This window comes from Arthrobacter sp. Leaf234 (assembly GCF_001422665.1).
Classification (GTDB): domain Bacteria; phylum Actinomycetota; class Actinomycetes; order Actinomycetales; family Micrococcaceae; genus Arthrobacter_D.
Genome location: NZ_LMLU01000002.1, coordinates 1 through 43,411, shown reverse-complemented (window position 1 = coordinate 43,411; position 43,411 = coordinate 1). Strand labels below are relative to the sequence as shown.

Genomic DNA, 43,411 nt, shown 5'->3' with positions numbered 1-43,411 from the left:
GACCGGTACCACCGGTGTCATCGACGTGGAGGTTGGTGTTCTTGAACAGACCATGATGCGCGACGATCTCCGCCATAGGGGTAACTCCTTCTGATGCTGCACTGATACTTCACTGAAGCTTCTCTGTCGGTGACGCGCCATGGGCGCGTCTTTCCACCTGAGATATTCGTCAGCATGCTGTCTTTCGGATGGGTGCCGGTTCACGGTGACTTGTCACGGGATCGGCGCTTCGGTGGTTCTACGCTGCGTAGTGGCGGTTACGATGACCGGCAGGGAGGGTTATGTCTGGGGACAGTGGTGTGATGCCCGCGGCTCGTCTTATGCGCGGGATGGCGTGCGCTGCTTTTGCGACGTTCCTGGCCGGTGCGTCGCATGCTGTTGCCGGCGGCACGGTGCCTCTTCCTGCGATCCTCCTGGCATTACCGCTCGCTTCTTTGCTGTGTGTGATGCTCGCCGGACAGCGCCTGTCCCCGCTCCGGGTCGTCATGGGTGTGAGCGCCAGCCAGATCATCTTTCACTTCCTCTTCGCCTTTTTCGCCCTGGTGCCGTCGGCCCCTGCAGCGCTGACCGGTCACCAGCATGACGGTGCGTTCACCGCTTCGCCCCTGCCGGTGACACCGGCCACAAGCAGTTACATGAGTGCGATGGACATGAGCATGGTGTGCTCGCACCTTGTCGCTGGCGTCGTCACCATAGTTCTGGTGCGTCATGGGGAGCAGCTGTGGTGGTCCCTCATCGGCATCCTCGCCGCGGCCGTGACCCACATCGTGCGTCTGGTGCGGCTCTGTCCCGTCTCCCGTCAGATGCGTCGGGCCGTGGACGCACATGCGCCCTTCGGGCTGTACGAGTTGTTGCACAGCGACGCGCGCTTGCAGCTACGCGGCCCGCCCGCACCGCACCTGTCCTCCTCCTGAACCACACGGCCGGTACGAGCTTCATCAAGCCCCTCGCTTCACCGGCAGACGCCAGCACCACTGCTACGCCAGCTCATGATGGAGCGCAGGACGGGTTCACCCAGCCTGCCGGCCATTCCCGCAGCAGGCTTTTCCTCGGGTGCCGTCCGGTTCAGGTTTCCACCGTCTCCACCGCTGCCCCGACATGCCCTGCCCTGACTCTTTCCCTGACTCCTTCTCGGCGGAAATTGCACCGCTGCGATCACCGACGGTGTCGCCGGCAGCGGCGGGTCCGTCAGGATCGGACAGAGCCTCCTCCGGCGAACCCACTGACACGGATCCCGCTTTTGTTTCATCGCCGGCTTTCGGTGCGTCGCCAAGCGCTCCCCGCAGACATTCCCTTCATTCTTCCTCCGACCCTGCTAATGCAGGGCTTTCCTGAGAGAACCTCCTCCATGACAGCTACATCCGTGCACGCTCCGCCCCCACCGCCAGCGCCATCATCGACGCCGTCCACCGCCAAACCGTGGCTCACAGCGCTTGCTCTGCGCATCCATTTCTACGCAGCGATCTTCGTGGGTCCATTCCTACTCATCGCAGCCCTCAGCGGTGCGGACTACGCCCTGACACCCCAGGTCGAGAAGTTCGTGTACGCGGACGAGCTCACCGCATCGCAGGGTCCCGCTGTCCTCCTCGAGCAGCAGATCCAGGCAGCCCAAAACCACCTGGGCACAAATGATCTGCCCGCCGCTGTGCGGCCGGGATCAGAGGGGGAAACCACGCGGGTGATGTTCGCCGACCCCGCCCTGGGCGAATCCGAAACCCGGGCGATCTTCGTCGACCCCGCCACCGCGCAAGTTACCGGTGACCTCACCGCCTACGGGACCAGCGGATCCCTGGGCGTTCACACGTGGGTGGGACAGCTGCACCGCAACCTCCATCTCGGCGAGGTCGGGCGCCTCTACAGCGAACTCGCAGCCTCCTGGCTGGGCGTCATCGCCCTGGCCGGCCTAGTCCTCTGGGTTCAGCGCATCCGAAAAACCCGCAAAGCCCGCGGATCGCTCTACCTCGACCGCCAGGCAACGGGCCGACGGAAACTCCTGTCCCTTCACTCCGCTGCCGGTATCTGGCTGGCACTAGGCTTCTTCTTCCTCTCCGCAACAGGCCTGACATGGTCCGCCTACGCGGGTGCGAACGTCACCGAACTACGGTCCGCCATCGGCTGGTCCACACCCTCCATCAGCACCGACCTCGGAACAGCCACTGGCGGCAGCCCCACTGCAGGGGAGCATGCCGAACACGAAGGGAACGGGCAGGACGTCGTCGCCGGACCCACCGCCGAAGGCGAGACCGGGACGGCCCCGGCCGAGGGACACGAGGGCCACGGGGGCGCCGCGGTTCCCGCCGCCGGCTCCGGAGCCACCGCCGAGGGCTTCGATGGCGCACTCGGTGCGGCACGGGACACCGGTCTCACCGCCGGACTCATCGAGGTTAAACCGCCAGTATCCGACGGCGTAGCCTGGACCGTCACGGAGATCGATCGATCCTGGCCCACCCAGGTCGACGCAGTCGCTGTCGACCCGTACTCGTTCGCCGTGATCGACAAGGCGTCGTTCGACGACTACCCGTTCGCCGCGAAACTCGCCCGCTGGGGCATCGACGCACACATGGGCGTTCTCTTCGGGCTGGCCAACCAGGTCGTCCTGGCCGTCATCGCGATCGGTCTCGCCGCGATGATCGTCTGGGGGTACCTCATGTGGATCCGACGCCGCCCTACCCGCGCCAACACCCGGACAACCGCCGGCACCGGTGCCGGCACCACGGCTTACGTCGGTCGGCCGCCGCGGCGGGGAGTCCTCGACGCCGTGCCGCTGTGGATCATCGCCGTCGGCACGGTGATCGTCTTCCTCGTCGGTTTCTTCGCCCCACTACTGGGCATCAGCCTCCTGGCGTTCCTGGCCGTCGACGCCCTGATCGGGCATCGACAGCGCAAGCACCGCGGGACTGCTCCCGGTGAGCGATCGCACCAGGAGCAGCCCACGACTGCTTGATGATGGGCGACGGCCGCGGGGAGCGACGACCGCGGCCGTCTCGCCTTTGATTCATCGGATCTGGGATCGATGCCTGCGACTTGCATCAACGCATGCATACGTGTTTATGTATTTGTATGACGGATGACGCTCAGCTCGAACAGGTCGCGGAGCTGTTCAAGGCGCTTAGCACGGTGTCCCGGCTGAGGATCCTGACGTCCCTCGCCGGTGGTGAGGGGTCCGTGGGCTCCCTCGTCCTGTCGACAGGGCTGTCCCAGCCTTTGGTGTCGCAGCACCTTCGGGTGCTGCGCAGCATGAACCTTGTCACCGTCAGCAGGTCAGGACGTGAAGCGATCTACGCCCTGACCGACGAGCACGTAGCCCACGTCATCGATGATGCGATCGCCCATACGGTCGAGGCTTCACCGACGACGAATCATAGCCACTAGGCAGCGCCATCAATTGTGCGGGCACACCCGCATCAAGGAGACCAGCATGAGCACCGAGATCAAGGCCGAGCACACCCTCGACGAGCACCAGCACGGCACCGCCGACTGCACGCACGAAACCGTGCAGCACGGCGACCACACCGACTACCTCCACGACGGTCACCGCCACGCAGCCCACGGCGACCACTACGACGAGCACTAACACCCGCACGACGATAATCACGAGGATGCCCTCCATCGACCTAGATTGACCTAAATCAGGCCGGTCCTGGCCGGTTCGTACCGATCGCGGCAGGCCCGCGTGGCCGTCGTGCTGAAGACCCTCATAACCACGGAGCTGGAAGGGTCTTCCCACATAGGAACAGCACCAGCCCAGACGGGCTGGTGCTGTTCCTGCGTGCCCGGAGGGTCAGTAATCCGAGCTTTGACCAGATCCTTCAGTGCATGGCTGATGGTGATGTGGCCAGACGGATGGGTAGCCCGGATCCGATGATTGCCCGGTTGAGGTCTTGAGGGAGCCTGCTGGTCCGCCCGGAAACGGGTTGCCAGTGCTCGACCCACTGGGCAAGCGCCTGGAGGTGTCCGCGCTGGTCGAGTCCGCCCAACCAGACGGACGGACCCAGCGCGGCACACCGGTGACCGGCGCAGAGGGCGACGACGACCCCCGCCGTCTGGGTGGCAGAATCCCTCTTGTCGTCGGTGGCGGCGCTGCTCTCCTCGCCCTTCTTCGTTGCGCCCTGTTTCATCGCGCCCTGCTTCATTGCGTTATCCCTGACGAGCCTTCATCCGTGGATTCTTTTTGTTGATGACGAACGTCTTGCCGCGGCGCCGGACGATCTGCGCGCCGGGGACCTTCTTCAACGCGCGCAGGGAGTTACGAACCTTCATGATGCTCCTTCTCTAGGTGAGGGTGGTGCTACTGATACTCGGTGCCGGATGGGGTGCTGGGGCTGGTCGCATGGTGCTTGGACATGGTGCGCAGTTCCCGATCAGTCAGGGCACAGGCGTCGAGCAGATTAGTGATGTCGGCGTCGTCAATGTCGTCACCGGTGAGCGCAATATGCGTGCCACGGCACCACTGGCCCTGATGCGCTTCGTCGCGCCAGGTTCCGCCGTTGACCAGAGCGATCCGCGGGCCAACCCCATGCAGGGCGATCCGGGTATCGGGCATACCGGCGATCCACACGCTTCCGCGGACAAAGCAGCACCCCTGCGAGATCGCGCCGAGGGCGGTACGGAAGCGGTCAGGATGCAGAGGCCGGTCGATGCGATGTTCGAAGGTCCTGAACAGCACTGGGGTCTGGGTGGGTAGACGAGGCATGAATTCCGGGGCCGGCACCGACGGCGCCGGCACCGCCGGTTGTATCTTCTGTGCCGGTTGCGCCGGTTGCGCCGGTTGCGCCGGTTGCGCCGGTTGCGCCGGTTGCGCCGGTTGCGCCGGTTGCGCCGGTTGCGCCGGTTGCGCCGGTGGTGTTGATGCTGATCGTGGTGGTACCAAGATTGTTCCGGGAAGGCTTCGTGCTCTGGCCGCCGCGTCATCGTGGAAACCGAGGTCGGTAATGCTGACCGTTGCGAAGGCAGGGACCAGGCGTGCGTGGGGGGCGAGCTCACCGATGAGTTGGATACCGCGAACCACCAGGTCAGGATCCGGTGGCAGGAGGTTGCTGGTAGCAGCCAGAACCGTATCTGCGAAGAGAAACTCTCCGACCAGGAATTCTCCCGGTGTTCGATCGTCTTCCGGGACGGCCGTGTAGCCGGACTCGAACAGGGTGTGGTGATCCCACAGCTGGTCCTCCACATCATCAGGGCATGCAGCCAGTGCGACCGCGTCGATGACGAAAGCCCGCGGCGCGACAGTGTTCAGCCCATCGATCGCAGCCTCAGCCGTCGTACCGGGAGGCAACCCCACGATCGCCCGAGTCGCTCCGGTCGCCGCGAGACGCAGCAGCGTCGGGGCGAGATCCAGCCGGACCATGCAACTCAGACACCCGTGCTCGAGCACCTGTGACTGGCGCTCCACGAGGTGCTCATCCTGATGGACGCGTCGCGTCACCACGCCCCCATCGAGCAGGTCATGCAGAACGACCGGAACCCCTGGCAGGGCTTCAGCCAGAGATGACGCTGCACTATTGCGGCTGAGCGCATCCAAAGAGGTGATGACGACGAGGTGCATCACTCCACTATATGAGAATCGTTCTCATATAGGAACCACGTCCATCAGTGCGGCCTGTGCCTATGTGGCGGCTTCGTCCGTTTCTGCCGGATAGGAGAGCGCTGGCACTGCTGACATCACAGACACACCGGCCACGCTGGAACTGGAGGAGATGCCGGAAATGGAGGGGGTGGGGCAGATGCGGCCGGCGTCGAGGGTGATGAGGCGGTCGGCTGCGGCGAGGGTCGTGTCGTCATGGGAGACGCAGATGACGGTCGCCCCCCTGGCCCGTTCCGCGATCAGAACCTCTGCCACGAGTGCCCGGGTGGCAGCATCAAGACCCGTGGTGGGCTCGTCGAGCAGGACGATGTCCGCGCGCTGGAGCCACTCGGCCGAACGCTCCCCTGGCGCACTGCTACTACTCGGCATCTAAGAGGCTCCATCGGCTGAGGCTAAGTCCGCGAAGTTGATTCGAGCCAGCTGTCCCTAAGCCGGTCGATGAGTTCAGTCGGTCGTTACAACATCACCCTCGCCGACGAGATGGTCTACATGCCCTCCTGCATGAGCGGTCCGGAGGCTCCACATGACGTTCGTAAGCGGGTGGTTCTCCGTACCTTCTGACACTCCTTACCCCGATCAGTACCGCCGGACCGGCGAAGGGGCGTTTGCCCGGGACGATGAAGACGGGCGCACAGGTACGGCTGATCCGGTCGATCGACCGCCGAGACGCGTCTCGAAAAGCTAAAGGTTGGCGAGACAATCGGTCGCGACCGGCCCCTGTGCGCGACCGTTTAGGTGCTTTATCCGGAGCGAAAACATGTAGTTCGGGTTGCTCGAGTAACGCGACAATCGGTGAGCGCGCCTCCTGACCAGATGTGCACGGCACAAGCTTCCTAAGCTCCGCTGCTTGTCCCGCACACACCTGGACAGCAGGAACCGAAGGGTCCGCCTGAACACACCCACCACTGAGAATGTCAACCTGAGCGGAGACCACTTCCGCAGCCTGACTTGAGCCCACCACCGCTCTCACGACGACTCACCAGTGGACTAACCGCAGTTTCACTTGAGCCCACCCCACCGTTGACAAGGGGTGGACGCTCTTGGGTTGCGTTGTTACATTGAGCGCATCAACCCAATGGCGGGTTGCTATATATGGGGGAAAAATGAATAGAACGAAGAAATTTCTGGTGTCTGCTGCGGCCCTTGGCTTTGTGGCCGCGACCATCTCACCCGCTGCGGCCGCCGATGATGGACCTGATGTCCTCGATGCACTACAAACGGTCGATGCCATTCAGGGAAAGCCAGCCACCATGGACGTGCTGAGCGAAGTCGCGCAGGTATCTGCGTTCGATGACGCGAATCTGAATGCGACAACCGAAGTAGGCGACGTCACGGTCACGGTGCCCAGTTCGACCGCCGATGACCTGGGGCTCAAATCAACCTCAGGTCGAAGTGTCCAGGTGTCGCTGCCATTCCCCGACACAGCTGCCCCCGCCGAAGAGGTAGCTGATGGAATCGTTGAATACGACAACGAGAACGGGTCATCGACCGTACCGATCCTCAAGGAAGATGGATCGGTTCAGGTAACAACGATCATCGATGGGCCGTCGGCCCCCTCCACCTACGCCTATGAATTCGACCTCGCCGACGGCCAATACCTCGAACTACAGGACAACGGTTCGGTCGCCATCTTCAACGCTGATCGGTCATTTGGAGGCGGTATAGCAGCGGCTTGGGCGACTGATGCCGCGGGCGCGTCGGTCCAGACCAGCTACTCGATCAGCGGCAGCACCCTGACGCAGACCGTCCTTCACAGTGAGCAGGACTCGTATCCGGTTGTTGCCGACCCTTGGCTCGGCGTTGACCTCATCAGCTACCACCGCTGGCCCACTACGCAAAGCATCTCCGTGCACGTGACACCCTGGATGGGAACGGTTTCCTCAGGAGTAGCCGGGTCCGCAGGATGGGATGAGCTGAAGACGAAGGTGCGGGCGGGCGGCGTCGGCCGCTACAACGAGCTGATGCGCACAACGTACTACGACCAGTGGTCCTGCCACTCTGTCGGCAAAGTAGCAATCTTTGCTGGCCAGGTAACCGGGATGGACAAGAACTCCAGCTGGGACCTCGAGGGTACCCGGGCCCCGAACGGCAACTTCGCGACGTGGGTCAGCAGAAGGTGCAACTGGTAAATATGAAGGAGCCAAGCATGCTGGAGCACAAAGAATCTCTGCGCGTCGCACTGATCGGAGCGGCGGTCGTTGCGGCTTCGTTCGTGGTTTTGCGGGTGACAGGAGTGCTTACTGCGCAGGAAGTCTTTCAGCCCGCAGGCGCTCCGAGCGGCGCGCAGATCCTCTACTGGGTGGTGATGCTCTCGTTCGCCGGGTTCATCCTCCTACTTAGCTGGCGGCTGGGCACGAGATGGGCTTCACGGCGGGGTGCCGCCGCGCTCATCGGCACAATGGCCGCAGGGGTACACGTGCTGACTTGGTGCGCAATCGGGATACTCGTCGGAGTCGAGTCAGCCACAGGGAGTATGAGCGAGTTTGCGTGGATAGCTAACTTGCTGGTGCTCGCGGTGTCCGCCTTGGTTGTCGTTGGGGCGCTCATCAGCATCCTCCGGTCGTCCGCAGTCTGACCCCAGCTGTTGCCGGTACCTCACTTGAGGTGCCGGCAACAGCTGTTTAAGTCGCCGGAACGATCACCTTTAGATCAAGGCCCGGTCGTCTGCGAGGTACTGGTGGCGGCTTTGGGCGAGGCGGTAAGAGTCGGTGCCTGTTTCGATGATGGTTCCTTTGAAGGTGAACCTGTCGACGATCGCGGCGCAGAGACGCGGGTCGGTGAAGGTTCGGGTCCAGCCTGAGAAGGACTCGTTAGTCGCGATCGCGACAGAGGCTTTCTCCTCGCGTTCGGTGAGTACCTGGAAGAGAAGCTCGGCGCCCCTCTTATCCAACTCCATATAGCCGAGCTCGTCGATGCAGAGCAGGTCGACCCGCCCGTAGCGGGCGATGGTACGAGCGAGGACCTTGTCGTCTTCGGCCTCGACCAGTTCGTTTACGAGCCGAGTGGCGAGCGTGTATTTCACCCGGTATCCCTTCTCAGCGGCCGCCGTACCCAGGCCGATGAGGAGGTGGGATTTGCCGGTGCCCGAATCCCCGATGAGGCAGAGGGGTTGTCCTTTTCGGATCCAGTCCCCGGTGGCGAGGGTGTTGATGGTGGCCTGGTTGATGTTGGGGTTCGCCTCATAGTCAAAGTCCCCCAACCACTTGTCGCGGGGAAAGTTCGCTGACTTCACCCGTCGTACTGATGAGCGTCGGTCCCGGTCATCGCACTCCGCCAGTAGCAGCTCGGCGAGGAACCCCTGGTAGGAGAGCTGTTCCTTGTCGGCAACGGTGAGCGCTTCACCGAGGACGGCGCGGATGGTGGGCAGGCGTAGCCGGCGGCACGCCTGATCGACGGCGGCGATCGCTGCTTCCTCGGTCAACCCGCGGCGGCGGCGCAAGGTCGATGACACGGTGATCGGGTTGGTGTTGGCGGGGCTCATGAGATGTTCTCTCTCGTCTGTCAGATTGTGGTGCCGGTTCGCTGCTGGTCAGTACTCGGGTTGGAGGACGGACTGCGGGTCGGATCAGGGACGCGTCGGGTCAGGAGCTCGTCGTAGCTCGCGACAGAAGGCAGCGGACGGGTGTCTGGTGGCAGGCCGGCGATGACAGCGGCTGGGTCTGTGAGTCTGCGTTGGGTGAGGCTGACAACCCGCCGTTCACCGGCAGTACGAAGCGCAACGAGGGCCGGTTTTTCCTGCGCTGTCATGGGTTGCGAGCGTTCTACGGTGAGTCGTTCGGCGGCGGCGCGGCGTGCTTCAACAGCGACGACGTCGGCGGTGACTGCTCCGACCGTGAGAGCCGCTTCTATGCCGGCGCTGACGTCCGCGGCCGCCATCGACCGGTGCAACAGAAGCACATCGATCAGTTCCCGGGTGGCCTGTGTATCTCCGTCGGTGCGGCCGGCCGCTGCCCAGAACGCATCATGGGCAGAAGTGAACTTTCCTGAGGCGCGTGCCTGAGCGAGAGCGGTCGACCCCGGGAAAGCCCCCGGCTTGTGATGAAGGACCTCGAGATAGTGATCGAGGTCGACGCAACTGCCGTCGCGCGCCGTGATCCTCGCATGCCTGGCGACCAGGGTCCGTCCGTCGAAGACCAGAATCTCCGACGCGCGTAGGGACACCCTGACGGCCCTACCGATGAAACGTACCGGGACCGAGTACTTCACCATCCCGACTCGGATCAGTGACGACCGGTCCACCCTCGGAGTGAGGACCACCCCGGGGTCGAAGACCTCAGTCGGCAGCGGGTTGAGGAGGGCTCGTTCGTGCGCGTAATCGGCGCCAATGGTGGTCAGTTTCCCGCTGATGCGACGCCTATCGTCTTCCTCGTCCCAGACGATGATGCGCGCGTTGAGCTCCGCGAGGGAGTCGACAACGGGCACAGGGGTCAGTCGGTTCCTGCGGAAGCGGCCGATCTCGCCTTCGATGCCGCCCTTCTCGTGGGCGCCTTTAACGCCGGGCTGGCAGTAGAACGCGTCGAACCCGCAATGAGAGCGGAACAGAACCCACCGGTCGTTCTCCACCCGTTCACGTGACGTGCCGAGGACCTGTTTCACCGCGGCCGTCAGATTGTCGTACCTCACGTGGCCGGTGGGCACGCCGCCGATCGTCGCGAATGCCTCGAGGTGCCCCTCCAGGAAAGCTTCCTGGCCCTGGGTCGGATAGACCCGGTGCACGGCTTTGCCTGAGTAGGACAGACGGAACGCGAAGATATAGCACTTCGTGCGAACCCCGGGCAGGTCCACCCACACTTCGCCGAAGTCGACCTCGGCCTCAGCTCCGGGAGGGTGCTCCTGCGGAATGAAGACATCCGCGGTGGACGCGCCGGCTTCCCGCTCGAGTTCGGGGCGTCGTTTCTTGACGTACTGGCGGACCGTTGAATACGACAGCTTGCCGCCGTGCTCGTCGACCAACCGATCATGGATCCGCTGGGCGGTATGACGCTGCTTCCGCGGCGCGCTGAGATCCTCGCGCAGCATTGAGTCGATTAGAGGCTTGAATCGCCCGAGCTGAGGAGCATTCCGGACTGGGGGTTTACGCCGTGGAGGTTCCGCTGACGCCAGCGCCTGGCGGACCGTCCGCCGCGCGACTCGGTACTTCCTGGCTAGGAACCGTATTGAGTCGCCGTTGACCCTAGCGTCTCTGCGGATCTGCTCGAATAACTCCACCTTCGACTCCATCGCTGCCTTCCACCGTCGGAAAAACACACTGATGGTGTCAACGTTGGGGTGGGCTCAAGTGAAACTGCGGTTAGTCCACTGGTGAGTCGTCGTGAGAGGGGTGGTGGGCTCAAGTCAGGCTGCGGAAGTGGTCTCCGCTCAAGCTCCCATAATCACACCACCTCGCCGACACGGAATAGCTCACCTCGAGCGGGCGGTGGGCGTGCACAGCCTCGTACCAGCGTGGTCGCGCACAGCAGGAGCTGGTTTGGCTTAGGCCGCTAGGACGAGGAGTAGCACTAGAGCCACGAGGGTCAGGGTCAGCCGTAGCCGTGGTGTTGATCATCCACCTGTGGGCAGGTGGAGCCCGAAGGGTGGAGCTCAAAGCCGCCCACCTGTGTTTGAGCCATGGGTGACGGGCGGACTCGTTAGTCTCTCCCCAGTGGCCGGCTGCTTGACCGCTGAGGAGAGTCCCACGTCCGTGCACGAGGCTCGTCGGTGTGTCCGGCTGAGTCCACGACACGGAGTCGGGACACTGCAGGGTGCGCTCAGTATGGGCGCCTGCTCGTCACGATGTCCTATCGCTGGGGTCAAGATTGGTCGGTGATTTTTCACAGCGCTTCGGACAGACAGGGCACTGGGGACGAGATGGCCCGATTGTGCGTGCTCGGTGAAAACCCTGCCATGGGATGTGACTCGTTCCGTCAGGTCAGACTCACAGTTCGTTCTCGAGATGCAGTAACTCGTTGTGCAGCCGCGCGCGAATGTCGGAGTCCAGGGGGCTGGCGTCGATCGCGGAACGCATACGGCGGATGTGTGATTGGACGGGCCCGCGGGCGGCGGATGATTCAGGTGCAGTGTGCGCGGTCATGGCTATTTCGTGGAGCATCGCTAGGGTGCGGCGCGCAGCTCTCGGGTCGGTGAACGCGTAGGTCAGCAGTTGGTCGACAGCGAGCTCGAGCAGTTGGGTGAAGGTCGGGTAGGTGAGGGTGAGCCGCGCGGATCCGTCGGAATCGTGCAGGGTTCGAGGTCCGGTGGGACGGCTAACGAGGGTACACAGGACTGCGGAGATGTGGCTGATTGCGTGCACGGCGGTCGTGGGGTCGTTTACCCCGGGAGACAGGGCCTTGTTCGCGACGTCGAGGAGTTGTTGCAGTCCGAAGCCCGCGTCTTGGGTTGAGGTGCGTTCGAATCCTGTATGCAGGGCGCTGTCGAGGTGCTTTTCCAGGTCGCTCAACCGATCCCCTTCCAAGATCGCATCGGTGAGCGACCATGCTCGGGCGACCGGGATGCCGCTGATCACGGATGTTCCTGGTGCGACGTCAATGCTGACGAAGGCTTCTGCCCGGGTTGCTGCTGCAACGGCCTTGTCGGGGTCGACCCGGATCAGGAAACCAGAGGACCGCGTCGTGATCACCGCGGCCGGCGCTGGTGGGACGCAGGTTTCTTCTCTGGACGGTTGATCGGGTGGGAAGACCTTGTCGAGGGTTTGGTCGGCTTCGTGGTGCACGTCCCGGAGCATGGTTTCGACGCGGATTTGTCGGGAGAGGTGAGCGAGGAAGAGAACGAGGCCGATGACGCTGGTGATCGTGAGCACGAATGCGGCTGTGACGGCGAGTTCGGGAACGAACGCGGGACCGGAACTGGTCTCGACGCGAATGCTGCGCAGTACGGTCAGAGCGAAGACGAAGGTTGCCAGGAACAGGGCGAGGGTGTTGTGGACGAACCGGTCCCTGGTGAACGTCCGGAGCAGGCGTGGGGAGAATTGGCTGCTGGCCAGTTGCAGGGTGACGACGGTCAGGGAGAACGTCAGGGACGTGACTGTGACCATCGAACTCGCGATCGTTTCCAGCAGTGAGCGTGCCGCTTCAGGGCCGCCGCTGAACAAGACACCCGTCAGCCAGGCCGGCAGGTCATCGTCGAGCCTGCGGTCAACGACCGGGAGGAACTGCCCCAAAAGGATGGCCGCAAGAACAGCCGCGAGAGGTACCGGCCAGAGCTGGCTGCGGAGGGAATCACGCATCACCGCTGAGTCGAATGCGGCCATCACTGCTCACCTATCCGTCGTGTCGTCCAACATGAGTGCCACGCCTCGTGCTGGGCGGTGTTGTGGTGTTCGCCTACTCGGGCAGGTAGGGCTTGTAGGGGTCGAGTGTCCCGTCCAGCACAGGAATGTTCAGTGTCGTGGATTCAGCCGGGGTGCTCAGGGAGATCTCCGTCAGGGCGCCGGGCGGTTCCTCTACAGAGCTAAAGATCTGCTCATTGGTGTCCAGCGGGTACTGGCCGTCCGCCGGCACTGTCACCGCGATCTGATCGTCCGGGTCGCTGATCATGACTTCGACCGGGGCCGAAGTGTCGTTGACGAGGGTTCCCAGGAGTCGGCCGGGCTCTCCTTCCTCTGCCGATACCAGGAGCATGCTGCGCAGCTCCACGACGCCGACCTGCCCATCCTCCCCGTTAGCGATGGCGTCCATGGATTCTTCCGGGCCGCTGCACCCAGTCACGGTCAGAGCGGTCAAAAGCGCCAGCGTGAACGATCCCCGCATCAGGGTCCGGCGATGCGCTCGGGGGTGCACTACATCGGGTTCAGCTCGAGCTGAAGCCTCATCCACGACATCGCGTGCGCTCTTATGTGAGGTCTTGTGTGAGGGCTGTGTGGTGTGGGGTGTGCTGCGGTGCATGGCGGACTCCTTGGTTCCGGACCAGAGGGTTCTGGCGCCGGGTGCTTGCTCATCAGTCAGTGGTCGGTCACGTGTCACTCGTCAATGTCGGAGGTGTAGTGCACGTACCCTCCGATGGGCCCTTCGTAGACCGGTATCAGGACATCCTCCTGTTCACCCGGGATGCTGAGGACCATTGTTGCCTCTTCACCGATTTTTGCGTCGAGGGTGGCGAAAAGGGTTGGGTTGTCGGTGAAGCTGAAGGATTGTCCTGCTGAGATCGCTACTGTCGCTCTGTCGTCGGAATCGCTGACGGTGACCTCCAGGGATGCGTCCGATGTGTTGGCCAGGGCTCCTAGCAGGCGTGCAGGTTCTCCCGTGCCGTCGGTGACCAGTTTCAGGTCGGCGCCCTGGACCTCGCCGATGCTCATATCCTGTCCGGGCCCGAGCTCGATGCGTGACCCTGGCATCCACGAGCATCCCTCGAGAATGACTGCAGCGCTGGCCGCGACGAGGAGCAGCCCTAGCAGAAGGGGTAAGCGTTGTAGAGGTCGCCGAGGTTGTCGAGGGGAACCTTGAACCGCCATACCGTCCTGCTCCTTTCATTGTGCTGCTCCAGCTCGCCCCGCCAGGGTGGTGCCGTGATGCCTTCATTCCTGCTGACGGCGATTGCCCGGTAGCGCCGCTCGAGGGGCACTACCGGGCTTGACCGCTGGGTTCCGTCCAACTGAGTTTTGTGCAGCTGCGTGCTTTTGTCTGTTTCGGTGGTTCAGGCCAATCGGATTTAGGTAGGCCAGTCAGCCGGGTAGGTCAGGCCGTTGGTGTTGTGGTGGGAGTTTTGAGGAACACGCTGTCGCCGGTGACGCGGTTGATCGCTTCGGCTGACTCGTACTGATGGTTCCCAATGCCGGGGCCATTGATTTCCACGTATCCCAGGCGGAGTAACCGGTTCTTGCGTTCCTCGGGGAGGCTGGGGGATCCGTCGACGGCAGACATGAGAGCTCCGATGAGTCCGCCGGTTTGATCCGGTTGCTGTCCTTGGGCGGTGATGGCCTCAGGGTCGCCCATCTTGACGCGGGCGACTGTGCCGATCCTGGCACCGGATGAGTTGAAGACGTCCATGCCTTCACGTACGTATTCAATGGGTTTCATGATGATCCTTTCTCTGATCAGAGTAGTGATCGGTGTCGTGCTTGGGGTTGTCGCTGTTGGTGCTCTTGGTGTTGGCGGGGGCTCTCGTGCTCCAGCGGGCCAGGGCTACGCCTGCGATGACAGCGCCGAGACCGCCGACGGCCAGGTCTGAGAGGGTGTCGTTGTAGCCGACATGGATGCGATCGGTGATGTACCGGTTTCCGGCCCATTCCAAGAACTCCCAGAACACGGCTGCTGTCATGCCAAGTGCTGTGGTGAGGACGATGACCGAGCGGGCAGGGAAGGCCTGCTTGGTGGCGGTCGGGGTGATGCTCGTGCGGGCCATGATCAGGTAGAGGACCGCGGCCGATGATCCTGCTGTCACGAAATGCACGGCGAGGTCCCACCAGGAAATTGCCCGGTACAGGCCGGCGATGCCGCTCCACGCTGCGATGAGGATCGTGATGCAGAACGCTGCATCGAACGGGCCTGCCAGCCGGCAGAGCCGCGGGATCATCAACCCAATGGTCACGACGATCAACCCCAGTACCGCTGGCAGGTCGAACCACACTGCCGCTACGACGATGCTCACCACGGATAACAGGCGCACCCCGTCAGCGATTCGGTGCTGGACGAGGTGTCGACGACGACCCACGATGAGATCCGGAAGGGGATCTGACGTGGTGTTCATGGTGTTGTCTTGTGCAGTGGTTCTAGGCATGACCGTTGGCTTTCCGTAGGTACCGGGCAGGTGGCGTCCAACCGTCCGCTGTCGGATGCCACCCACCCGGGGTCAGGGGGCCAGCACGTACACCAGCAACGAAGCCAATAGCGGAACTAGCATGGAAGTTGATACAGACGCCGGCTGCGATGCCCGGCAGGGAACCGGGGCAGGGTCAGCGTCGAGAAGGCCGCCAATCCTGGCAGTGATCGGTCGCCACGTTCCAACGATCGATCAACGACGGACAAGTATCTGCTGTCAGCTGTCAGCTGTCAGCGTCGAGGGAGGTGTCGACACTGGTGGCTTCGATATAGGGCTCGCCGTCCCAGTCCTCGAAGGCCGCGTCGTCGAGGTCGACGCCCATCTCCTCCTCGACGGTTGGCAGGTCGAAGGCTTCCTGCACGGTGCCGGTGACACCGACCGTCAGTCCGGCTGTCACCTCAGGCAGCTCGGTGTCATGCAGGACCAGCAAGGCGTCGACAGTCGTGTCATCGGTTCCGGCGATGGTGAACGACATCGGACTGAGGATCTCATTCACATCCGCTGAGACTGTGACTTCCTCACCGACATAGGTGTCGACGTCGTCGTAGAAGCCCTGGTCATAGACCCCGTCGTACGGGCCGGCGTCGGCCTCGTCGACAACCGGCTCTTCCTCGACGATGTCCTCGACGTCAGCACCCTCCTCCGTGCCGGAGGTGCTGTTGCACCCGACCAGACCAAATGCGGCCATGGGTGCAAGGGACAGCGCTGCGAGCCTCTTCTTCCAGAGGTGATCGCCTGCTGATGTTGCTTTCACAAGAGTGGAATTTGCCATGGTGTCCACGTTCCTTTCGGTTCGGGACCGGGGCGCAAGTCCGGCCCTTCTATCGGTTGGGTTGTGCTGCGCCTGCACCGACCGTAAGCAGGCCGCCGAAGAGGAATCAACAGCCGTTGCGGCTCCGTTACCCGATTCCCAGCAAACCTTTGCGTAACCGCAACTGTCCCGTTATCTCGCGGATCTTGAAGGTGAAAACTGAACATTCGCGGGTCATACTGGGGCTATGTCCACTCCAGCCTTCGACCACACATCACCCCACCGATCAGCGCAGCGGCCGCCTCATCAGTCCATGAATGACACCTCTGCCGGTCCTGCGGACGCGGCAGGACCTGGCATCCCGCACAGTACAGCTACTGGGCGACCGGCCGCGCAGGAAGGACAGGGCCACATGCAGACCGACGCAACAAATCAACCCGGCCAGCCAGGCCGTCCGGGTAAAAGGCGTGAGCGGTGGAAGGCACCTGTGCTGATCGTGATCGGAGTAGCTCTCAGCGCTGTCCTGGCTGCCGTGAACGGGTTGCAGCTGGCGTCCCTGCAAAGGGCGCTCGGCGGGTTGGCCCTGCCGGAATCCCAGCTCGGCGGTTACGACACCGGCTACATCGAACTCATACGCGGGCGTATGACCGATGAGCTCCTCGAGAGGTACGGGGCAACACACTACCTCTGGGATCTGCTGTTTCCACTCGTCTTCGCCGCGATGATCCTCACCCTGGTCCGCTACATCTGCAAGGGACGAACAATCGCCTGGCTGCTCATGGTGCCCCCGATCCTGTTCGCCGCCGTCGACATCGCGGAGAACCTCACCCTAGAAGCTCTCGTCAACGGCCCGGACGTGCTCTCCAGCGAGGTCGCCATGGCCTCCACTCTCACTGTTGTGAAAACAGTCCTGCTTGTCGCGAGTATTGCCGCGGCGCTGGGAGCGCTGCTGGTCCGACCCCGCACTCCAGTCGACCCGAGCACCTGATCCCCCCACAACACCCAAGGAGTAGAACCCCCATGCACTCCTCACGTAGGCAACCCATGCCCACGCGTCCACCCCGGGCGCTTCTCGCTCGGATGCCCTCGCCCCGGGCCTTGGCTCTACCCGCCGTCCTCGGTCTCACCCTGACCGCGTGCAGTACTGGGTATGCGGACCCGAAAGGAGCTGAGCTCGCCGGGACCGACGGCCAGGTCCAGCAGGTGGAGATCGCGGACCTCAGGCTCACTACCTTCGCTGAAGGTGAGCCCGCACAGTTCCTCGGTGTTCTCGCCAACCAAAGCGCGGCACCATTGGAGATGACCTTCAGCGACGATGACGACGAAACGTCAGTGACGATCCCCGCGAACAGCACACTGGATTTACGGACAACAGCAACCGTGTTTGAAACTGCGGACGTCCAGCCTGGAACGATCATGACCGTCATGATCAGGGTCGCCTCCGACGAGGAAGCCGTCGAGTTACCCGTGGTCGATGGGACTGTGGACCAGTATGGGGACATCGTTCCCAATGACGCCGAAGACCGGTAGCAGCAATCAGGTGATCAGGGCACGATTCCCAGGGCTGCGGGCATTGCCTCTTCCGGGTCTTCGCCGGCGGCTAGTGCAAACGAACTCATCACCTGCTCCAGATAGTGCCGCTCTTCGGGTGTCATCCGGGAAAGGACCGTAGCCAAGGCTGCTCGGCGCCGTACCATCACCGTCGATACAAGATCCAGGCCCTGTTCCGTCAGGCGGAGTTGCAGGAAACGACGGTCCTGCGGGTTGTTGTCGCGGCGCATCAGTTTGGCCGCAACAAGCCGGTCACACAGGCGTGTGGCGTTCGATGGGTGAACGCCTAGGTCCTCAGCTACGGCTGTCAGTGTTTGTGGTCCGCGACTGGCGATCATGACGAGGACTCGTAGCTGGGATGGCGTGACAATGTTGTCGACCTCTGCCAACGATTTGGCGATGACCGAGAGCAATACCCGCGAAGCACGCATCATCGCGTCGATCTGAGAAGTTGAGACCGGATGTTCGTCCATGCTTCCCAGTATCCAACGGGCCCAGACACCGCCAAAATGCTTCCCCAGAGCCCGCGCTCATCTTGAATGGCAATGTCTCCGCACCCCTTTCCAGCTCTAACACACTGGTGGCCGCAGGCTGCTTCAAGACTCGAAGGCCGAAGACGGCAGAAGTGACCACCCACGCCGCCTGTTACGTCCCTACGAGTTCCGACGCACCGGTTCTCAGCCTCAGAAGGGATAATTGCGGTACAGCAAATGATTGGTTTAGCGTGGGATGGACGGGTTTCTTACGGGCACCGCTACCGGATCTGCGCGTATACGAGCGGGTGCAGGGCCTGACGGTCGATGTGTTGCCGGCACCTGGAGATCACGCTCGTCCTACGCTTCACTCATCCGATGTGGGGAGGTCCACATGATGCACACTCCGTTCGATTCGAAACAGCGTACGGAGGTCGTTGACTTGCAGTTGGCCGTCTTCGAAGTCGCAAAGACAGCCCGAGGCGAACCTGTTCATGAAGTGCGGCGGAAGTTGGCTGAGGCGATTATCGGAATGCGTGTCACCCCACCCAGTGGTCTATGGCTTGACGCCGCGGCCACCTCAGCCTCTCTCGGCTACCCGTACATCATCAGCAACGAGGCCCGATGGGGCGCCGAAGCAATCCTGCGGAAGCAGCCCCTGACTCCACGACCTGATAGCACGTAGCGCATGAGCTTCCAACACCTCATGGAATCAGTCGGGAAGACAGTTGACGCGGCAGGAGTCATCGCCATCGTCCTAGGCGCAGTCGTTGCAACCCTGATCGCCGCCGCAGCAATCCTCCGCCGTGAGGACGCAGATAGGACGTATCACACGTACCGGAAGCGCCTTGGACGATCAATCCTGCTCGGACTCGAGCTTCTCGTCGCAGCCGACATCATCCGCACGGTCGCCGTTACCCCGACCTTTGAGTCCGTCGGAGTTCTGGCCCTCATCGTGGTCATCCGTACCTTCCTCAGTTTCTCCCTTGAGCTCGAGATCACCGGACAACTGCCATGGCAAAAAACATCCACTCACCCTGATCACCGTCCTCACGGAACAGCCCGACAGCAACCAACACAGCCGTGATTCCCAACCCACTGCTGCTGGGAAACCCTCTCGAACACGACTCCTATAACCACGGCCAAAACCCCAAAACAGGTATCCGACGAGCGGACGCCGCCGGCCGGATGACGGCGGAGCCCGGTAGCGATGACGACATAGGCATCACTGACGGAGACCCGGAGTGCACCCGGGCGCTCTAACGGAACCTTCCCACACAACTCCCACGTATCAGCAGCTTCAATAAACCGCTGACAAGTGCGTCGAAACGATCGAGTCCAGCAAACAGACAGTTAGTGACGTTCACAACACTGCCCAGCGACAGTCGCGCAACGACGCACGCAAGGAGGTTACAGACGGGCAACAGGACTGTTTACGAGTTTGGGTAGACGTTCTGGTTGTACCTAACAGGGCCGCTGACGTGCTGCCCATGTGAAGCGAGTAAGCGATCAGAAGACAGTCAGTGTCTTCTCGATCAAGTTCTTTGAAGGAGACAACGAGATCTGCGATACAACACACCTGCACAAGGGCGAGCGACACGACGCCCGTCACTCCGAAAATCGAACCTGATGGAAAGGCAGCCTTTCCCCTGGTTCGGCTCGGGATCCATCATCGGTTCCGTTCTGGCGTTCCTGAGCATCAGCGCCCTGACGGGTGTGCTCGCCGCGGGCTTACTGGTGCCGGTGGCCGCCGTCGCGGGTACCGGAGCTTCTGCCTCGATCGACTTCTTCGAAGACCTGCCAGCCGAGTTGGAACGGGAAGCCCTCGCCCAGCCGACGACGATCCTGGCATCGGACGGGTCTTTGATTGCGACCCTCTACGAGGAGAACCGACAGCCGGTAACCCTCGATCAGGTATCTCAGGACATGCAGGATGCATTGATTGCCATCGAGGACTATCGCTTCTACGAGCACGGAGGCGTTGACCTCCGGGGCATCGCGGGCGCCATCGCCAGCAACCTCACGAGTGATTCGACCCGCGGGGCTTCGACTATCACGCAGCAGTTCGTGACGAATGTCCTCATCGATTCCGCTCTACGCGACGACAAGCAGGCCGTGTTCAGCGGCAGTAAAACGGTAGGTGACAAGCTCCGCGAAATGAAGTTGGCCATCACGGTTGAAAAAACCCTGAGCAAGGACGAGATACTCGCTGGGTATCTGAACATCGTCCCGTTCACCGGGACCATTTTTGGTGTCCAAGCCGCCGCCCGGTACTTCTTCAACGTCGATGCCAAAGACCTCACCATCGAGCAGGGCGCTCTGCTGGCCGGGTTGGTCAACGGTCCCACGTTCTACAACCCCATCGAGCACCCTGAACGCGCACTACAGCGCAGAAATCTCGTCGTCGACGCGATGCTCACCCACGGAAAGATCACCGACGAAGAGCACGACGCCGCGGTGACCACCGAACTCGGCCTGAACATCACGCCCACCCTCAACGGGTGCGCGGGCGCAGCACAAGCACCCTATTTCTGCGACTATGTCTCGCACCTGATCCTCAACGACCCTGCCTACGGCGAAACCAGGGAAGATCGCAAAGAGGTGCTCTACCGCTCCGGTTTGACCATCAAGACAACACTCGATTCCCGGGTGCAGAGTGCGGCGCAAACCGCCGTTGATGACACCGCTGACCCTGACACCACGAACGAGGCCGTGGGCCACTCCATGGTCAGCATTGAACCCGACACCGGCAATATCCTTTCGATGGCCCAGAACACCCGTTACCTACCAGGGGCCGCGCCGGGCAACTCCGTGCTGAACTTCAATGTTGACCTGCATCAGGCCGGCGACCAATCCAAGCCTCTCGGTGGCGTGGGTGGCTTTCAGCCCGGATCAACGTTCAAACCATTCGTCGTCGCCGCGTGGATCGAGGCCGGCGGTTCCCTGAACACCCCTATCGACGGTCGAAAACGCACCTACCCGGAGGGTGATGAATGGCCCGCGAGCTGCCTCCCCGGAGGTTCCTACACCGTACGGACACCTCAGGGGGAAGGGTACACGCCGCAGAACTACGGAGACACCAACTACGGCACCTACACAGTTCTCCGCGGACTCGCCCAGTCCTACAACACCATCACCATGGAAACAGCCCGGCAACTCGATATGTGCAGGATTTTCGACCTCGCCTACGAAATGGGCGTCCATGATGGCAAGAGCTCCAGCGGTTATCTCGAAAGGCTGGATGTCCTCGCGCCCGGCCTCATCGGAGGTGTCCAGGACGTCGCACCGCTATCCATGGCCACCGCCTACGCCGGTTTCGCCGCCGAAGGCAAAGTGTGTCAACCGCGTGCCCTCCTGAAGGTCACAGCAGCCGACGGCACCAACTACCCGGTTCCTACCACCGACTGCGACCAAGTCATCCCAAAGGGGATTGCTCGCGGGGTCAACTACGCAACCCAGGAAGTCATGAAAACAGGATCCGGCCGGCTACTCGACTACGGAAACATCCCGATGGCCGGCAAGACTGGAACCAATGACCGGCGATCACAGACTTGGTTCATCGGCTACAACTCCGGAATAGCCACCGCCAGTTGGATCGGGAACTGGAAAGAGGGCAACGGCTCCCTCAGTGGATTGAAAATCGGCGGCCAAACCTACCCGGAAGTCGACGGCTCCCTCATTGCAGCCCCTTCCTGGGCACACTTCATGCGCCAAATTCCCGGCATCCACCCCGCCGAACCGTTCGTCAACCCCACAAATACCATCCGAGACGGCACCAACCGACCCATAGACAAGGTCCCGAATAGCAATCCGAACGACCGACCATAGCAACTGCACCTACCACCGCCAGAACGTTCTCGGGTGTCTCGCAAACCTAAAGCTTTGCGAGACACTTGATCGAGCCGAGCGTCGCGCAACCACTCCCCCGTAACCACAGGCTTGCCCTTGTCTCGAAAACCTGTCTCGCTGTGTTTCGTCTCAAAAGTGCTCGCATTAGTGCTTTGAGAATCAGATTAGGGAGCGGCAGAACCAGCAGCTCGTCAAGATGTCGCAGATGAGTGGTGCAGAGTCCGTCGGAGCCGTTCGGTGCGTGTCGAGGGTTCGTGCGCCTCCTGACCACCTATGCACGGCACAAGCTCTCCACGCTTCGCTGCTTGTCCCGCACACACATGGACAGCAGGAACCCAAGGGCCCGCCTGCGCACACCCACCACCTCACCGACATGGAATAGCTCACCTCGAGCAAGCGGTGGGCGTGCACAGCCTCCTCCCAGCGTGGTCGCCCACAGCATGAGCTGGTCCGGATGAGGGCTGATGGTGGCAATGGAGACGCTCGAGGTGAGGTCAGCTGCCGCCGTGGCGTTGGTCATCCACCTGTAGGCGGGTGGAGCCCGAAGGGTGGAGCTCAAAGCCGTCCACCTGTGGGTGAGCCGCTACGTGATAGGCCCACGGAGAAGCCGTCCTCTGAGCGGGGCCAGCGCCGTCTTTTACCAGCATGACCACCGGAGCCCAAAGGGGCGTCGCTGTATTCCGGGCGATATCGGACCATGAGCCCAGAACTTCTCCTTGGGTACGCACTAACTTATGGAGGGGTGGCGATCGGCGTTTCGGCTCGACCAGCAGTTGTGTTCATTGGGGGCACTAGGACGACCGGGTGCAAGCGGTTTTTCCTGGTGGCGGGCCAGTGACCGGTCTGATGACCTTGATGGAGGGGTAGCAGCCTCAGGAAAGGAACGATCGGTGAGCGTCGAATGGGATGCCCAGCAGCGGGACGTGGTGGAACTGGTGCACAGTGATGGCTTTCAGCCGTGGGAGGTGTGGGTCGAGTACATCGCGGTCGCCGGCAACGCATCCGAGAAAGCTGTCGCTGACTACATCTTCGGTAGGGGCGATCTGCCCCAACTCGAGCGGGACCTTCTCGACGAGGGGCTGAAGAGTCTCGTGGAGAAGGAATGGGATGACCAACTGCCAAGGTTCTTTCAGCATGTCACCCGCACTAACACCGGGCTCGAAGACAGATAGGCACACAGTTACCGGTGCGGCCGCGGATCCAGGTGCTGCACTCGTGACGCCCCGCGCGCGTGGCACGCGACGGGGCTGTTGGGTATCTTTCCGTATGGGTTGTTCATCACTGGTGGTGTGCCCGGATGAAAAGGCCTACTTGGAAGTGCGACTTCATCTGTCTAGCAGTGGGCAGGAAGATGCGCAGGGGCGGCAGGGACGCTGTGCAAGGTTCGTGCCCTGCCGCCTCGCCTCACCGCCCATAACCCTCAGTCCGTCCCGTGACCGGTGTTATCAGCGGGGCTTGGTCACCGGATGTTCAGCTTCTGCTGGTGGCGTTTCCTGGGATTGGGTCTAGTGTTCGAAGCACACATAGGTCTAGACACAGGCCACGGATGTGCACAGCACCCGGAGACGGCCATGACCGACCTTCTGAACAACCCCGCACCACAGACCACCCCCGCACCAGCCCGAGAACCAGGCCGAGGACCAGGCCGAGCGGCGCAGCTCACAGGCCGGCCGTCGCCCGAGGTACCTGTGACGCCTGCTCGGCTTGCTCGTGCGAGCAGGTCCGGTGCGGTCGATACGGACCAGCTGACAGCGTGGGTAGCCTCTGAACAGGACCATGATGACGACCTGACCGCTGAGGAACTGACTCCAGCTGAGCTGGCGTCACTGTCCACGCGGCGGCTGAGGATTCTGGTGAACCGCGCATATACGGTGATCGACACCGACTACCCGCCATACCAAGCTGTGGACCGGTACCAGATGCTCGTCGACGAACTCGACCTGCGGGCTGCGGCGGCCGAAAGCTCAGGTGTCGCAAAGTCGTCCCGGGAGAAGTTCCGGGACAACCCCCTGTACTGCCGGTTCGAGCTGTTCACCGACGGGAATCTCGCGGCGTACGTGAAGTACACGATGGCCGGCGGGAACCTCACCCTCGTCATGGGTACCGAACTGCCCGGCTTCCGGGACCAAGGCGCCGATCAGACCCTGATGCGCAACATCGTCCTCGACGCCCACAAGCGACGCCTGAACCTCATCCCCCGCTGCCCGATGGCCTACGCGTTCCTCGCCGACCACCCCCAGTACCAGCAATACACCGCCAACCACTGACATCACGGAGCACTTGGTGGGACCTTACTGCTGTGCAGCCCGGGTCCCGGCTGCGGTGCGGCGCCATCTGTGATGGGTAGACCCTGCCGCCGCATCCTGCCCTGAAGGTGGCAAGCAGGCAGTGGGAGGTCGCGTCATTCCCTGGTCAAGACCGCGGACCTCGGCGCTGACCAGTTGACCCTTCTGCAATCGACGACAAGACTAGTCAGTAAGCTTAGTATCTTGTCAAGAAGCGGCTTGGTAGTGAGCACGGCCGGTGCGGTGTCCTGCTTCTCGGTCCGAGGCAGAATGTCGCACACGGTCGGGCGAGCGTTTCGAGGGTCTACCGTGGGATATGAAGCGACCTCGTGAGGAGGGACAGCGATGGGTAAGCCGATGACAGCCGCCGAGCAACACATCGCCCTTTCGTCCGCCGTACACCTTCTCGGAATCGGTCTGCCCGAGCTGTGGCTTGAGTACTTCGCGATGGGCGGCAACCTCGAGCTGTTCGACCTCGAGGCATACATCTACGCCATAGCTACCCTGCCACCCATGGATCGAGCCGTACTCGAGCAAGTTATCTGGGAACTGGACCCCGCGATCTTCGACCTCGCCTTCAACGCCCCGGAAGCCTTCTGACCCTCGCCGCTTCCCAGAACAGACCCTCTATGAAAAGGCACTCATTGGAGGTAGTTGGAGGCGCGCTGTCACCTGTTGCTGGCCGAGTTGCTAAAGACCCGGGCAGCGGCATCGCAGCTGCCGTTGAGGTCGTGTCGGCCCGGGTTGCTATCCTTCAGGGCGAACAGAGTTATGCAGCTAGCTCTGCGACGACCCGTAGAGAGCCATCTCCTCGTGCAGTCATCCGATAAGGCTTCCCAGGCCGACCCTGGCTCTGCCGCGCCCTTGCACCTGTTCAAGAACTGTCCGACCGGGACCTTCCAGTACTACTTCGCGACGGACACCTTCCACTGGTCCGACGAGATGTTCACCATGCACGGTTATGAGCCGGGCGAGATCGAGCCGACCTTCGAGCTCGGCCAGTCCCACGTCCACCCAACCATGCGAAAAAGCAGCGCCGCGTTCTGGGCCGAAGTGACAGAAGACAACGGGCCCCTGTCGATGTACCTGACACTTCAGGACAGGAACGGCAAGGACTACCAAACGCTGGTGGTCGGCGGACCGCTCTTCGACGGTGATGAGCACATCGGGGTATGGGGCCTGCTGATCGACCTCACCCGCTCCATCCACACTGATTCCCACCGGCTCGCCAACGAAGCTGTCGCTGCTGCCACCCTGAAGCGCACCACGATCGACCAGGCCAAAGGGGTCCTTGCCGGCATGACCGGCATCAGCACTGACGAAGCCTTCAATGTCATCTCCCAACACAGCCAGGACACGAACCGCAAGGTCAACCTCATCGCACAGGACATCGTTGCCTCCTACGGCCGCCAAATCCCCCGGCAGATCGACGGCAAGGAACAAGCGCGCCAATTCCTGCGCTCCCTCTGACGAGATCAACCATCGCCCGTGCCGGGCCTTCCCTTTACGGTTCGATACCTGTCGAAGATTTCAGGTGAACTGTGGTTAGCTCACCCCTCCGCCAAATCCACCGGTTGGTGACAATGATGGTGGGTTCCTCACGTCAGCTATGGGCCCGGCCCCCTAGCCAGTGCCGCTTACTGGGATAGCGTTGCTGCATGGAGGGTTCAGCGGTCATCACGGGGGCTTCGAGCGATATCGGCCGGGCCATCGCCGTGTCCCTCGCAGCTCTTATCCTCAAGGTTCACCTGTGGGGACGCGATCCTGACCGCATCACGGCAACAGCCGATGCGTGCCGGAAAGCCGGTGCCAACTCAGTAACGGAAACCCTGCTCGATGTACGCAACAGCCAAGCGGTCCGTGCAGCGGCCAGCGCAATAGTTGATGGACCCGAATCGCTGAAAGCGGTGGTGTGGGCGGCCGACACCTTCCAATGGGGACGATTCGACACCGTTGACGAGACAGAAATGGATGACGTCCTGGCAAGCACGTTCACCGCTGCAGTGGTCGCTGCTGCTTCGTCCCGAGGACGTAGCCACCGCGGTCCGGTTCATCATCGACTCACCCAGCAACGTCTGCCCCACCGAGATCGTTCTGCACCCCGCCACACGCCACGCCTGACGATCGGCGGTATACCGCCGGCCATGAATCAGAGCGGGGTTGGCGAGCCACGACGCCCGGATGGAAGGTCTTGGGTACACCTAGGTGAGCACGTCGGGTCAAAACATGTGGTTGCAGCTCAACATGTTGGATGTCAGTCGAAGTGGGTAGCGACCGGGGCTTGAGTGACACTTTCCACGACTGCGGCGGCAACCGCGCTCAACTTCTGGTTCCGGGAATTGGAAGCCATCTTGAGAATCATCATGGCCTCGTCCTGGGAACATCTGTTCTGGCCCATGATGATTCCCGCTGCCACGTCGATGATCGTGCGGTTCTGCATCGCGGTCTCGAGGTCCCTCGAATGATCTGTCAGGTCAGCGATCCGCACCGCCGTACGCAGCGCGTTCGACGTGTCCCGGGCGAAGGCGCGTGCCTTCTCTACAGCTGCGTCGTCGAAGCCGCGAACCCGCGGCGAGTAGAGGTTCAGCCCGGCGTTGGCCTGACCGTCGAGAACGATCGGCACTCCGATCGCGGACAGCATCCCGTGCTCGGCGACATCGGCTGAGTACCCGCCGAACCGGTCCTCGGTGCGGAAGTCCTCCACCCGGTACACCTTCTCCTCCCGCGCAGCCCGCAGGCAGGGGCCGTCATTGTGCTCGTACTGAAGTTCGTCCATCTTCTCGGCCTCAACACTGCTGCTGGCGACCGTCGCCATCCTGCGCGGCCGAAGAAGCGTCACCCCGCACAACACCGGCGCCGTTTCCGTAGACAGCTGCTCGGCGGCAGTCATGGCCAGGGAGTTCAGGAACCCGCGCACATCCTCACTGTCCAACACCGCGTCCTGTAAGACCATGGTGGGCGACACCGGTGAATCATTCTCTGTAGAACTCATAGGGTCCTCAACTCGGTAACCTGACGACGGACTGGGGTGATCACGGCGCACCCTCCGGTAGGCGCTGTGCACGCGTTCAAAAACATCTCCTGCGCACGAGTTTACGTTGGCCTCAGCGCGGCACTCACATGACTACTTCACTGCCGCCAATACTGAGATACCGATACACCGTCGCCCGACTGACTCCGATGATCTTCCCGATGTCGGCTGGGGCGAGACCCTGGGCCTTGAGGTCCCTGGCACGCTTGACCTTCGCATGGTCGGTCGTAACTTCCCGTCGGCCGGCCTTCCGCCCATGCTCAGCAGCCGCAGCCATACCTGCCCTGGTCCGCTCGGCGAGCTGATCGCGCTCGAGCTGAGCGAAGGCAGACATCACCGTCAGCATCGCCCGCCCCATCGATCCTGTCGTACTGATGCCCTCGGTGACACTCCGGAAGTGCACTCCCCTGTTCTCCAAGTCATCGATGAGGGCAAGCAGGCTCCGGGTGTTGCGTCCTAACCGATCCAACTTCCACACCACCACCTCATCACCGCTGCGCAGGTGATCGAGGAGCTTATCGAGTTCCGGCCGGCTCGCCATCGTTCCGCTCACGCCATGATCGGTAAAGATCCGATCGCAGCCTGCCGCGGACAGCGCCGCGCGCTGCAGATCCACGTTCTGCTCCAACGTGCTGACCCTCGCGTACCCGATTCTTCCCATCCCGGCGCTCCCCACACTCATCAAAGGCCCACTACCACTTTGGTGAGAATACTCCGCGTGAGACACATTGCTGAGACATGCGCCAACTACAGAATCTCGCGCCGACACTGAAAACGCTCGGACCGCTCGGGACCCCGCACATGCGTCCAGTCAAAGGATCCTTTGCTGAGAAAGGCTTCCACTAGCCAGAACCTAAAACAGGCGCCCTGCTTCAGCCCACAGGCAACCTCTACTGACTGCCGTAGCCTGCCTCGATTCCTGCACGATCGGTGTCGACAGGCGTCGAGCCTGCAGAGACTGCCGTAGCTCGATGAGTGACATGTCAAAACCTGCACGGCCCCCCAACCGCTGACCGAATCCAAAACTGTAGCTACTACACTCAGTGGCCGCTGACGGCGAATTATCTTCTAAGTTGCGCATGAACTTCCGACACAGGCTCAATCACCCGAAAATTTGTGGTAGGTATAACTATGGCCAGAGGCAAACCTATGAAAGCAAGAAAGCACGCGAACGAACGAGAGCGTCGAAAGCGCGCGCAGGAGCGACTTGGCACTAACGGGCGCAACAATTCCACCGCGTCCAACCGTAGAAGATCGATGATACACCTCGCCATTGCACGGGAGTCCATATTCTCTGCTTCACACGAGTTACGACTATTTGAACGTTATATGCTCGCTTTCTACAACGAGGAGGATCACCAATTTTGCCGTACGATTAGCGGCCCCCCTCGCGTTACCCACTATGTGCGGCGCGCAATCGAGCAAATCCAATCTTGTTCAGACATGGCTTCGGTAGAAATTGATGAACTCAAAGTAATCAGCGATGAACTGGACAAGTTACGCTGCTTCCTCGCACTCACTGGAATACAACCTAGCGATAACGATGGGCCCGCAGGCTCTGCACCTACCTCTCATGTTGTAGAGGTTCTCGATGTCGACCAGCGGTTCAACCTCGGGCTACTACCCGCACTACCGTGGACGGGCCAAGTCAACATAATCGCACGGGACGGTTCGGACTTCCTAAATCGCGTTACGGAATTTGTGGAAAAAATAGAAAACAAGACAAGAAACGCTCAGAATCGCAAGCCCCCTTCCTTTGACACTCATAGACGATGGATCGACCGGCTTTCGCAACTATATGACGAGCAAGCGGCCACTCACGAAATGCCGGCAGTGCATGCACTCTTCACTGAGTCGAAGTTTGTTGCGGAAGAGCTTATAATAATTGACAATTCGGACTGGGACGACCGAAAAGCGCAAGTCGCGCAGGGACTTGCAGTATGTGCACTTGAAATATTCGAACGAACTAACGAAGTCGAATATCTGGACGAATCTGTTGCTTGGTCAACGCTTGCGTGCCGCAGAGCTCGTTCTGATTCCATAAGAATTGGTAGCAGCATAGCAAGAGCGAATAGTCTCTCGCGACGATACTTTTACGACCGGAGATTGTATGACTTGCTAGCAAGTAGTGTCGAGTGCGACGCAGCGCTTGGACTCATTGATCCCACGGTGGCGTCCGATAAGTACTCTGCACTGGCACTTTGCCGGGGAAAAGTGTCTGAATATCTCTTCAGAGAGAGCGGGAGTGTCCACTACATCGATTCAGGCATCGAGATTCTCAAGAGTGCAGCTTCACTCGAAGAGGAAGGCTCTGAGAGAAGAGGCGGACTCTTACACCACCATAGCAACGCACTTCAAGCCCGATATCAAGTTATGCAAAGCCAAAACGATGCAATGGGAGTGTTAAAATCTGGAAGAGAGTCAGTAGCTGCAGTTGGTACGGCAAGTAAACGCGCATTACGTTGTGCGACTTTTCTGAATGCACTTGTAAGAGCACATGAGGCTGATGTTGGGCTGGAATGGGACGTCGACGAGTTAGATATACGAACATCTCAAGTACTAGATGCTGTCGATAAGCATGACCCAAATTATCTCTGGTTAGTATCCACGGTCGCGGAAAGTCGCGTAGCCGCATCACGCGCTGTTAAGGTTGACCTCGGCCTTGAATCCGTAGCAGCGCAGCTTGAAGAAGGACTCCAAAGTAGCACGGACAAAGCGTCAGGTAATAGTAATGGTTACCTTCTGCAATTAGCCGATACTCGTGTTGCTTTGATAGAACTCGGTCGACTCAAATGTAATTCAACTAATGCGCAGGCCGCCCTACTGGAACTGAAGGCACTTCGTTCAGCCGTACCGGAGCACTCTCCAATAGCATGGCTATCATCCCGATCCTTGTTGCGGCTCCGTCGAGCTGAATCAGCTAAGCGGAGCATCATCGTCTCACTCTTACAGGAGCTCGTGACCAATCGCTCCGGTCCGATGTCCGAGCGCGTAACGCTACTTCAGGAGCTATCGGAGGAAACAGTAGCCGAGGGCAGCCCAGGCCAATTTGCAGTTCTGGGCGACGTGGCCGCGGATCTAGCTCGGAGATCCCGGTGGAGCACACTGGCCCCCGATATTCGGTTCAGTAGCGCTCACGCCATATCGGCAGTGTTGCTTGTCGTAGCCCTATTTTTGGCCCGTGCAGGATCCTACGATCTGGCAGCACAACGATTCGATGAGTCTCGCAATATGTTGTTCAGAGCTCGGGTAGATCCGGATGCAATTGAAAGAATCCGTGCACAAAACCCTGCCAGAGCGGCGGAACTCGAACTAATTCTGGCAAAATTATCATCAAGTGGCTTCGGACGAACCGACCATAAAGGTGGGGTCTCGTTCATAAATTCGCCAGAACGCGAGGAGGAGATCGCTGAATATTGGAAGCGCTGGGATGTTTTAATCGGCGATGATCGACAGGCCGCCCGCCTCGAGGAGAGCATCGCTACAATTGCGAAGCAGCACCTACTCGTTCGATTAGTCGTAACACGTTTTGGCAGCGGCCTACTTTATCGCATGCCCGAGAGAAACGAGTATTACTATGTCGATGTTCCTAAAGTTTCTACAACTCAACTTCAACACCTGTGGAAGCAGTATCAGGCAGGTGAAATTGAACCTGTACTACGTTACCTATGGGATGAAATAATAAATCACATCGCTTTTCTCGGATCAACTTCCGAACCGACACCAATCTGGTGGTACCCAAGCTCCTATGCGGCTTCCCTTCCACTACACGCGGCGCGGGCTTGTTCGGCTGCGGCCGCTGAGAAGGATGCACTGCTAATCTTCCAGAGCTCGTATTTTGTAACACCGGAAATTCCTTCTGATGCAAAGGGTTGCGACCATGGCACATATCTGACTGATGCTCCTGAACTCTCTGTGGGGATGTCGATGGCCCCATCATGGCTAGGAGATGATCGGACCGCGCTCACATATGTCGGTGAAGAAATGTCACACCTTCGGCAGCATGGGTGCCAAAACATGCTTGAAAATGGGGCGGCAACACTGGAGGCGACTACCTCAGCAGTGTCCGGGGCAAGAAGTGTTCACTTCTCCTGCCATGCGAAAGTCGTAAATGAGAAGCCGGCGATATCGGGGATGGTACTCAGTGACGGCATGCTCTCGCTCGAGCAGATCCTTGAGTTGCCACATGCGTCACGTAGTCTCGCCTTCTTGAACGCATGTGAGACGGCACAAGTGTTTGAAGATTTTCCGGACGTGGGACTGACAATCGCGGCATCGTTCGCGAACGTAGGGTTCCGTCACGTGATTGCCACAATGAAAGCTGTTTTGGACTCAACCGCATTTGAAATGACCAAAGCTTTTTATGCTGCCCTAGAAGATTCGCAGGATCCAAGCGTGGCTCTACGTCACGCGATGATAGAAGTGCGATCCTTAGGTTGTACGACACCATCCTGGGTACACTATTGCCATGTCGGGGTCTAAGGCTCATTGAGTCACCACTAATCATCCGGATAGTTGGCTGAGTTTCATGTTGACTGCAAGATTCATGGAAGCCCCTGATACCGCTGCAGTCGGTGTTGAGCTCGAGGCCCTGGTTGAACTTTGTGGCCTGCGGGGCAGCGTTGGTGTAGTGGAACGTGTCTTCGTTCGCTGTCACCGCCTCGGCCCGGGTGTCGCCCCACACCGCCGAGGCGCGGCGGACGAGGTGTCCGCGGTCGATGTCGTTGCGTGCGTAGACCCGCTCCCCCGTCTGCTGATCCTCAGGCAGCCGCGGGTCCAACCGCCAGTCGATACCGGACCGGTCAAGGTCCAGGAGCTTCGCCCCGTCAATCCCGAGTGCCGTGACAGCTGCCAGGCGCTTGTCCGGGCGCATCAGGATCGAGAAGTGCGTGTACGGGAGCAGGACCGTATCCACCCCAGACAGCGTGAGCACCGGCACGGGTACCGGGACGCCGAGGAACTGCCCGTCGAAGCCCTCACGATCGGCGAGACTCGCGATTGTAGCAATGTGCTCGATTCGGGTGCGGGCAAGGCGGCGTCCATCCGGTGAAGCTACCAGCGGCAGGTGACAACAGGGTGAACGCCTTTTCCCTACCATGCTATTAGACCGTCCGCGACGATGATCGGGCCACAAGCCAAGCACCACCGGCCATTAGCGGAACAGCCATTGCACCCCGGACAGTAACCAATCCGGGCCACGCGCCGGCCCTGCCAACCGAACAAAAGCTAGGTACAAGAGAGCGCTCCCAGAGCTGTCAGACTGTCAGACTGTCAGACTGTCAGACTGTCACTTGATAGCGAGAAGGGCGAGAAGACTGGAAATGTGCTCACTCCCATTCGGATAAGGTGAATGGGAGGGGAATCATCTATTACTAGCAAGCATTTCAAGGAGTAGAACAATGGCGCAGCGCATACAGGTGAACCTGGTCGACGACCTCAACGGCGAAGAAGCCCAGGAAACCGTCCGATTCGGCATCGATGGCACCGACTACGAGATCGACCTCACCACGGAGAACGCCGAGACGCTCCGCTCAGCCTTATCCGAGTACGTCGAGAAGGGCCGGAAGGCCAAGACGAACCGCCGAGGATCAGGAGGACAGAGCGGGCAAGGCTCTTCCTCGTCGCCGAGCAAGTCCAAGCGGGAAGAAACCCAGAAGATCCGCCAGTGGGCCCAGGACAACGGCCACAACCCCAGCTCCCGCGGACGCATCACCCAGTCCATCATCGACGCCTACAACGACGCCCAGAAGTAGCAACCAGTGAACCCGACCGCAGACGAACGAAAACGACTGGAACCCCTTCTGCGGTCGGGCGAGACACTGCACTGGACGGGCCGACCCGACCCAAAAGTCCTGTTCTCCAAAGCCGACGTGTTCCTCGTCCCCTTCAGCCTCCTCTGGGGCGGGTTCGCCATCTTCTGGGAGTACCAAGTCCTAACCGGAGACGCACCTGCCCTGTTCGCTCTCTTCGGGATCCCCTTCGTCCTCATCGGCCTGTACATGATCGTCGGCCGCTTCATCTATAAGAGCCGACGCAAACGAACCACCGTCTACGGGCTTACCGATAGCCGAGCCATCGTCTCCACCAGCGAACGCTCCTCCACAGACGCTCCCATCCACGGAGTATCGATCAGCACCAACCGCTCACGCGACAACGCGCACGTCACAGTCACCTTCGGCAGCACCCGCTCCACCATGTACCAGAACACCGGCATGGGCTTCCTCGGAGCCGGATTCGGCGGACTGGGCGCTGATCAGGGCGTCGGCTTCTTCGACGTCCCCAACCCCGACAAACTCACCAAAGCACTCGACGCCCTCCGCTGAAGCCGAAGCCTCACCTGCTCGAGAACTACCCTGGGTCGGTCTTCTCAGAAGTAGAACCAGCGTGTAGCAAACCATAGGTGCATAAACGGTCGTTTCTGCCACATCGGCTCAAGACGGTACTTAGCGTGCCTGGAGGTGTCCCGATTAGGGCACCATCACCGGGCTTTTTCTCGGGCGGGGCATACGGGGATCGCGCTCATCGGGCGCGAGTGCTTGAAGCAGCTCAACATCGTCCCCGCCGTCAGTGTCGCGGTGAGCGACCCGCTTACGGGCAGTGCTAGTCGCCGAACGATGCATCGAGACACGTCACACTCCGAGATGGCCGATGGAGCTGCGTTGGGCTTACGTCCGTACGATGAGGTAGCCACATCGAATGTGCTTAATTTCCTGAAAGAAAGACCACTATGAGTGCAAAATCTCTCACACTAATTACCTACGGCTTTTTCGTCCTAATGCCGATTGTTATAACGGTATTTGTGTTTACGGGAGTTCCCATGAGAGGAGGGAATGAAGACGACTGAATATTCTTTGTCATGGGAGTGATTACGCTTTTAGGATTCATCATCCTTCGCAGAAGAGGGGCGGCCACAAAATTGAACGCCCGATACTTGCTCACATTCGACTCAAGCATTACTTTAGAGGAAGGTGTCGATCTTCTTCAGAAGTATTCGTATCTAATATTAATTTCTTCAGTTCTTTTCTTCATAACCGGAATCGTCGCCTTAATTATCCATTAGGCGAGTCTTCTGAAGACTCCCACCAAGCACGCTCAGGGATCCCGTAAAGCAGAAGGGGAGTTTGGTTCGGCCCTACCCGTTCTCGCGTCCAGGGAGCGAAGCTCCGTCCAGAAATGCCTCGTAGGCCTCGCGAGCGTCCTCTTCGACTGTGGGCTGTTGGGAGCTGTACCGGCCGTCAGTTCGGTCACGCTTGGGTCCGGATACCCAGTACTCATCGCCCGAGTCGACGTCGTAGAAGTTTGAGTCGAAGTTCGCGCGAGAGGTACCCGTGACACGGTGCAGCGTGCGTCCTTGGAAGTACGCGGTACGCCAGGTCTTACTGAAACGCACGCGTGAGATCCATGACGGCCCACTATCCGTTCCATAGCCCGTTTTCAGTTGGACGTACATGATGCGCTCATTCACCTGCTCAGAATAGTGACACTGAACGTCCCTGTGGAGGATCCTCCTACGGGTTGAGCAAGCCAGTTGTAGAGCGACCTGCTGAAGAGCACACTGAAGGACCATGATCGAAGCAACCGACCTCAAGATCGGGCAATTCGTCGCGTTTGATGATCCTCCCGAGCTCGTCCGCGACAGGCAGGAATGGATACGCGACGGCCTGCCGACCACGCTCTTCACTGGGCATCCAGGAATCATCACCGACGACTCACCACAGCACGTCCTCGTCAACTGGTGTGGCCTCGAGGACATGTACATCAGCTTCGCAACGGGCTTCTCCGCGGACTACCCAGGTGGGCCAATGCGTGGCCTGACCCTACTCTCGGAACAGGAGTATCAGGAACGTAAGAGGCGAATCCTCGCCAGCCAACCACCTGTCCCGCCGCCGACCATCAGCTGATTGACGGGGACCGGATAAGGATGGGCTTATGGGTCGCGTAGCTTGCTGCGAGACTTACCGCATGGCTGAACCTCGAGGATGGCAGGTAGTTGCTACAGAGCGGACTCTTATTCGCGTCAGCCTGACGGAACCGATTGCCGTCATTCAGCAGGCCGGCGAGACCGATCGCATTATTTCGTGGCCCGATCTTCCCATCGGCCATCTCAGCCCGCACGTGACGGTGACACCAGCGTCCGACGGTGCCTGGGTCCTCTACCAGCCTATGAACAGCGACACCGGCCAGCTACCGCACGACACAACGACCGCCCTCCACATTTCCCCCGATGGCCAGTTGACCCCCTTTTTCGACCTCGCTCACGTAAGCCACCTAGGGACAACCCGACACGGTCTATGGCTCTCGCCCGGTCAATGGGATGCCAACGTAGACACGGCAGCGGACTGGCTTGTCGACCGCACCCTCCTGATCCTGTCCGCGGACGAAGGAGTGCACCGCATGACCATCGACCGGATGCCCGCGGCTGTGTTCGACGACGACCAAGCAGCGCACCTCGTGGTGTACACCTCGGCCCCGGACGCACTGCGCGATGACTACGGCGGCGCGTCCTACACCTACCGCTTCTCACAAATCGAGCTGCCTGCAGGCGATCTACCCCCAACGCTGCGCATCACCGAGCATCAACCCGTGCCCGTCAACGAGGATCAAATACCGGGAAGGTCCAGAGACGAAAAGCTCAAGCTGGATCCGATCACCACCGACGATCCTCGTGCGGCCTGGACCCTGATCGACCTTCCTTCGGACCAGAAAAAAGCGGCGATCGAGGCACTCTGCGCCGAGTTCGCCCACCTCGATGCTTACTGGGCAGCGCCCTCAGGAGCTAAGACTCCCCTCTCGGACGGCCTGAACGGTACCCAGATCGATATCGCCGAGGACTGGCCCAACACCCGCGTCGACGTCAGCTTCGCTCACACCTACTACCCAGAAGGACGACTACGCCGCACCTTCCGCGTCTTCGACAACGCCGGCCGCATCACGCCGGCAGAATACGCATCCATTCACCTCATGGAAGACCTCGACACCCGAGACCTCCCACCCATCACCAACGCCCACAACAACATCCTCGACATCTAGATTCATCGCGCTCCAGTCGCGCTCCATCTGCCCGGTCAAGGATCCTAGACGGACCCGTCCCCTTGACGGGCCCCTGCCCTCTTAGTTGCGGCGGAAGATGCCGGCCAACACGGCTCGTGCCCGGTCCAGTTCTCGCTCGTATGCGACGACGTCGAACGTAAAATCGGACGCGTTAGGAATCAAAGCATCATCCGTGATGCCTTCCAACTCATCAATCCATCCCAGTCGCCGCCACGTCAGAGTGTTCTGATTCCGGTCGATTTGCACACCATCAACACCGCAGATCAACGACAGCACGAAGAGCCGCCAGCTGGCTACTCGGGTACTCCGGAACTATGCATCGCATGCCGTCCTGGCAGCGGACGGACGCCTAGATTACCCAAGGCGTCCTGTGTGACGCTTCGACTATGCGTGAATGTGCTGCCGAGCTGCAGGGCCCTCCCGGCGGGAAGTCAGGGCGAGCAGAGGTCGTGGAAACACTCCGTGATGACGTGTCGTGATAAGGCGTTGGACTGCCTTATGCTGATCATCTGGTCCTGCAAGCGGCCAGTCGGTTTTCCCTTTACGGAGCCACCTTGTACGACCGCCTTCTCACCCTGATCAAGGTCGACCTCGCCATCAACGAAGCAACAATCTCCGTTCGAGGCCGTTTCACCACCACGAACTATCGGGCCCTCGTGCCCCTCATCCGGCGTGCCCGCGCTTTGCCGGGTAACCCGACCGTCACCGTCGATGTCTCACGGGCAGCCACCGTGGAAGCTGACGCGACCCGCCTCCTCCTGGAAGCCTGTCACTCACTTCCCCCGCACTTAAACGCACACATAGACCTTCTTGGTACCCCGGATCCAGTGCGCGTCATTGGGGCCGTGATGTTGTCTGACACCTCGCGCGTAGCTTCACCCGTCGTCGCCTGACCATCCAAGGCACTTCCTCCACCACTGACCTGTTCAGCTGGTCGCCCAGCAGCTTCCGGGCACCTCTTCCCTTCTCGCGTTTCCCCCCTTTTAGGAGCAGTCATGAACTCTCGCCTCTTTCCCACCGATTCTTTTCCCGAGGACCTCGCCGCTTTGGAGGACATTGAATTACAAGTCCTGCACAGCAGGGTCCAGCGGCAGGTCGATCACGAGTACGGCCACGAGTTCGAACTGAACCCGGAAACCGAGTTCCGGGCTGCTGATATCGCTGAGGAGTTCGGACGCCGTGAGGCACTGGCATCGTCATGGGGTTCCCTCCTGAACACGATGCTCAAGGCATGACACCCGCCGTGAGCGCTGGCGGGTCAACGGACACCCTCCCTGATTTCGAGCCTGAGGCCTTCAATGTCCTTGTCGAGGAGTCGTCCGCGGCTGCAGCGTGGGGGTTTGCGACTGATTTCATCTCGATGCTCCCGTCCCGGATCGACAGGGTCTATGCCGCATTGGCAGGGGGCGATGATCGGGAGGAGATGATCACGGCGCTGTCGAGTCTGGAGGTCAGTTCCATCATGGTCGGAGCGCTGCGTCTTTCGGCGACAGCCGGTAGGGCGCTAGCTGATCTCACCCGGGCCGCGCATCCCAGCATGCTGCTGTCGGTCCGGCTACGGCGTGAGGCACAGCAGTTCGTCTCGGCCTATGCCTCCTTCCACAAAGCGTCGACACAGGCCGCCTAATCAGGTCCGGCACGCGCCTACCGGGCCAATTCTGTCGTCTCTCTTCATAGGATGCAGGTCTGATCCTGCTAGGGGTGACGTAGCATTTCAGAGGTTCATGAGGTGGCCTAAGGTTCAGAAGCGAGCCTTCCTTCACCTCTGTTAATGCGTGGTTAAGGATTCGATGCCGGACGAGGAAGAACTGGCGCGTGAAGCTGAGCGTGACAGCGTTACAGCCCAGTTGCAGAACATGGTGCTGGAAAGCGACGACGTCCAGGAGTTCCTGAACGGACTGGTCACTGTTGCGGCTCAAGCGTTCACCGGCCCCTATGGGAACGTGTTCTGCGGCATCACGCTCCTGCGCCCGAGGTCCATGATCACCGTCGCCAGCAGCAGCGAAAAAGCCCGGCAGGTCGACGAGGTGCAGTACGGGTTCGACGACGGACCATGCCTTCGGGCGGCTCGAGAAGGCATCACCGTCCACATCAGGGACTTCCTCACCGACCCCCGCTTCCCCGAGTACCGCGACGCGATCGCCAGCTACGGACTCCGCTCGGCCCTGGGAATCCCGATCCGCCTCGACGACGGGGCCAGCGCCGGCCTCGACTTCTACTCCACCGAACCAAACACCTTCGACGCAAAGGGCATCCGCGTCGCGGAGGGATTCGCCCGCGATGCCTCCCAGTCCCTTCGCCTCGCCGTCCGGGTCGCCAAGCTCACCGAAGCCGGCACGAACATGCGCACGGCCATGGAATCACGCACCAGCATCGACATGGCGATCGGCGCGATCATGGCCCAGAACCGGTGCAGTCAGGACGAAGCCACCGCGATCCTCCGCAGGGCATCCTCGAACCGGAACGTGAAGCTCCGCGACCTATCCGCCGAGATCCTGAACTCGATCGGGCAGCACAGACCCGTCGTCACCTACTTCGACAGCTGATCCCCACCACCGGTCCCACCAACTGGCCCTCCATGCTGGTCCTCGCCGTCCGGTGTAGTCCTGCGCGATGTTCCTGCGCGGCAAGCCGTGGCCACGAGCGGTGCCCGCTGATCGCAGGCGTCAGGAGTTGATTTCGTCTTCGACGAGGCGGGCGAGTTTGCGCAGGAAACGCCCGTCCTGGGGTGAGAAGCCGCGCGGCTTCTGGTCAATGACGCACAGTGTTCCTACCGTCCAGCCTCCGGGGCCACGGAGAGGGTAGCCGGCATAGAAACGGATGAAGGGCTCCCCTGTGACCAAAGGGTTCGTCCGGAAGCGGTCGTCCTCGAGGGCATCGGCGACGATCAGCGGTCCGGCGTTGCGAATCGTCGCGTTGCAGAAGGTGATTTCCCGTGGCATGTTCTGCTCGATGGGCCCGACCACGGACTTCAGGAACAACTTGTGGTCGTCGACCAGCGCCACGATCGACGAGCTGACGTTGAAGTGGTCGCGGGCCTGCTGCGTGTACCGGTCGAAACGCTCCTCGAACGGCGAATCCACGAGGTTCGTGTGCATGACAGCGTCCAGGCGTTCCTGCTCAGCCTCCTCATCCGTGAACAGGAAAGCGCCGAACGCGCCCAGCGCCCTACGGGCATCCTCCGGCGTCTCGGCGGCTTCGTCGTCCTCACTGCGGGGAATCTGGATGTTCACAGAACTACCCTCGAGGAGTTCATTCATGGCATCCGCGAGGATGGAACGCTCCGCTCCGGACAGAATCAGGAGTCCCCCGAGGTACGCCTCGACCTCGAACTCCGATACCTCCCCGCCCAGGCCGTAGTACTTCACCCACAGCTCACCGACAGTGATGTTCGCCTTCGACAAGGCGAGGGTCGTGAGCCTGATCTGCGTCTGGCCGTCCATAGGATCGCTGACCCCGTCCATCCTCGTAAAACCAAACCGCTCGACCTTCGGCAACGGCGAGCTGGGGCTGAAGCAGTGCGTGCTGTGCAGCACCAATAATCAGCTAGCTTAGTTTTCCAAGGGTAGAGCAGTACTTGGCGCAAAGGAAACGATCACCTCGTCCGCCATCGCAAAGAACCCCGACCATCGAGGTGATCATCGTTGCAAAACGCGTACTCCGTTCGATAAGAAGCTGTGCGACGACATCGGCCGACGCTTCCAGGGGCCTGATCGGCCGGCGTGGGGGTGTTCGGTTAATCAGGTGTCGGTCAGAGGTTCTGCAGGTGTGAGCTGAGGTGTCTGATGCCGTCGCGGATACGGGTCTTAGCCGTGGGTATTGGAATCCCGAGGTGCTCGGCGACCTGGACGTAGGTCAGGCCGCGGTAGTAAGCGAGGGAAATAGCTTCCCGTTGCAGGTCTGAGAGCTTGCTGAGCGACTCCCTGAGCTGGTCGGTTTCCGCGTTCTGGATGACGACCTCGGTGACCTGGTCGTGGTCGTCACCGCGGTTCTTGAGCCCCCATTTGAGGTCGCGTACACGGTGGGATTCTTCTGCCCTGACCCTGTCCACTGCGCGGCGGTGGGCGAGGGTCATGACCCACGAGATTCCGGAGCCTTTGGCAGGATCGAAGTGAACTCCACTACCGACCCACAGAGCGAGGAAGACGTCCTGGGTTGTCTCGGCGCTCAGATCCGGGTCGACGAGGACCTTCCGCACCAGCCCGTATACGCGGTGAGACGTGCGCTCATAGAGCTCCGTGAAGGCGCTGGCGTCGCCCTGCTCAAGACGAAGCAGGAGAGCTCCGACCTCACACCCCCGACCAACGTTCGAACTGGCGGGTCCTGACGAACGCTGAGCAGGCTGAGCAGGCACCGCAGGAGCGTCAGACCCGAGATCTCTGAAGGGGGTGTCCGACATGAGTGCACCTCGTGAGGGAACAACGAGCGGCAACTGAACTGTATGCATGAGAGTGAGACCTTCAAGAGAGACCATCGCGTCCAGCCGATACTCATCACGCCCCGCACGTGACCTACCCGACTGCTAAACAACCTAAGGACACCCAACCACAGATCATCAGCAATCGTCCTGGTTGGCGGTCTTCCTTGCGCCAACCCTGCTCATAAGACCAGGAACAGCAAACGCCGCCCACCCTCGATCAGGGTGGGCGGCGCCTACTCGTGCTGCTACGGCTGAGACGTCCGAGGACATCAAGCTTTCGTATCCGAACTTCGTGCGGGCCCTGGTATCAGGCCTTGGTGTCAGGCCTTGGTATTGCTGCGGCGGACCATGTAAGCGCCGCCGGCTGCCGCGGCCAGAACAAGGCCGCTACCCAGGCCGAGAGCGGCGGTGTTCGTGCCGGTCTCCTGTGCGACACCGGTGTCGGCTCCGCCCTGGGGCATAGCACCCATCTGGGTGGCGGTCAGCGTGCCACACAGTGCCGGCGAGGTAGCGCCGAGGGGCAGATCGGGGTTCAGATCGCTCGGGGAGGAAAAGACCTCGGTCGAGACGCCAGCGGTGGCAGGGTCCAGGCCGTGGACGACGACGACAGCGGTCCCGGACTCCAGCGATGCCTTAGTGGCGGCGTCGAGGGTGATCTCGCGCTGGACACTGTAGGTGCCGCCCTGGCCGCCGAGCTCGAGGTTCAGGCCCTCGGCCGGCGTGGTGGCGCCGCTGGTGGTCAGCGTGGTCTGGATGGCGCCATAGCCGCCGGCGCCTTCGGTGACGCTGATGATGCCGTCACCGTTGGTGTCGTTGGCCGGGGTCGGGCAGACACCCGCCGCACCGCCGTGGATGTGCTGGACGTGGGGGTACGGTCCGTCCATGAAGGTTTCGGCGAGGCCGGATACCTGCAGGTTGACCATGGCCTTGTCGCCGGTGACGTCGACGGTGATCGTGCCGGTGCCCGTGGTGCCGTTGAGCTGACCCAGGGTCGAGGAATAGGAGGCGTCGGCTGCCATGGCGGATCCGCCGGACAGGGCCAGGGCGCCCAGGGCGAGGGTGGGGACTGCGAGCAGTCGCATGCTGTTCTTCATCAGGTGATTCCTTTACTGTGCGAATGAGCACACCTTTCTCAGTGTGCTTACTGTGCTTCGGACCACACCTGGATCTGGATTGGCGGATTGAGCGCGCATCAGACAGCAGGGGTGAACAGCGGGCTTGGATGGACGCACTCGACACCAGGACTGGTCAGCGGATCGGGCGCCTCACCCCAGGGAAGGGTGAGACGCCCGAGCCACACGGAGTGACCCTACCCGCCGGTCTTGAAGACTGGTCGTGTCAGCCAGTTCTGAGCACCCAATTTCCTATGCCCGGCAGATTTGTCGGCTGCTCTATTTGGCGAGGAAGGTGATCAGGGCCTGGTTCCACTCGTCGGGGTGGCTGACGTTGCACCCGTGCGGGCCACCCTTGATGAGATGGAGGTCGCTGCCTGGCGAGGAAGGTGATCAGGGCCTGGTTCCACTCGTCGGGGTGGCTGACGTTGCACCCGTGCGGGCCACCCTTGATGAGATGGAGGTCGCTGCCGAGCAGGGTTGCGTGGGTGCGCTGCCCGGAGCCCTCGAACGGAACGGTCGCATCGGCGTCGCCGTGCAGAACCAAGGCCGGGACCGTGACCTTGAGCAGATCGTCGCGGAAGTCCGTGGTCCCGAACGCTTCCATGCACGCCAGCGCTGCCTTCTTATCAGCCTGCCGGCACAGCTCGAGGGCTTCCTGACGCTGTCNGTGCCGTTCAGCATGGTCATGCCGAGCAGGGTTGCGTGGGTGCGCTGCCCGGAGCCCTCGAACGGAACGGTCGCATCGGCGTCGCCGTGCAGAACCAAGGCCGAACGGTGACCTTGAGCAAATCGTCGCGGAAGTCCGTGGTCCCGAACGCTTCCATGCACGCCAGCGCTGCCTTCTTATCAGCCTGCCGGCACAGCTCGAGGGCTTCCTGACGCTGTCCCTCGGTGACCTTCAGCTCCCCGTTCGCCGAGAAAAAATCGGTGGTGAACCCGTTATAAAACGACTCCTCATCCTTSGACAGATCCTTGGTCATCCCGGCAGCAGCGTCCTTGGTGAGAGGTCCGTCAGGGTTGTCCTCGCCCTGCATCATGAACGGCGGGACCGCGGAGGCGAACACGACGCTGCGGATGCGCTCATGGCTGTACTTGGAAAAGTAGCGGGCGACCTCTCCCCCGCCCATGGAGAACCCGACCAGGGTCACNCGCGGAGGCGAACACGACGCTGCGGATGCGCTCATGGCTGTACTTGGAAAAGTAGCGGGCGACCTCTCCCCCGCCCATGGAGAACCCGACCAGGGTCACGTCCGCAGATCGAGTTCCTCGAGCAGGGCCTGGAGATCCTCGGTCAGAGTGTCGTACGTGTACCCGGTCATCGGCTTGTCACTGCGACCGAAACCGCGCCGATCATAGGTGATCACCCGGTACCCGGCAGACTGCAGTGCAGGGACCTGATTCTTRAACGCCTCCCCCGACAGGGGCCACCCATGRATCAGGACCACGGGACGACCGGTACCACCGGTGTCATCGACGTGGAGGTTGGTGTTCTTGAACAGACCATGATGCGCGACGATCTCCGCCATAGGGGTAACTCCTTCTGATGCT

The 43,411-nt window shown here is 61.1% G+C and carries 46 protein-coding genes and 2 pseudogenes; 25 read left to right on the top strand and 23 right to left on the bottom strand.

Annotated elements, in window-relative coordinates; all coding sequences use genetic code 11:
- The first annotated feature begins 302 nt into the window (after positions 1-302).
- The 4 genes from ASF21_RS07820 to ASF21_RS07805 all read left to right on the top strand — a co-directional run bounded on the left by ASF21_RS07820 (position 303) and on the right by ASF21_RS07805 (position 3,574).
- Positions 303-914: a hypothetical protein gene (locus ASF21_RS07820; protein WP_235498718.1), complete on the top strand. Its 612-nt coding sequence runs from the start codon at positions 303-305 to the stop codon at positions 912-914.
- Positions 915-1,348: 434 nt separating this feature from the next.
- Positions 1,349-2,944 (top strand): PepSY-associated TM helix domain-containing protein, encoded by a 1,596-nt coding sequence (locus ASF21_RS07815; protein ID WP_055769424.1) that lies wholly within the window; start codon positions 1,349-1,351, stop codon positions 2,942-2,944.
- A gap of 116 nt (positions 2,945-3,060) precedes the next feature.
- Positions 3,061-3,372, top strand: coding sequence for an ArsR/SmtB family transcription factor (locus tag ASF21_RS07810; protein WP_055769421.1), 312 nt, complete (start codon positions 3,061-3,063; stop codon positions 3,370-3,372).
- 46 nt (positions 3,373-3,418) lie between these two features.
- A complete protein-coding gene (locus tag ASF21_RS07805) occupies positions 3,419-3,574 on the top strand; it encodes a hypothetical protein (RefSeq protein ID WP_055769419.1) in 156 nt (51 codons plus the stop codon).
- Positions 3,575-3,809: 235 nt separating this feature from the next.
- Here ASF21_RS07805 and ASF21_RS07800 read toward each other — a convergent pair whose 3' ends face one another.
- From ASF21_RS07800 to ASF21_RS07785, 4 genes are read right to left on the bottom strand one after another with little or no spacing between them, the layout of a single operon-like run.
- Positions 3,810-4,118 carry a hypothetical protein gene (locus ASF21_RS07800; RefSeq protein ID WP_157365810.1) on the bottom strand — a complete coding sequence of 103 codons (309 nt, stop codon included), beginning with the start codon at positions 4,116-4,118 and terminating at the stop codon, positions 3,810-3,812.
- Between the two features lie 19 nt (positions 4,119-4,137).
- Complete coding sequence (ykgO, locus tag ASF21_RS16430; protein ID WP_082471366.1) at positions 4,138-4,260, bottom strand: type B 50S ribosomal protein L36; 123 nt, start codon at positions 4,258-4,260, stop codon at positions 4,138-4,140.
- 28 nt (positions 4,261-4,288) lie between these two features.
- Positions 4,289-5,545: a GTP-binding protein gene (locus ASF21_RS17285; protein WP_082471365.1), complete on the bottom strand. Its 1,257-nt coding sequence runs from the start codon at positions 5,543-5,545 to the stop codon at positions 4,289-4,291.
- 60 nt (positions 5,546-5,605) lie between these two features.
- Positions 5,606-5,953, bottom strand: coding sequence for an ABC transporter ATP-binding protein (locus ASF21_RS07785; RefSeq protein WP_055769413.1), 348 nt, complete (start codon positions 5,951-5,953; stop codon positions 5,606-5,608).
- A 734-nt stretch (positions 5,954-6,687) separates the two neighbouring features.
- On the opposite strand from ASF21_RS07785, the gene ASF21_RS07780 reads away from it, so the two are divergent.
- Positions 6,688-7,713, top strand: coding sequence for a hypothetical protein (locus tag ASF21_RS07780; RefSeq protein ID WP_157365809.1), 1,026 nt, complete (start codon positions 6,688-6,690; stop codon positions 7,711-7,713).
- Positions 7,714-7,730: 17 nt separating this feature from the next.
- Positions 7,731-8,159, top strand: a complete 429-nt coding sequence (locus tag ASF21_RS07775) for a hypothetical protein (RefSeq protein WP_055769409.1) — start codon at positions 7,731-7,733, stop codon at positions 8,157-8,159.
- A 69-nt stretch (positions 8,160-8,228) separates the two neighbouring features.
- On the opposite strand, the gene istB is transcribed toward ASF21_RS07775, so the two are convergent.
- The 8 genes from istB to ASF21_RS07735 form a co-directional block, all read right to left on the bottom strand.
- Positions 8,229-9,065: an IS21-like element helper ATPase IstB gene (gene istB, locus ASF21_RS07770; protein ID WP_055769407.1), complete on the bottom strand. Its 837-nt coding sequence runs from the start codon at positions 9,063-9,065 to the stop codon at positions 8,229-8,231.
- A 20-nt stretch (positions 9,066-9,085) separates the two neighbouring features.
- Positions 9,086-10,804: an IS21 family transposase gene (gene istA, locus ASF21_RS07765; RefSeq protein WP_055769405.1), complete on the bottom strand. Its 1,719-nt coding sequence runs from the start codon at positions 10,802-10,804 to the stop codon at positions 9,086-9,088.
- A 694-nt stretch (positions 10,805-11,498) separates the two neighbouring features.
- Positions 11,499-12,830, bottom strand: coding sequence for a DUF2254 domain-containing protein (locus ASF21_RS07760; protein WP_157365808.1), 1,332 nt, complete (start codon positions 12,828-12,830; stop codon positions 11,499-11,501).
- 73 nt (positions 12,831-12,903) lie between these two features.
- Positions 12,904-13,464: a hypothetical protein gene (locus ASF21_RS17280; protein WP_235498717.1), complete on the bottom strand. Its 561-nt coding sequence runs from the start codon at positions 13,462-13,464 to the stop codon at positions 12,904-12,906.
- 74 nt (positions 13,465-13,538) lie between these two features.
- Positions 13,539-13,874: a hypothetical protein gene (locus ASF21_RS07750; protein WP_055769402.1), complete on the bottom strand. Its 336-nt coding sequence runs from the start codon at positions 13,872-13,874 to the stop codon at positions 13,539-13,541.
- Between the two features lie 379 nt (positions 13,875-14,253).
- Positions 14,254-14,595, bottom strand: a complete 342-nt coding sequence (locus tag ASF21_RS07745; protein WP_157365806.1) for a hypothetical protein — start codon at positions 14,593-14,595, stop codon at positions 14,254-14,256.
- A complete protein-coding gene (locus tag ASF21_RS07740; RefSeq protein ID WP_157365805.1) occupies positions 14,582-15,265 on the bottom strand; it encodes a hypothetical protein in 684 nt (227 codons plus the stop codon). The genes ASF21_RS07745 and ASF21_RS07740 overlap by 14 nt, the downstream gene beginning before the upstream one ends.
- Before the next feature lie 295 nt (positions 15,266-15,560).
- Positions 15,561-16,109 (bottom strand): hypothetical protein, encoded by a 549-nt coding sequence (locus tag ASF21_RS07735; protein WP_157365804.1) that lies wholly within the window; start codon positions 16,107-16,109, stop codon positions 15,561-15,563.
- 391 nt (positions 16,110-16,500) lie between these two features.
- Here ASF21_RS07735 and ASF21_RS07730 point away from each other — a divergent pair, with 391 nt between their 5' ends.
- Both ASF21_RS07730 and ASF21_RS07725 read left to right on the top strand, forming a co-directional pair.
- Positions 16,501-17,076 carry a hypothetical protein gene (locus ASF21_RS07730; protein ID WP_157365803.1) on the top strand — a complete coding sequence of 192 codons (576 nt, stop codon included), beginning with the start codon at positions 16,501-16,503 and terminating at the stop codon, positions 17,074-17,076.
- A gap of 215 nt (positions 17,077-17,291) precedes the next feature.
- Positions 17,292-17,618 carry a hypothetical protein gene (locus tag ASF21_RS07725; RefSeq protein ID WP_157365802.1) on the top strand — a complete coding sequence of 109 codons (327 nt, stop codon included), beginning with the start codon at positions 17,292-17,294 and terminating at the stop codon, positions 17,616-17,618.
- A gap of 14 nt (positions 17,619-17,632) precedes the next feature.
- Here the strand turns inward: ASF21_RS07725 and ASF21_RS16420 are convergent, their stop codons facing one another.
- Positions 17,633-18,112, bottom strand: a complete 480-nt coding sequence (locus ASF21_RS16420) for a MarR family winged helix-turn-helix transcriptional regulator (protein ID WP_157365801.1) — start codon at positions 18,110-18,112, stop codon at positions 17,633-17,635.
- 688 nt (positions 18,113-18,800) lie between these two features.
- On the opposite strand from ASF21_RS16420, the gene ASF21_RS16415 reads away from it, so the two are divergent.
- The 8 genes and pseudogenes from ASF21_RS16415 to ASF21_RS17275 all read left to right on the top strand — a co-directional run bounded on the left by ASF21_RS16415 (position 18,801) and on the right by ASF21_RS17275 (position 26,367).
- Entirely contained in the window at positions 18,801-19,199 is a 399-nt protein-coding gene (locus ASF21_RS16415) for a DUF1622 domain-containing protein (RefSeq protein WP_082471364.1), read from the top strand.
- A gap of 542 nt (positions 19,200-19,741) precedes the next feature.
- Positions 19,742-21,940 carry a transglycosylase domain-containing protein gene (locus ASF21_RS07720; protein WP_055769390.1) on the top strand — a complete coding sequence of 733 codons (2,199 nt, stop codon included), beginning with the start codon at positions 19,742-19,744 and terminating at the stop codon, positions 21,938-21,940.
- A gap of 911 nt (positions 21,941-22,851) precedes the next feature.
- On the top strand, positions 22,852-23,133 hold the full coding sequence (locus ASF21_RS07715; RefSeq protein ID WP_055769388.1) for a hypothetical protein: 282 nt from the start codon (positions 22,852-22,854) through the stop codon (positions 23,131-23,133).
- Positions 23,134-23,814: 681 nt separating this feature from the next.
- Positions 23,815-24,228, top strand: coding sequence for a GNAT family N-acetyltransferase (locus ASF21_RS17020; protein WP_162237521.1), 414 nt, complete (start codon positions 23,815-23,817; stop codon positions 24,226-24,228).
- Between the two features lie 363 nt (positions 24,229-24,591).
- Positions 24,592-24,846: a hypothetical protein gene (locus tag ASF21_RS07705; protein WP_055769384.1), complete on the top strand. Its 255-nt coding sequence runs from the start codon at positions 24,592-24,594 to the stop codon at positions 24,844-24,846.
- Between the two features lie 213 nt (positions 24,847-25,059).
- On the top strand, positions 25,060-25,716 hold the full coding sequence (locus ASF21_RS07700; RefSeq protein ID WP_235498716.1) for an ANTAR domain-containing protein: 657 nt from the start codon (positions 25,060-25,062) through the stop codon (positions 25,714-25,716).
- Positions 25,717-25,904: 188 nt separating this feature from the next.
- Positions 25,905-26,201: pseudogene (locus ASF21_RS17545) on the top strand (SDR family NAD(P)-dependent oxidoreductase); the annotation flags it as partial.
- A 16-nt stretch (positions 26,202-26,217) separates the two neighbouring features.
- Positions 26,218-26,367, top strand: coding sequence for a hypothetical protein (locus ASF21_RS17275; protein ID WP_235498715.1), 150 nt, complete (start codon positions 26,218-26,220; stop codon positions 26,365-26,367).
- Positions 26,368-26,500: 133 nt separating this feature from the next.
- Here the strand turns inward: ASF21_RS17275 and ASF21_RS07695 are convergent, their stop codons facing one another.
- Together ASF21_RS07695 and ASF21_RS07690 are read right to left on the bottom strand one after the other, a co-directional pair.
- A complete protein-coding gene (locus ASF21_RS07695) occupies positions 26,501-27,211 on the bottom strand; it encodes a GAF and ANTAR domain-containing protein (protein ID WP_235498714.1) in 711 nt (236 codons plus the stop codon).
- Positions 27,212-27,362: 151 nt separating this feature from the next.
- Entirely contained in the window at positions 27,363-27,938 is a 576-nt protein-coding gene (locus ASF21_RS07690) for a recombinase family protein (RefSeq protein WP_055769380.1), read from the bottom strand.
- A 782-nt stretch (positions 27,939-28,720) separates the two neighbouring features.
- Here ASF21_RS07690 and ASF21_RS16400 point away from each other — a divergent pair.
- A complete protein-coding gene (locus tag ASF21_RS16400; RefSeq protein WP_162237519.1) occupies positions 28,721-31,759 on the top strand; it encodes a CHAT domain-containing protein in 3,039 nt (1,012 codons plus the stop codon).
- Positions 31,760-31,925: 166 nt separating this feature from the next.
- On the opposite strand, the pseudogene ASF21_RS17270 reads toward ASF21_RS16400, so the two are convergent.
- Positions 31,926-32,150 (bottom strand): annotated as a pseudogene (locus ASF21_RS17270) (DNA/RNA non-specific endonuclease); the annotation flags it as partial.
- Between the two features lie 12 nt (positions 32,151-32,162).
- Here ASF21_RS17270 and ASF21_RS17265 point away from each other — a divergent pair.
- The 5 genes from ASF21_RS17265 to ASF21_RS16755 all read left to right on the top strand — a co-directional run bounded on the left by ASF21_RS17265 (position 32,163) and on the right by ASF21_RS16755 (position 36,307).
- Entirely contained in the window at positions 32,163-32,327 is a 165-nt protein-coding gene (locus ASF21_RS17265; protein WP_235498719.1) for a hypothetical protein, read from the top strand.
- Positions 32,328-32,676: 349 nt separating this feature from the next.
- Positions 32,677-33,030, top strand: a complete 354-nt coding sequence (locus ASF21_RS07685; RefSeq protein WP_055769378.1) for a histone-like nucleoid-structuring protein Lsr2 — start codon at positions 32,677-32,679, stop codon at positions 33,028-33,030.
- A gap of 6 nt (positions 33,031-33,036) precedes the next feature.
- On the top strand, positions 33,037-33,600 hold the full coding sequence (locus ASF21_RS07680; RefSeq protein WP_157365799.1) for a PH domain-containing protein: 564 nt from the start codon (positions 33,037-33,039) through the stop codon (positions 33,598-33,600).
- Between the two features lie 1,242 nt (positions 33,601-34,842).
- The gene (locus ASF21_RS07675; RefSeq protein WP_055769373.1) at positions 34,843-35,178 is read left to right on the top strand and encodes a hypothetical protein; all 336 of its coding nucleotides are present in this window, start codon (positions 34,843-34,845) and stop codon (positions 35,176-35,178) included.
- Positions 35,179-35,239: 61 nt separating this feature from the next.
- Positions 35,240-36,307: a hypothetical protein gene (locus tag ASF21_RS16755; protein WP_157365798.1), complete on the top strand. Its 1,068-nt coding sequence runs from the start codon at positions 35,240-35,242 to the stop codon at positions 36,305-36,307.
- 81 nt (positions 36,308-36,388) lie between these two features.
- Here the strand turns inward: ASF21_RS16755 and ASF21_RS16750 are convergent, their stop codons facing one another.
- The gene (locus ASF21_RS16750) at positions 36,389-36,604 is read right to left on the bottom strand and encodes a hypothetical protein (RefSeq protein WP_157365797.1); all 216 of its coding nucleotides are present in this window, start codon (positions 36,602-36,604) and stop codon (positions 36,389-36,391) included.
- 719 nt (positions 36,605-37,323) lie between these two features.
- Here ASF21_RS16750 and ASF21_RS07665 point away from each other — a divergent pair.
- From ASF21_RS07665 to ASF21_RS07655, 3 genes are all read left to right on the top strand, one after another.
- Positions 37,324-37,563, top strand: coding sequence for a hypothetical protein (locus ASF21_RS07665; RefSeq protein WP_055769369.1), 240 nt, complete (start codon positions 37,324-37,326; stop codon positions 37,561-37,563).
- Positions 37,560-37,955 carry a hypothetical protein gene (locus tag ASF21_RS07660; protein WP_157365796.1) on the top strand — a complete coding sequence of 132 codons (396 nt, stop codon included), beginning with the start codon at positions 37,560-37,562 and terminating at the stop codon, positions 37,953-37,955. The genes ASF21_RS07665 and ASF21_RS07660 overlap by 4 nt, the downstream gene beginning before the upstream one ends.
- A gap of 163 nt (positions 37,956-38,118) precedes the next feature.
- On the top strand, positions 38,119-38,874 hold the full coding sequence (locus ASF21_RS07655) for a GAF and ANTAR domain-containing protein (protein WP_055769364.1): 756 nt from the start codon (positions 38,119-38,121) through the stop codon (positions 38,872-38,874).
- 120 nt (positions 38,875-38,994) lie between these two features.
- On the opposite strand, the gene ASF21_RS16385 is transcribed toward ASF21_RS07655, so the two are convergent.
- The 6 genes from ASF21_RS16385 to ASF21_RS16730 all read right to left on the bottom strand — a co-directional run bounded on the left by ASF21_RS16385 (position 38,995) and on the right by ASF21_RS16730 (position 43,389).
- Complete coding sequence (locus ASF21_RS16385) at positions 38,995-39,771, bottom strand: GAF domain-containing protein (protein WP_082471360.1); 777 nt, start codon at positions 39,769-39,771, stop codon at positions 38,995-38,997.
- 308 nt (positions 39,772-40,079) lie between these two features.
- Positions 40,080-40,727, bottom strand: coding sequence for an ECF RNA polymerase sigma factor SigK (sigK, locus tag ASF21_RS07645; RefSeq protein WP_082471359.1), 648 nt, complete (start codon positions 40,725-40,727; stop codon positions 40,080-40,082).
- A 341-nt stretch (positions 40,728-41,068) separates the two neighbouring features.
- Complete coding sequence (locus ASF21_RS07640; RefSeq protein ID WP_055769362.1) at positions 41,069-41,842, bottom strand: hypothetical protein; 774 nt, start codon at positions 41,840-41,842, stop codon at positions 41,069-41,071.
- 704 nt (positions 41,843-42,546) lie between these two features.
- Positions 42,547-43,011, bottom strand: a complete 465-nt coding sequence (locus tag ASF21_RS16740) for an alpha/beta fold hydrolase (RefSeq protein ID WP_055769361.1) — start codon at positions 43,009-43,011, stop codon at positions 42,547-42,549.
- Between the two features lies 1 nt (position 43,012).
- The coding region (locus tag ASF21_RS17540; protein ID WP_414826617.1) for a hypothetical protein at positions 43,013-43,090 on the bottom strand (78 nt) is incomplete at its 3' end.
- Between the two features lie 17 nt (positions 43,091-43,107).
- Positions 43,108-43,389 (bottom strand): alpha/beta fold hydrolase, encoded by a 282-nt coding sequence (locus tag ASF21_RS16730; protein ID WP_055769359.1) that lies wholly within the window; start codon positions 43,387-43,389, stop codon positions 43,108-43,110.
- Between the last annotated feature and the right edge of the window lie 22 nt (positions 43,390-43,411).

Coding starts and splice junctions, on each gene's coding strand:
- ASF21_RS17285 (WP_082471365.1), bottom strand. CDS start 5,545: ATGCACCTCGTCGTCATCACCTCTTTGGATGCGCTCAGCCGCAATAGT.
- ASF21_RS07740 (WP_157365805.1), bottom strand. CDS start 15,265: ATGAACACCACGTCAGATCCCCTTCCGGATCTCATCGTGGGTCGTCGT.
- ASF21_RS07640 (WP_055769362.1), bottom strand. CDS start 41,842: ATGAAGAACAGCATGCGACTGCTCGCAGTCCCCACCCTCGCCCTGGGC.
- ASF21_RS07810 (WP_055769421.1), top strand. CDS start 3,061: ATGACGGATGACGCTCAGCTCGAACAGGTCGCGGAGCTGTTCAAGGCG.
- ASF21_RS07735 (WP_157365804.1), bottom strand. CDS start 16,109: ATGGCAAATTCCACTCTTGTGAAAGCAACATCAGCAGGCGATCACCTC.
- ASF21_RS07815 (WP_055769424.1), top strand. CDS start 1,349: ATGACAGCTACATCCGTGCACGCTCCGCCCCCACCGCCAGCGCCATCA.
- ASF21_RS07780 (WP_157365809.1), top strand. CDS start 6,688: ATGAATAGAACGAAGAAATTTCTGGTGTCTGCTGCGGCCCTTGGCTTT.
- ykgO (WP_082471366.1), bottom strand. CDS start 4,260: ATGAAGGTTCGTAACTCCCTGCGCGCGTTGAAGAAGGTCCCCGGCGCG.
- ASF21_RS07805 (WP_055769419.1), top strand. CDS start 3,419: ATGAGCACCGAGATCAAGGCCGAGCACACCCTCGACGAGCACCAGCAC.
- ASF21_RS16385 (WP_082471360.1), bottom strand. CDS start 39,771: ATGGACGGCCAGACGCAGATCAGGCTCACGACCCTCGCCTTGTCGAAG.
- ASF21_RS07660 (WP_157365796.1), top strand. CDS start 37,560: ATGACACCCGCCGTGAGCGCTGGCGGGTCAACGGACACCCTCCCTGAT.
- ASF21_RS07750 (WP_055769402.1), bottom strand. CDS start 13,874: ATGAGCATCGGCGAGGTCCAGGGCGCCGACCTGAAACTGGTCACCGAC.
- ASF21_RS17275 (WP_235498715.1), top strand. CDS start 26,218: ATGACGTCCTGGCAAGCACGTTCACCGCTGCAGTGGTCGCTGCTGCTT.
- ASF21_RS07655 (WP_055769364.1), top strand. CDS start 38,119: ATGCCGGACGAGGAAGAACTGGCGCGTGAAGCTGAGCGTGACAGCGTT.
- ASF21_RS07785 (WP_055769413.1), bottom strand. CDS start 5,953: ATGCCGAGTAGTAGCAGTGCGCCAGGGGAGCGTTCGGCCGAGTGGCTC.
- ASF21_RS07675 (WP_055769373.1), top strand. CDS start 34,843: ATGATCGAAGCAACCGACCTCAAGATCGGGCAATTCGTCGCGTTTGAT.
- ASF21_RS07745 (WP_157365806.1), bottom strand. CDS start 14,595: ATGAAACCCATTGAATACGTACGTGAAGGCATGGACGTCTTCAACTCA.
- ASF21_RS07720 (WP_055769390.1), top strand. CDS start 19,742: ATGGAAAGGCAGCCTTTCCCCTGGTTCGGCTCGGGATCCATCATCGGT.
- istB (WP_055769407.1), bottom strand. CDS start 9,065: ATGAGCCCCGCCAACACCAACCCGATCACCGTGTCATCGACCTTGCGC.
- ASF21_RS16755 (WP_157365798.1), top strand. CDS start 35,240: ATGGCTGAACCTCGAGGATGGCAGGTAGTTGCTACAGAGCGGACTCTT.
- ASF21_RS07760 (WP_157365808.1), bottom strand. CDS start 12,830: ATGGCCGCATTCGACTCAGCGGTGATGCGTGATTCCCTCCGCAGCCAG.
- ASF21_RS07690 (WP_055769380.1), bottom strand. CDS start 27,938: ATGGGAAGAATCGGGTACGCGAGGGTCAGCACGTTGGAGCAGAACGTG.
- sigK (WP_082471359.1), bottom strand. CDS start 40,727: ATGTCGGACACCCCCTTCAGAGATCTCGGGTCTGACGCTCCTGCGGTG.
- ASF21_RS16420 (WP_157365801.1), bottom strand. CDS start 18,112: ATGGACGAACATCCGGTCTCAACTTCTCAGATCGACGCGATGATGCGT.
- ASF21_RS07705 (WP_055769384.1), top strand. CDS start 24,592: ATGGGTAAGCCGATGACAGCCGCCGAGCAACACATCGCCCTTTCGTCC.
- ASF21_RS07800 (WP_157365810.1), bottom strand. CDS start 4,118: ATGAAACAGGGCGCAACGAAGAAGGGCGAGGAGAGCAGCGCCGCCACC.
- ASF21_RS16415 (WP_082471364.1), top strand. CDS start 18,801: ATGAGCTTCCAACACCTCATGGAATCAGTCGGGAAGACAGTTGACGCG.
- ASF21_RS07775 (WP_055769409.1), top strand. CDS start 7,731: ATGCTGGAGCACAAAGAATCTCTGCGCGTCGCACTGATCGGAGCGGCG.
- ASF21_RS07685 (WP_055769378.1), top strand. CDS start 32,677: ATGGCGCAGCGCATACAGGTGAACCTGGTCGACGACCTCAACGGCGAA.
- ASF21_RS07730 (WP_157365803.1), top strand. CDS start 16,501: ATGCAGACCGACGCAACAAATCAACCCGGCCAGCCAGGCCGTCCGGGT.
- ASF21_RS17280 (WP_235498717.1), bottom strand. CDS start 13,464: ATGCACCGCAGCACACCCCACACCACACAGCCCTCACACAAGACCTCA.
- ASF21_RS16400 (WP_162237519.1), top strand. CDS start 28,721: ATGGCTTCGGTAGAAATTGATGAACTCAAAGTAATCAGCGATGAACTG.
- istA (WP_055769405.1), bottom strand. CDS start 10,804: ATGGAGTCGAAGGTGGAGTTATTCGAGCAGATCCGCAGAGACGCTAGG.
- ASF21_RS07665 (WP_055769369.1), top strand. CDS start 37,324: ATGAACTCTCGCCTCTTTCCCACCGATTCTTTTCCCGAGGACCTCGCC.
- ASF21_RS07820 (WP_235498718.1), top strand. CDS start 303: ATGCCCGCGGCTCGTCTTATGCGCGGGATGGCGTGCGCTGCTTTTGCG.